47 protein-coding genes and 1 tRNA gene (1 of these 48 only partly in view) are annotated in these 57,033 nt (G+C 69.0%); 8 read left to right on the top strand and 40 right to left on the bottom strand.

All coding sequences use genetic code 11. The annotated features are described in order from the left end of the window. The first annotated feature begins 193 nt into the window (after positions 1–193). A complete protein-coding gene (locus tag BQ7106_RS04715) occupies positions 194–511 on the top strand; it encodes a hypothetical protein (RefSeq protein WP_072372126.1) in 318 nt (105 codons plus the stop codon). Between the two features lie 83 nt (positions 512–594). On the opposite strand, the gene BQ7106_RS04720 is transcribed toward BQ7106_RS04715, so the two are convergent. After that, on the bottom strand, positions 595–1,734 hold the full coding sequence (locus BQ7106_RS04720) for an aldo/keto reductase (RefSeq protein WP_072372129.1): 1,140 nt from the start codon (positions 1,732–1,734) through the stop codon (positions 595–597). Between the two features lie 63 nt (positions 1,735–1,797). Here BQ7106_RS04720 and BQ7106_RS04725 point away from each other — a divergent pair, with 63 nt between their 5' ends. After that, positions 1,798–2,034: a hypothetical protein gene (locus BQ7106_RS04725; protein ID WP_072372132.1), complete on the top strand. Its 237-nt coding sequence runs from the start codon at positions 1,798–1,800 to the stop codon at positions 2,032–2,034. A 155-nt stretch (positions 2,035–2,189) separates the two neighbouring features. On the opposite strand, the gene BQ7106_RS04730 is transcribed toward BQ7106_RS04725, so the two are convergent. The 4 genes from BQ7106_RS04730 to BQ7106_RS04745 all read right to left on the bottom strand — a co-directional run bounded on the left by BQ7106_RS04730 (position 2,190) and on the right by BQ7106_RS04745 (position 6,565). Continuing rightward, positions 2,190–2,813, bottom strand: coding sequence for a DUF47 domain-containing protein (locus BQ7106_RS04730; RefSeq protein ID WP_072372135.1), 624 nt, complete (start codon positions 2,811–2,813; stop codon positions 2,190–2,192). 93 nt (positions 2,814–2,906) lie between these two features. Then, entirely contained in the window at positions 2,907–3,956 is a 1,050-nt protein-coding gene (locus tag BQ7106_RS04735) for an inorganic phosphate transporter (protein ID WP_072372139.1), read from the bottom strand. Positions 3,957–4,159: 203 nt separating this feature from the next. Next, positions 4,160–5,005, bottom strand: coding sequence for a Cof-type HAD-IIB family hydrolase (locus BQ7106_RS04740; protein WP_072372142.1), 846 nt, complete (start codon positions 5,003–5,005; stop codon positions 4,160–4,162). A gap of 117 nt (positions 5,006–5,122) precedes the next feature. Continuing rightward, on the bottom strand, positions 5,123–6,565 hold the full coding sequence (locus BQ7106_RS04745) for a glycoside hydrolase family 1 protein (RefSeq protein WP_072372145.1): 1,443 nt from the start codon (positions 6,563–6,565) through the stop codon (positions 5,123–5,125). A gap of 227 nt (positions 6,566–6,792) precedes the next feature. Here BQ7106_RS04745 and BQ7106_RS04750 point away from each other — a divergent pair, with 227 nt between their 5' ends. Beyond that, positions 6,793–7,650 (top strand): MurR/RpiR family transcriptional regulator, encoded by an 858-nt coding sequence (locus BQ7106_RS04750; RefSeq protein WP_072372148.1) that lies wholly within the window; start codon positions 6,793–6,795, stop codon positions 7,648–7,650. 309 nt (positions 7,651–7,959) lie between these two features. Here BQ7106_RS04750 and BQ7106_RS04755 read toward each other — a convergent pair whose 3' ends face one another. The 5 genes from BQ7106_RS04755 to BQ7106_RS04775 all read right to left on the bottom strand — a co-directional run bounded on the left by BQ7106_RS04755 (position 7,960) and on the right by BQ7106_RS04775 (position 13,606). Then, positions 7,960–8,940: an ABC transporter ATP-binding protein gene (locus BQ7106_RS04755; protein ID WP_072372151.1), complete on the bottom strand. Its 981-nt coding sequence runs from the start codon at positions 8,938–8,940 to the stop codon at positions 7,960–7,962. A 3-nt stretch (positions 8,941–8,943) separates the two neighbouring features. Beyond that, entirely contained in the window at positions 8,944–9,933 is a 990-nt protein-coding gene (locus BQ7106_RS04760) for an ABC transporter ATP-binding protein (RefSeq protein ID WP_072372154.1), read from the bottom strand. 10 nt (positions 9,934–9,943) lie between these two features. Beyond that, positions 9,944–10,849, bottom strand: coding sequence for an ABC transporter permease (locus BQ7106_RS04765; RefSeq protein WP_072372157.1), 906 nt, complete (start codon positions 10,847–10,849; stop codon positions 9,944–9,946). A gap of 9 nt (positions 10,850–10,858) precedes the next feature. Then, positions 10,859–11,779, bottom strand: a complete 921-nt coding sequence (locus tag BQ7106_RS04770) for an ABC transporter permease (RefSeq protein ID WP_072372160.1) — start codon at positions 11,777–11,779, stop codon at positions 10,859–10,861. A 114-nt stretch (positions 11,780–11,893) separates the two neighbouring features. Then, positions 11,894–13,606, bottom strand: a complete 1,713-nt coding sequence (locus BQ7106_RS04775; RefSeq protein WP_129583801.1) for an ABC transporter substrate-binding protein — start codon at positions 13,604–13,606, stop codon at positions 11,894–11,896. 281 nt (positions 13,607–13,887) lie between these two features. Between BQ7106_RS04775 and BQ7106_RS04780 the strand changes: the two genes are divergently transcribed. From BQ7106_RS04780 to BQ7106_RS04790, 3 genes are all read left to right on the top strand, one after another. Next, a complete protein-coding gene (locus BQ7106_RS04780; RefSeq protein ID WP_240307441.1) occupies positions 13,888–15,228 on the top strand; it encodes an alpha-L-fucosidase in 1,341 nt (446 codons plus the stop codon). Beyond that, entirely contained in the window at positions 15,225–17,870 is a 2,646-nt protein-coding gene (locus tag BQ7106_RS04785; protein WP_072372163.1) for a transglutaminase-like domain-containing protein, read from the top strand. The genes BQ7106_RS04780 and BQ7106_RS04785 overlap by 4 nt, the downstream gene beginning before the upstream one ends. 474 nt (positions 17,871–18,344) lie before the next feature. Beyond that, entirely contained in the window at positions 18,345–18,695 is a 351-nt protein-coding gene (locus BQ7106_RS04790; RefSeq protein WP_072372166.1) for a DUF6508 domain-containing protein, read from the top strand. Between the two features lie 166 nt (positions 18,696–18,861). Here BQ7106_RS04790 and BQ7106_RS04795 read toward each other — a convergent pair whose 3' ends face one another. The 12 genes from BQ7106_RS04795 to BQ7106_RS04850 form a co-directional block, all read right to left on the bottom strand. Continuing rightward, positions 18,862–23,151 carry an S-layer homology domain-containing protein gene (locus tag BQ7106_RS04795; protein ID WP_129583802.1) on the bottom strand — a complete coding sequence of 1,430 codons (4,290 nt, stop codon included), beginning with the start codon at positions 23,149–23,151 and terminating at the stop codon, positions 18,862–18,864. A 102-nt stretch (positions 23,152–23,253) separates the two neighbouring features. Beyond that, positions 23,254–23,688 carry a MarR family transcriptional regulator gene (locus BQ7106_RS11435; RefSeq protein ID WP_072372173.1) on the bottom strand — a complete coding sequence of 145 codons (435 nt, stop codon included), beginning with the start codon at positions 23,686–23,688 and terminating at the stop codon, positions 23,254–23,256. A gap of 295 nt (positions 23,689–23,983) precedes the next feature. Then, a tRNA-Thr gene (locus tag BQ7106_RS04805) sits at positions 23,984–24,059 on the bottom strand. 106 nt (positions 24,060–24,165) lie between these two features. Then, a complete protein-coding gene (locus BQ7106_RS04810) occupies positions 24,166–25,356 on the bottom strand; it encodes a purine-nucleoside phosphorylase (RefSeq protein WP_072372176.1) in 1,191 nt (396 codons plus the stop codon). Then, positions 25,356–26,372 carry a SurA N-terminal domain-containing protein gene (locus BQ7106_RS10985; RefSeq protein WP_072372180.1) on the bottom strand — a complete coding sequence of 339 codons (1,017 nt, stop codon included), beginning with the start codon at positions 26,370–26,372 and terminating at the stop codon, positions 25,356–25,358. The genes BQ7106_RS04810 and BQ7106_RS10985 overlap by 1 nt, the downstream gene beginning before the upstream one ends. A 129-nt stretch (positions 26,373–26,501) precedes the next feature. After that, positions 26,502–27,065: a HEAT repeat domain-containing protein gene (locus BQ7106_RS04820; RefSeq protein WP_072372183.1), complete on the bottom strand. Its 564-nt coding sequence runs from the start codon at positions 27,063–27,065 to the stop codon at positions 26,502–26,504. A gap of 15 nt (positions 27,066–27,080) precedes the next feature. After that, positions 27,081–27,863, bottom strand: coding sequence for an NYN domain-containing protein (locus tag BQ7106_RS04825; RefSeq protein WP_072372186.1), 783 nt, complete (start codon positions 27,861–27,863; stop codon positions 27,081–27,083). A gap of 78 nt (positions 27,864–27,941) precedes the next feature. After that, the gene (locus BQ7106_RS04830; protein ID WP_072372191.1) at positions 27,942–29,024 is read right to left on the bottom strand and encodes an NAD(P)-dependent oxidoreductase; all 1,083 of its coding nucleotides are present in this window, start codon (positions 29,022–29,024) and stop codon (positions 27,942–27,944) included. 79 nt (positions 29,025–29,103) lie between these two features. Then, positions 29,104–30,168 (bottom strand): DegV family protein, encoded by a 1,065-nt coding sequence (locus BQ7106_RS04835; RefSeq protein WP_083526908.1) that lies wholly within the window; start codon positions 30,166–30,168, stop codon positions 29,104–29,106. After that, positions 30,158–30,751 (bottom strand): ribosome hibernation-promoting factor, HPF/YfiA family, encoded by a 594-nt coding sequence (gene hpf, locus BQ7106_RS04840; RefSeq protein ID WP_072372195.1) that lies wholly within the window; start codon positions 30,749–30,751, stop codon positions 30,158–30,160. The genes BQ7106_RS04835 and hpf overlap by 11 nt, the downstream gene beginning before the upstream one ends. A 141-nt stretch (positions 30,752–30,892) precedes the next feature. Beyond that, positions 30,893–31,933, bottom strand: a complete 1,041-nt coding sequence (locus tag BQ7106_RS04845; RefSeq protein WP_072372198.1) for a substrate-binding periplasmic protein — start codon at positions 31,931–31,933, stop codon at positions 30,893–30,895. A gap of 319 nt (positions 31,934–32,252) precedes the next feature. Next, positions 32,253–33,236: a ComF family protein gene (locus tag BQ7106_RS04850; protein ID WP_072372202.1), complete on the bottom strand. Its 984-nt coding sequence runs from the start codon at positions 33,234–33,236 to the stop codon at positions 32,253–32,255. 398 nt (positions 33,237–33,634) lie between these two features. On the opposite strand from BQ7106_RS04850, the gene BQ7106_RS04855 reads away from it, so the two are divergent. Continuing rightward, positions 33,635–34,813 carry a hypothetical protein gene (locus BQ7106_RS04855; RefSeq protein ID WP_072372204.1) on the top strand — a complete coding sequence of 393 codons (1,179 nt, stop codon included), beginning with the start codon at positions 33,635–33,637 and terminating at the stop codon, positions 34,811–34,813. Between the two features lie 4 nt (positions 34,814–34,817). Here BQ7106_RS04855 and BQ7106_RS04860 read toward each other — a convergent pair whose 3' ends face one another. The 8 genes from BQ7106_RS04860 to BQ7106_RS04895 form a co-directional block, all read right to left on the bottom strand. Then, a complete protein-coding gene (locus BQ7106_RS04860; protein ID WP_072372208.1) occupies positions 34,818–35,828 on the bottom strand; it encodes a TatD family hydrolase in 1,011 nt (336 codons plus the stop codon). An 8-nt stretch (positions 35,829–35,836) separates the two neighbouring features. Further along, positions 35,837–36,748, bottom strand: a complete 912-nt coding sequence (rsmA, locus tag BQ7106_RS04865) for a 16S rRNA (adenine(1518)-N(6)/adenine(1519)-N(6))-dimethyltransferase RsmA (protein ID WP_072372211.1) — start codon at positions 36,746–36,748, stop codon at positions 35,837–35,839. 4 nt (positions 36,749–36,752) lie between these two features. After that, positions 36,753–38,363, bottom strand: a complete 1,611-nt coding sequence (metG, locus tag BQ7106_RS04870) for a methionine--tRNA ligase (RefSeq protein ID WP_072372214.1) — start codon at positions 38,361–38,363, stop codon at positions 36,753–36,755. 510 nt (positions 38,364–38,873) lie between these two features. Further along, entirely contained in the window at positions 38,874–39,785 is a 912-nt protein-coding gene (locus tag BQ7106_RS04875) for an IS3 family transposase (RefSeq protein ID WP_129583766.1), read from the bottom strand. Continuing rightward, entirely contained in the window at positions 39,734–40,243 is a 510-nt protein-coding gene (locus BQ7106_RS04880) for a helix-turn-helix domain-containing protein (protein WP_072370045.1), read from the bottom strand. The genes BQ7106_RS04875 and BQ7106_RS04880 overlap by 52 nt, the downstream gene beginning before the upstream one ends. Positions 40,244–40,400: 157 nt before the next feature. Continuing rightward, a complete protein-coding gene (locus tag BQ7106_RS04885) occupies positions 40,401–40,820 on the bottom strand; it encodes a PIN domain-containing protein (protein WP_159431265.1) in 420 nt (139 codons plus the stop codon). Between the two features lie 4 nt (positions 40,821–40,824). After that, entirely contained in the window at positions 40,825–41,097 is a 273-nt protein-coding gene (locus BQ7106_RS10990; RefSeq protein WP_072372220.1) for an AbrB/MazE/SpoVT family DNA-binding domain-containing protein, read from the bottom strand. 388 nt (positions 41,098–41,485) lie between these two features. Next, the gene (locus BQ7106_RS04895) at positions 41,486–43,486 is read right to left on the bottom strand and encodes an oxidoreductase (RefSeq protein WP_072372223.1); all 2,001 of its coding nucleotides are present in this window, start codon (positions 43,484–43,486) and stop codon (positions 41,486–41,488) included. A 109-nt stretch (positions 43,487–43,595) separates the two neighbouring features. Here BQ7106_RS04895 and BQ7106_RS04900 point away from each other — a divergent pair, with 109 nt between their 5' ends. Beyond that, on the top strand, positions 43,596–44,390 hold the full coding sequence (locus BQ7106_RS04900) for a MerR family transcriptional regulator (RefSeq protein ID WP_129583803.1): 795 nt from the start codon (positions 43,596–43,598) through the stop codon (positions 44,388–44,390). A gap of 716 nt (positions 44,391–45,106) precedes the next feature. On the opposite strand, the gene rsmI is transcribed toward BQ7106_RS04900, so the two are convergent. The 10 genes from rsmI to tatC form a co-directional block, all read right to left on the bottom strand. Next, the gene (rsmI, locus tag BQ7106_RS04905; protein WP_072372230.1) at positions 45,107–45,961 is read right to left on the bottom strand and encodes a 16S rRNA (cytidine(1402)-2'-O)-methyltransferase; all 855 of its coding nucleotides are present in this window, start codon (positions 45,959–45,961) and stop codon (positions 45,107–45,109) included. After that, positions 45,961–47,004 carry a glycoside hydrolase family 5 protein gene (locus BQ7106_RS04910; RefSeq protein WP_072372233.1) on the bottom strand — a complete coding sequence of 348 codons (1,044 nt, stop codon included), beginning with the start codon at positions 47,002–47,004 and terminating at the stop codon, positions 45,961–45,963. The genes rsmI and BQ7106_RS04910 overlap by 1 nt, the downstream gene beginning before the upstream one ends. Before the next feature lie 203 nt (positions 47,005–47,207). Beyond that, on the bottom strand, positions 47,208–47,630 hold the full coding sequence (locus tag BQ7106_RS04915) for a 6-pyruvoyl trahydropterin synthase family protein (protein WP_072372236.1): 423 nt from the start codon (positions 47,628–47,630) through the stop codon (positions 47,208–47,210). 132 nt (positions 47,631–47,762) lie between these two features. Further along, positions 47,763–49,316, bottom strand: a complete 1,554-nt coding sequence (locus BQ7106_RS04920) for a PSP1 domain-containing protein (protein WP_072372238.1) — start codon at positions 49,314–49,316, stop codon at positions 47,763–47,765. After that, a complete protein-coding gene (locus BQ7106_RS04925; RefSeq protein ID WP_072372241.1) occupies positions 49,295–50,482 on the bottom strand; it encodes a DNA polymerase III subunit in 1,188 nt (395 codons plus the stop codon). Before BQ7106_RS04925 ends, BQ7106_RS04920 begins: the two co-directional genes overlap by 22 nt. A 4-nt stretch (positions 50,483–50,486) precedes the next feature. Beyond that, entirely contained in the window at positions 50,487–51,110 is a 624-nt protein-coding gene (tmk, locus tag BQ7106_RS04930; protein ID WP_072372244.1) for a dTMP kinase, read from the bottom strand. Between the two features lie 156 nt (positions 51,111–51,266). Then, positions 51,267–51,908, bottom strand: coding sequence for a flavodoxin family protein (locus tag BQ7106_RS04935; protein ID WP_072372247.1), 642 nt, complete (start codon positions 51,906–51,908; stop codon positions 51,267–51,269). 62 nt (positions 51,909–51,970) lie between these two features. After that, positions 51,971–53,821: a glycoside hydrolase family 2 protein gene (locus tag BQ7106_RS04940; protein ID WP_072372250.1), complete on the bottom strand. Its 1,851-nt coding sequence runs from the start codon at positions 53,819–53,821 to the stop codon at positions 51,971–51,973. A gap of 115 nt (positions 53,822–53,936) precedes the next feature. Next, positions 53,937–56,468, bottom strand: coding sequence for a DNA topoisomerase I (locus BQ7106_RS04945; RefSeq protein WP_072372253.1), 2,532 nt, complete (start codon positions 56,466–56,468; stop codon positions 53,937–53,939). A 12-nt stretch (positions 56,469–56,480) separates the two neighbouring features. After that, positions 56,481–57,033: the 3' portion of a twin-arginine translocase subunit TatC gene (gene tatC, locus BQ7106_RS04950; RefSeq protein WP_072372256.1), read on the bottom strand. 236 nt of this gene lie beyond the right edge of the window; 553 of the gene's 789 nt are visible here — the last part of the coding sequence; its start codon lies beyond the right edge, outside the window — the gene reads right to left on this strand; the stop codon is at positions 56,481–56,483.

Consider the following 57,033-nt stretch of genomic DNA (forward strand, 5'->3'; position numbering starts at 1 on the left):
ATCATTCCTTGTGTCCAGGGGCACGGTCATCTCCTCCATCCTTCCCGGGCGGCCTCGCCAAAGTGCCCGCCCGGGACAACCCTACGGCGAGGGCCGCGCCCCTGGTCCAGGGGGCGCGGCCCTCGTGATCAAACTGCTCAATTCCTGGTGCACGCGCTGCTCAGAAGCCGGCGCTCATTTGGACCACTTCCTATTGCACATCAACAGCCTCCTGAGGCGCCACCACATCATCTATTACGGCGAGCTCGGGCGCTACCTGGACAAGAACCTCGCCCTCGATGAGTCTCGCGCCTCCACGGCCGCCCGATGGGCCCTCCGGCACCTGCCCATCTGCAACGGGGCGCTCATACTGCTGGCACTTCTCGCCGCCCTTGCGATCAACGACATGCTCACGCTGCCGACGGCCCTTCTCATCACCGCTGGTGCCGCCGTGTTCGTCGCCCTGGGCATGGCGCTCGACAAGAGGCGACGGGAGCTTCCCGGCGGCGTGCCCCTGCCGCCGCAGCGCTAGCGAAGCGGGGCGGGGCCGTCCGGCACGCTCGCCGGCGCGGCCCCGCCCCGTCGCCCTTCTCGCCGCGCGAGGAGACCCCGGCCCTACCCCGCGAGCTTCTCCGCGAAGTCGGCGAGCGTGCCGGGGATGTCGATCTGCTGCGGGCACACCGCGGCGCAGCTCCCGCACCCGATGCACGCGCTCGGGCGCTTGTCCTCCGGCAGCGTCCCCACGAACATGCTCGGGATGAAGCCTCCCTTGCCGCCGGTCACCGTTGCCTCGTTGTACAGCTCGAGCAGCTTGGGGATGTCGAGGCCCATCGGGCAGTGGCTCGTGCAGTAGTGGCAGGCCGTGCAGGGGACGGTGTGGCGGCCGAGCATGTCACCGACCACGCGGCGCAGCGCGGCGCGGTCCCTCTCGTCGAACGGGCGCTCCGCGGAGAAGATCTCCACGTTCTGACGGAGCTGCGCGGCATCGGACATGCCGGAGAGCGTCACCACGACCTCCGGGATCTGCTGGACGAAGCGGAACGCCCAGTCCACCGGGTCGGCGTCCGGGCGCGCGCCGGCGAGGATCGCGGCGTTCTCGTCGGAGAGGCGCGCGAGCTTGCCGCCGCGCACCGGCTCCATGACCCACACGGGGATGCCGTAGCGCCCGAGCAGCTCGACCTTGCCGCGCGCGTTCTGGAACTCCCAGTCGAGGTAGTTGATCTGGAGCTGGCAGAACTCCATGTGCTCGCCGTACGCCTCGAGGAAGCGCTCCATGCAGGGGATGTCCCCGTGCGCCGAGAAGCCGAGGTGGCGGATGCGGCCCGCCGCCTTCTGCTCGAGCAGGTAGTCGAGGATGCCGTGGGCGGGGTTGAGGTACTCCTCCACGTTCATCTCGCACACGTTGTGGAAGAGGTAGAAGTCGAAGTGGCCCGCACCGGTCTTCCTGAGCTGCTCCTCGAAGATCTCGGCGACCTTGCCCATGTTGGCGAGGTCGTAGCCCGGGAACTTGTCCGCCAGGTAGTACGACTCGCGCGGGTGACGCGCCAGAGCGCGGCCGAGCACGATCTCGGACTGCCCGCCGTGGTAGCCCCACGCGGTGTCGAAGTAGTTCACGCCGTGCTCGAGCGCGTAGTCCACCATCTCGTCGACGGCAGCCTGGTCGGGCGTGGCGTCCTCGCCCTCGACGCACGGCAGGCGCATGGCGCCGAAGCCCAGGCGAGAAAGGCTGAGGCCCTTGAAGTCCTTGTACAGCATGTGGGTTCCCCTCTCCGCAAGCAACGAAGTGTCAACTATAAGTATACCGCTCGCGCTCGTCGGGTGGGAAGCGTCTACACGCCCGGAGAGCGCGAGGTCGACCTCGCGCTCGCGTCGGCGTGGGACGACTTCGACGCCGCCCTCGTCTACCAGACGGCCATGAGCATCGGGGCGCGGGCAATCGTCACCAGAAACGCCGGCGACTATGCTGCCTCCTCGATCCCCGTCCTCTCTCCCACCGAGTTCTTCTCCTGGCTCGAACGCCTCCACAACGTCTATTACGACGAGATAGACTTCTGACCCCACGTGCCGGTAAGAGAACCCGCACGTCGCGGCCCACCCAAGGCAGGCGCCCCGACCTTCTAAGCAGGATCTTTCGCGAAGCGCAGTCCTGCGTGAAGGTCGGGGCGCCTGCCTTGGGCGGGCCTCACCCGCGACGTGACGTTCTTCTCGCCCTACGCGTCCTTCATGATGATGTCGCGCACGATGCCCGAGACGCGGTCGCACGCGTCGAGGCAGAGCTCCATGCGGTCGAAGATGCGCAGCCACGTGACCGCGTACTTGCCGCTCGCCTCCTCGTCGGAGAAGAGGCGGCGCAGCGCCTGCTGGTAGACGGTGTCGCCCTCGTCCTCGACGGTGCCGATCTCGATGGCCTTCTCGAGCACCACGCGGTCCTTCTTGTAGTCGGGCAGGTGGTAGATCATCTCCTGCATCTCGTGGACGGCGTGCACCGTGAGCTCGGAGATTTGCTTGGCCTCGAGGCGCAGGTCGGAGAGGTTGAAGAGGTCCATGCGCACCGCGACGCCGTACATGGAGTCCACGACGTCGTCCATGGCGAGCGCCAGCGAGCTGATGTCCTCGCGATCGATCGGCGTGATGAAGGAGGTGTAGAGCTTGGCCATGATCGCCTTCACGCGCTCGTCGGCGGTGGACTCAAAGACCTTCATCTGGGGAATGGAGCTCATGGTCGAGGGGAAGTCGCAGATGATCTTGTTGTAGGCGTCAGCCGTCTCGGTGATGAGCGCGGCGAACTCCTTGAGCATGGTGTAGAACTCGTCTTCCTTCTTGATGCGGGGCATGTGGACTCCTTTGCATGTGGACGAGAAGGACGTGCGGGCAGAGGCGCGAGCCAACAGGGACGCGGGCGACGCGGCGGCCGTGCCGACGCGCGACTAGAACAGGACGAGGAACAGGCGGGCGAGGACGTAGCCGATGACGCCGCAGCCGGGGAACGTGAAGACCCACGTGAGGACCATCTCCTTGGCCACGCCCCAGTTCACGGACTTGGGGTCCTTGGCCGCGCCCGCGCCCATGATGGCGGCGGACTTGGTGTGCGTGGTCGAGACGGGCAGGCCCGTCAGCGTTGCCAGCAGAAGCGACGCGGTGGCCGAGACCGAGGCGGCGAAGCCCTGGTACTTGTCGAGCCGCACCATCTCCATGCCGACCTTCTTGATGATCTTCTTGCCGCCCACCGCGGTGCCGATGGCCATGACCGCGGCGCACAGCACCATGATCCAGAGCGGGAAGCCGCCCATCTCCCCCACCGTCAGGTTGAGCGAGAGCGCGATGGCGAGCATGGCGGTGGACATGAACTTCTGGCCGTCCTGCGCCCCGTGCATGAGCGCCACGCCCGCGGCGCCGAGCACCTGCATGCGCCCGAAGAAGTTGTTGGCCGTGCGGCGGTCGGCGTTTCTGCACGCGATGGGAATGACCTTCGAGATCACCCAGCCCGCGGCGAAGCCCAGGCCGGTGGAGAGCACGAGGCCGTAGACGACCTTGATCCACTCTCCCATGTTGACGCCGTCGAGGCCTCCCTGGACGGCGAGGGCGGCGCCCGTGAGGCCGGCGATGAGCGCGTGGCTCTCGGAGGTGGGGATGCCAAAGGCCCAGGCGCCCAGGCCCCAGGCCACGATGCCCACCGTCGCCGCGGCAAGCGCGATGAGCGCCGCGTGCGAGTCGCCGCCAAAGTCGACCATCCCCGAGATGGTGTCCGCGACGGCGGTGGAGATGAACGACATGGCCACGAGGCCCACGAAGTTGCAGATCACCGACATGAGGATCGCGTTGTCGACGTTGATCGAGCGCGTGCCCACGGGCTCGGCGATGGCGTTGGCGGCGTCGGTCGCACCGTTCACGAAGATGGTCCCCATGACGAGGAGCATGACGAGGATCAGGAAGGGATTGCTCGACAGGACGCCGAGGAACTGGTCAAAGCTAATCACTCGGGGCTCGCTTCCCTACGGTCGGATACGTAAATGTCACGATTCTGTAAACGACTGATAAGGATAGCGTAATGCCACGCGCGCTCAGGCGAGAAGAACGGTCCTCAGCCTGCCGTTTGGCAGTAGCTTACAAAGAGCTTACATTGGGACAGTGGGGACGGGGGGGTGTGTCACACCTCCGTCCCCACTGTCCCAGACCGGCCTCACTCCCCCACGAGGCCCAGGTGACAGAAGGCCTTCCAGAGGCCGTCCTCATCGACGCCCGCGGTGACGAAGTCGGCCATGGCGCGGATCTCCGGGCCGCCCGACCCCATCGCGACCCCCACGGCGCAGGCCTCGAGCATGGGGATGTCCACCTTCGCGTCGCCGAAGGCGATGGTGTCCGCCATGTCGGCCCCGATGGCCTCGACGGCCGCGCGCACGGCGACGGCCTTGTCGACGCCGGCGGGCCCCAGGTCGCCGAAGAGCGCGCGCTCGTCCACGCCGCCCCAGGTGCCCACCTTCATGTCCGGGAAGTCGCGACGGGCGTCGAGGTAGTCCTGATAGCTCGTGAGGGCAAAGCTCACCTTGTTGACGTCATCGCGATAGAGCTCGCAGCCGTAGCGCAGCAGCGGGAAGACGTCCTCGACGCCGGCGTCCGCGGGGACGGGCTCGCCCTCCCCGAGCTGGTAGGCGAGGACCGCCGCGCGACCGGCCTCGCGGAAGTTCTCGCTCGCGAAGAGGCCCGTGTTGCTCTCGAGGTAGAAGGCGAGGCCGCGTTCGTGGCACCAGTCGACGATGCGGCGGCACTGCTCCGACGTCACGAGCCGGTGCATGACGACGCGTCCCTCCACCTCGACGTAGGCGCCGTTGCCGCCGAGCATGCCGTCGAAGCCGAGCTCCTCGAGCTCGGGCTGGACCTCGCCCTTGCTGCGCCCGGTGCACATGAGGACCCTGTGACCGTTGGCGCGCGCCTCGCGGATGGCGCGGGCGGCTGACGCCGGCAGCACGTTGTCATACGTGACGATGGTGCCGTCCACGTCGAGAAACACGATCTTCTTGTCAGACATGCGTCCTCCTCGGCGGGCGGGGCGGGCAGCACATCTCCGGTGCCGCCCGCCCCGCCTCGTCTCGTCAGCAATCCGGGCCCGTCCTCATTTCTCTGGTAATCGGGACCCGGCCCCAATTTACAGGCCGTTCGAGCGGATGATCTTCTGGTAGGCGTAGAAGCTGTCCTTGCGGATGCGGGAGTAGTCGCCCGTGCCGTCGTCGTGCTTGTCCACGTAGATGAAGCCGTAGCGCTTGCGCATCTCGCCGGTGCCGGCGCTGACCAGGTCGATCGGGCCCCACCAGGTGTAGCCGATGAGGTCCACGCCATCGGCGACAGCCTCGCCCATGGCGGCGACGTGCTTCTCGAGGTAGTCGATGCGGTACTGGTCGTGCACGCGCTTCTCGCCGTCCTCCTCGACCACCTCGTCGAGGGCGCCCATGCCGTTCTCCACGACCATCATCGGGATCTGATAGCGCGCGTAGATCTGGTTGAGCGCCACCCGCAGGCCCGTGGGGTCGACCTGCCAGCCCCAGTCCGTGCTCTCGAGGTAGGGGTTCTTGCCGCCGGAGACCATGTTGCCCCCGGTCGTCTCGGCGCCCTCGTGCGTGGTCACCGTGTTGGACATGTAGTAGCTGAACGTGTAGAAGTCGACCTTTCCGTCGGCGATGTCATCGAGGTCGCCGTCGCGCACGTCGAGCTCGATGCCGTTCTCGCGCCAGTAGCGGCGCGCGTAGAACGGGTAGGCGCCGCGCACCTGCACGTCGGAGCAGTACCAGTTCATGCGGTTCATCTCGAGCTCGTTGGCCCACACGTCGGCGGGGTCGCACGTGGCCGCGTACGTGAGGATGAAGCAGTCCATGTTGCCCATCTTGAGCTCGGGGTAGTTCTCGTGGGCGTAGCGAACCACGCGCCCGCTCGCCACGAACTGGTGGTGGAGCGCCTGGTAGCACTGCTGCGGCGTGACGACCACCTCGGAGCCCGGGCCCTCGAAGCCGCGGATCATGGACGTCTCGAAGAGCGCGCCCGCCGCGGAGGTCCCCAGGTTGATCTCGTTGAACGTGAGCCAGTAGGTGACCTTCTCGTGGTAGCGGTCGAGCACGCAGCGGGCGTAGCGCTCGAACAGGACGATCAGCTCGCGGGACTCCCAGCCGTTGTACTTCTCGACGAGCGCATAGGGCATCTCGTAGTGGCTGAGCGTCACCAGGGGCTCGATGCCGTGCGCGCGGCAGCAGTCGAAGACGCGGTCGTAGAAGGCGAGGCCCGCCTCGTTGGGCTCGGTCTCCTCCCCCGTGGGGAAGATGCGACTCCAGGCGATGGACATGCGGAACATGTTGAAGCCCATCTCGGCGAAGAGCGCGATGTCCTCCTCGTAGCGGTGGTAGAAGTCGATGCCGTCGTGGTTGGGGTAGAAGCGGTCGGGGTCGATCGAGATCGTGATCTCGCGCGGGGTGTCAACGGAGCCGCCCAGGAAGTGGTCGTCGACGCTGGGGCCTCGCCCGTCGACGTCCCACGCGCCCTCGAGCTGGTTCGCGGCCGTCGCGCCGCCCCAGAAGAAGCCCTTGGGGAAGGTAACTGCCATGATGTACCGCCTTTCGTCGTGTCCTTCTCTGCGTTGTCGCTGGGGACAGTATGCTCCAATGAAAGGGCAAAAGCGGGCGTATCAGCAAAGTGGATAGTTCTTTTCGCAGGACACGATATGCGGACAGGATGAGCTGATATCTTCTGATATCTTTTTTGAGGGCATCTTCGAAGGGGCGTGCGCGCAGGGCCGGGCACGCGGGGCGGACGGCGACGGATGGGAGGACCATGGACGTCAGGCGGCGCATCAGGGAGGCGACGGACCTCACGCCGGCGGAGCAGCAGCTCGCCCAGAGCGTGCTCGCGTTGGGCGAGCGGGTCCAGCGGCTCACGATCAAGGAGCTCGCGCGGGCGGCGTCGGTCTCCGTCCCGACCGCGCACCGGTTCTGCAGGAAGCTCGGCCTCGCGGGCTACAAGGAGCTCAAGGTCGAGCTCGCCCGCGCCTCGGCGTTCGAGGCGGGGGCGACGCCGGTGGACATCAACTTCCCGTTCGTCGCCGGCGAGGGGTCCGGCAGCGTCGCGGCGCACCTCCAGGCGCTCTACGAGGCGACGCTGCGCGACACCCGCGAGCTGCTCGACACGGCAGAGCTCGAGCGCGCCGCCGACCTGCTCGCCCGCGCGCGCTGCGTCGACATCTACACGCAGTCCCACAACCTCTTCCCGGCGCAGATGCTCTGCGAGCGCCTGGTCTCGGTGGGGCGCGAGGTCACCTGCCACGAGCGCGACGAGCGGCAGACCCGCCGCGCGCTGGTCTCGGACGAGCGGGACGCCGCCGTGGTCATCTCCTACTCCGGCCTCAACCCGCACCTGCGCCGCCTCGTCCCGCTGCTCGCGGAGCGCCGCGTGCCGGTCATCTTCGTGGGCACGCCCGCGGCGCACCGGCGCAACCCGGGCCTCGACGTCTACCTCGCCGTGAGCGACCGCGAGGACCTCCAGGACCGCATCACGCAGTTCGCGAGCCACATCGGCGTGCAGTTCGTGCTCGACGCGCTCTTCGGGTGCCTCTTCGCCCGCACCTACGACGAGAGCCTCGCGTTCCTGGAGGCGTCGCTGCCCTTCACGCGCCTCCCGACGACGGAGGGCTGAGGGCACCCGGGACGAGCGTGCGGCCGGGCGCAGGGCGGGTCTTCGGGGGCCGGGCGGGCCGCCGGGCGCCTCGGCGAAACGGAGCATTTGACGAAAAATGGCCCCCTGAGGGGTCGATTTTCGCTAGATGCTCCGTTTCGGCGCAGGTCATCCGAAGCAGGTCATCCGAGGCAGGCCATCCGAAGCAGGTCATTCGGCGCTCGGGCGCGGCGCGAACCGGCACATGGGCGCGGGCCGCCCCCCGCGAGACGAGAACGGGCCGCCGGGCACAAGACCCGACGGCCCGCGAGGCGTGACGCGGAAGTGCCCCTACTTGCCGGGGAAGTGGCAGTTCACGAAGTGGCCGGGCTTGACCTCCATGGTCGGGGGCACCTCGCCCTTGCACTTGTCCGTGGCGCGCGGGCAGCGCGTGTGGAACGGGCAGCCCTTGGGGATGTTGGTGGGGCTGGGCAGGTCGCCCTCGATGAGCACGTGCTTCTTCTCGATCTCCGGGTCCGCCACGGGGACGGCGGAGAGCAGCGCCTGGGTGTAGGGGTGCTGCGGGTCGGCGTAGAGCTCCTCGTTGGGGGCGATCTCCATGATGTGGCCGAGGTACATGACGCCGATGCGGTCCGAGATCATCTCGACCACGGCGAGGTCGTGGGAGATGAAGAGGTACGTGAGGTTGTACTCCTCCTGGACGTCGCGCAGGAGGTTGAGGACCTGCGCCTGGATGGAGACGTCGAGGGCCGAGACCGGCTCGTCGGCCATGATGAGCTTGGGGTTCACCGAGAGGGCGCGCGCGATGCCGATGCGCTGGCGCTGGCCGCCGGAGAACTCGTGCGGGTAGCGCTCGCCGTGCGCCGGGGAGAGGCCCACGACGCCGAGCAGCTCGTGCACGCGCTTGAGGCGCTCGCCCGGGGACATCTTCGTGTGGATGAGCATGGGCTCGCCGATGATGTCCTGGACCTTCATGCGCGGGTTGAGCGAGCCGTACGGGTCCTGGAAGACCATCTGCATCTCGGAGCGCAGCGGCCTGACCTCCTTCTCGGGCAGGTGCGCGATGTCTTTGCCCTCGAAGACGATCTCGCCCTCGTCGGGCTCGATGAGGCGATTGATGAGGCGGCTCGTGGTGGACTTGCCGCAACCCGACTCGCCCACGAGCGAGAAGGTCTCGCCGGGGTAGATGTCAAAGCTCACGTTGTTGACCGCGTGGACCCACTTGTTGGGACGGCCAAAGAAGCTCTTGCCCACCGGGAACTGCTTGGAGACGTTGCGCACGGAGAGCAGGGGCTTGTTCTCAGCTGCCATGGCCTAGGCCCCCTTTCTGACGTTTTCGTGGAAGGGGCAGGCGCACTTGTGGTCCTCGCCCACCTTGACGAGCTCGGGCGGGCGCTGCGCGCACGAGGCCTGCGCGTACTTGCAGCGCGGTGCGAAGCGGCAGCCCTCGGGCATGACCGAGAGGTCGGGCACCGAGCCGGGGATGGACGGCAGGCGGTGCACGCGGCGGCCGAGCTTGGGCACGGACTCGATGAGGCCCTTGGTGTAGGGGTGCTGCGGGTTGCGGAAGAGCTCCTTGACGGGCGCCTCCTCGACGATGTTGCCCGCGTACATGACGATGACGCGGCTGCACGTCTCGGCCACGACGCCGAGGTCGTGGGTGATGAGCAGGATGCCCGTGTTGCGCTTGTTGCGGATGTCCTCCATGAGGGCGAGGATCTGCGCCTGGATGGTGACGTCGAGCGCCGTGGTGGGCTCGTCGGCAATGAGCAGCTTGGGCTCGCATGCCATGGCCATGGCGATCATCACGCGCTGGCACATGCCGCCGGAGAGCTCGTGCGGGTAGTTGCGCAGCGTCATCTCGGGCTCGGGGATGCCCACGAGCTTGAGCGCGCGAACGCAGCGCTCGTGGATGTCCTGCTTGGAGAGGCCCTTGTTGTGCAGCGAGATGGCCTCGGTGAGCTGGTTCTCGATCCGCATGATGGGGTCGAGCGCGCTCATGGGCTCCTGGAAGATCATCGAGATCTCGTTGCCGCGGATCGAGCGCATCTCGGCCTCGGACATGTCGAGGATGCTCTTGCCGTCGAACTTGATCTCGCCCGTGAGGCGGGTGTTGAGCTTGGAGTGCAGGCGCATGACGGAGAGCGAGGTCACGGACTTGCCGCAGCCCGACTCGCCCACCAGGCCCACGATCTCGCCCGCGCGGACCTGGAAGGAGACGCCGTTGACGGCCGTGATCCAGTCCTTCTTGCCGCGCTTGAACTCGGTCTTGAGGTTCTTGACCTCGAGCAGTGTTTCAGCCATGAGAACCTCCCTAGTTGAGCTTGGGGTCGAGCGTGTCGCGCAGACCGTCGCCGAAGAGGTTGAACGCGAGCACCGTGATGAAGATCACGAGGCCCGGGAACAGGACGAGGTGCGGCGCGATGGCGAGGTAGTTGCGCCCCTGCGAGAGGATGGCGCCCCACTCCGCCTGCGTGACCGACGCGCCGAAGCCGAGGAACGACAGCGAGGAGGCCGAGAGGATGGCGCCGCCGATGTTCATCGTGAAGTTGACGATAAGGGCCTGCATGGTGCCCGGGAACACGTGCACGAACATGGTGCGGGCGCTGCTGCAGCCGATCGACTTCGCGACCTCGACGTAGAGCTCGCCGCGCACCTCGAGCACGGCGCCGCGGATGATGCGGGCGAACGAGGGCACCGTGAACACGGCGAGGCCGATCATGATGTTGGTGATGCCCGGGCCGATGATGGCCACGATGGCGATGGCGAGCAGGATCGAGGGGAACGCGAACATGACGTCGCAGATGCGCATCACGATCGAGTCGAGGATCCCGCCGAAGAAGCCGGCCATGAGGCCGAGGACCACGCCGCCGGCGGTTCCGAGCAGCGTCGCCGTGAGGGCGGTGCCGATGGAGAGCTGCGTGCCGGCGATGATGCGCGAGAACACGTCGCGGCCGAACTCGTCGGTGCCCCAGATGTGCGCGGCGCTCGGGCCCGCGAGGATGGCGCTGTAGTCGTAGGCGTTGGGGTCGTACGGGGTGATCATGGGACCGATCACCGCGAGCACGAGGATCGCGATGATGACGATGAAGCCGAGGACCGCCGTCTTTCGGCGCAGGAACTTCTTGATGAACTCCTTTGCCCGGCCCTGTGCCTTGGGCAGCTCCTCGCCTGAGGCGAACTCGCCCTGAGCGGGCGTCTTTGTGGTGGTGTCTGCCATCGCTCGCTCCTATTCGTATCTCACGCGCGGGTTGATGATGCCGTAGAGCACGTCGGCGATCAGGTTGATGGCCATGTACTCAAACGAGAAGAACAGGATGAGCGCCTGGACGACCTCGTAGTCGCGGAAGCCGATCGAGTCGACGAGCAGGCGTCCGAGGCCGGGGATCGAGAAGACCGTCTCCACGACGACCGAGCCGGCGATGAGGGCGCCGATCTGCAGGGCGGTGACGGTGATGATGTCGATCGAGGAGTTCTTGAAGGCGTGCACCATGATGACGCGGGACTCCGGGAGGCCCTTGGCACGGGCGGTGCGGATGTAGTCCTTGCCGAGGTTCTCGATCATGGACGAGCGGGTCACGCGCGCGAGGATGCACATGATGCCGGCGCCCATGGCAACCGACGGCAGGATGTAGCCCGTCCAGTCCGTGAGGCCGCCCGTGGGAAGGAGCCGCAGGTTGACGGCGAAGATCTGCATGAGCTGCAGGCCGAGCCAGAAGTTGGGCAGCGAGATGCCGGCGATGGCGATGAGCATGCCGATGAGGTCGAGCGCGCGGCCGCGGTTGACGGCGGCGACGACGCCGATGATGACGCCCAGGATGACCGACCAGGTAATCGAGCAGATGGTCAGGTACATGGTGATCGGCAGGCGCGGGGCGAGGAGCTCGACCACGGACGTGTTGTTCGTGAACGAGTGCCCCAGGTCGCCCTGGAAGATCCCGCCGAGCCACTGGACGAACTGCGGAATGAGCGGCTGGTCGAGGCCGAGCTGGCTGCGGATGGCGGCGATCTCGCCCGCGGTGGCCGTGGGGCCGCCGATCATGCGGGCCGGGTCGCCCGGGATCAGGCGGATGAACAGGAAGACGATGATGGAGACGACGAACATCAGCGGAATCATGCTCAGCACACGCTTGACGACGTACTTACCCATATAGCCCCCCTCCTTGTCTCATGGGTGCCGGTAAGTGAAGAAGCCAGCCCCCGGGTCCGGGGGCTGGCGCTTTCGTCCCAGGTTAGGGGCGCGAGCCCGCGGGCTCTTCTCCCCTTAGACGTTCAGCGTGGCGTGGATGACGTCGATGCCCTGCGGCACGTACTTGATGCCGTTGAGGTAGGCCTTGTAGGAGAGCAGCGTGTTGTCACTCGCGAGGTACAGCCACGGGCACTCCTCCCAGGCGATGTCCTGGCACTTGCCGTAGTGCTCGTTCTGCTCCTCCACCGTCGGGGCGGCGTTGCCGGCCTCGAGCTCGGAGTCGAACTCGTCGTTCCTCCAGAAGGCGGTGTTGTAGCCGGTGGGCGGCACCATCGCGCTGGAGAGCAGGGAGCGCAGGAACCCGTCCGGGTCGGACTGGGACCAGTTGACGTACCACATCTGGAGCTCGGTGGTGTCCTCGGGCTCGGCGGCGATCTCGGCGTTGGTCGCGGCCTCGTTGGGCAGGACGTTCACCGTGACGCCGATCTGCTCGAGCTGCTGCATGACGAACGTGGCGCCCTTGGTCTCCTGCGTGGAGTTGTCGCAGATGACGCTGACCTCGAAGCCGTCGGCGTAGCCGGCCTCCTCGAGCAGGCTCTTGGCCTTCTCGAGGTCGTACTCGTAGGGGGTCTGCGCCTTGTAGCCCGGGACCATCTCGGGCAGGACGGACGTGGCGGGCGTGGCGGCGCCGGAGTACATGACGTTGACGTACTCGTCCTGGTTGAGGGCGTAGTTCAGGGCCTGGCGCACGCGGACGTCAGAGAGCGGCTCGTAGTTGGTGTTGAGCGTGACGTAGCGCATCGTCGTGGACTCGAGGGAGACCATGTTGATGTCGCCGGCGGAGCGCACGGTGGCAACCTGGTCGGTGGGCATGGGGTAGATGGCCGTGGCCTCGCCCGTCTGCAGGGCGGCGATGCGGGAGCCGGCCTCGGGGACCACGCGGAAGTCGACGCGGTCGATCGAGGGGGCCTCGCCCCAGTAGTCCTCGTTGCGGACGATGGAGACGTGGTCGCCCTGGGCGTACTCCTCCAGGACGTAGGGGCCGGAGCCCGCGGACTGCTTGGAGTAGTCCCAGCTGGAGTCGGCGAGGGCGGCGGGGCTGATGAGGTAGAACTGCGTCACCGAGTTCATGAACGGCGCGTAGGGCTCGGGCAGGTGGAACTCGACGGTGTAGTCGTCGACGGCGGTGCAGGAGTCGACGCGGGTCTCCTCGGTGTTCTCGTCGATGCTCTCGATGAACATGCGGCGACGGCGCCAGTTGTTGGCCGGGTCGATGGCGGCCTCGTAGTTGGCGACGACGGCGGCGGCGTCGAGCGGCGTGCCGTCGGTGAAGGTGATGCCCTCGTGCAGGTGGAACGTGTAGGTGCAGGCGTCGGCGGAGACCTCGTAGGAGTCAGCGGCGCGCGGGACGAGCTCGTAGTTCTCGTCCAGGTCGTAGAGCGAGTCGTAGATGTAGTACACGACGTTGCCGGAGTTGCCGTCCGACCAGTCCATCGGGTGCATCTCCTGGAACTCGCCCTCGAAGGCGAGGATGCACTCGTTGGCGGGCGCCTTGCCGTCGGTGTTGGTGGCGCGGACGACGAAGCCCTCCTCGTCGGCCTCGATGAGCTCGACCGCGGACTGGCCGCCGTCGGACGCGTCGCCGCCGTCGTCGGTCCCGCCGCCGCCGTTGCAGCCCGCGAGGCCCGTCGCCGCGACCGTGGCGCCCGTCGCCGCGACGGCACCGAGGAAGCCGCGACGCGTCATGCCGTGCCGGCTCATCTCGCCCGAGATCTGCTCCTTGCTCATGTGCGCTCCTCCCATCGAGCGCCCGCCTCCCTCGGGACGGGCGCGCTGCAAAATGACCGCGAAGGCGGCCTCAGGCCACCGAGGAAGAGGCCCTTCTCGCCTGTCGCGGGGCCCCTTTTTGCCTTTTTGTGACCTAATTGAATGGTACGCGCAAATCGGGTACAACCGTAAGACTCAGTAAGGTGGGCGTAACCTTTTACGTCGCGGAAGCACGCGCTCGCCGGCTACGAAACAGCAATTTAATATTGTGGGATCGCCAGACAGACCGGAGGGACGTCACCGTGGCATACCAGTTCGACCGAGCGCGCTACGACGAGCGCATGGGGTGGTTCCTTCACGACCGCTTTGGGATGTTCATCCACTTTGGGCTCTACGCCATCCCCGCCCGCGGCGAGTGGCTGCGCAGCGACGAGGAGATGCCCGAGGAGGACTACCTCCCCTACTTCCACGAGTTCAACCCCACCGCGCTCGACGCGCGCGACTGGGCGAGAAGGGCCCGCGAGGCGGGCATGCGCTACGCCGTGCTCACCGCCAAGCACCATGACGGCTTCTGCCTCTTCGACACCGCCACCACCGACTTCAAGTCGACCAACACCCCCTTCGGCCGCGACATCGTGGCCGAGTTCCTCGAGGCCTTCCGCGCAGAGGGGCTGCGCGTGGGCCTCTACTACTCCCTCATCGACTGGCACCACCCCGACTTCCCCCAGTACGGCGACCGCCAGGCGCCCTTCAGGAACGACCCCGTGCGCGGCTGCAACGACGACCGCGTCTTCGACCGCTACCTCGACTACATGCACGAGCAGGTGCGCGAGCTCTGCACCAACTACGGGCGGCTCGACCTGCTCTGGTTCGACTTCTCCTACGACGACCTGCGCGGCGACGCCTGGCGCGGGACGAAGCTCATGGAGATGGTCCGCTCGCTGCAGCCCGACGTCGTGACCAACAACCGCCTCGAGGTCTCCGGCGAGGGCTACGGGTCGCTCGCCGCGTGTCGCCCGACGCCCTACCACGGCGACTTCGTCACGCCCGAGAAGATCGTGCCGCCGACCGGCATCCGTGACGCCGAGGGCCGCCCGCTCGCCTGGGAGTCCTGCGTCACCATGAACGACAACTGGGGCTACCACGCCACCGACAAGAACTTCAAGCCCGCGTCGCTGCTGGTCCACAAGCTCGTCGAGTGCGTCTCGAAGGGCGGCAACATGATCTTGAACGTGGGCCCCGACGCCACCGGGCGCATCCCCGACGAGTCCTGCCGCATCCTCGACGAGATCGGTCGCTGGATGCGACGCAACTCCGCGAGCGTCTACGGCTGCGGCCCCGCCGCCGGCGGCCCCCTCGACGTCCGACCGCCCGAGGTCGGCCGCCTCACGCGCAACGGAAACACATATTACTTCCACCTCTACGAGAACGCCCTCGGCCCCGTGCCGCTGCTCGGCGTCCCCAAGGACCGCATCGAGAAGATCCGTCGGCTCTGCGACGGCACCGAGGTCCTTCTCTCCACCAGCTGGACGCACAGCGACTACCCCGACGTCGCCTTCGCCGACCTCGGCCCCTCGCCCGTCCTGCCCGATCCCGTCGACACCGTCCTCGCCGTCACGATCAAGGAGGCAAACGCCCGATGACCCTGCTGTCCGCCGACTTCCACGCCTACGCCGCCGAGCGCCTGAAGGATCGCTCGGCACTTCTCGCCCCGCTCTCCGAGAAGATCGAGGCCGCCCTCGCCGCCCTCGAGACCGAGGACGAGCGCGCCCTCATGAGGAGCTACCTCGGCACCCTACCCCTCACCGACGTCTTTGACACCCCGCTCGAGACCCTCGCCTCCTTTGCCCGCCAGTCCGCGCTCCTGCGCGCCGAGAGCCCCTGGTGCCGCGACGTCCCCGAGGACGTCTTCGTGCACTTCGTGGCCTATCCCCGCGTGAACAACGAGCCCCTCGCCGACGCCTGGCCCACCTTCCGCGCGCAGCTGGAGGGTCGCCTCGCCGGGCTCGACGCCGAGGCCGCCGTGCTCGAGACCAACTACTGGTGCTGCGAGACGGCGACCTACCAGGCCTCCGACGGCAGGACCCTGGGCCCGCTCGGCGTGCTCGCCTCCGGCGACGGCCGCTGCGGCGAGGAGTCGACCTACCTCGTGACGGCGCTGCGCAGCGTGGGCATCCCCGCCCGCCAGCTCTACACCCCCTGGTGGGCCCACTGCGACGACAACCACGCCTGGGTCGAGGCGTACACCGGCGACGGGTGGCACTACCTCGGCGCCTGCGAGCCCGAGGAGCAGCTCGACCGCGGCTGGTTCACCGCGGCCTCGGGCCGCGCCATGCTCGTCCACACCCGCCTGTTCGGGGACTTCGGGTGCGACTTCGAGCGCGACGCCCACCTGCTCGCCCGCGAGGGCAGCCAGGTGATCGTGAACCTCACGGAGCGCTACGCCCCCACGGTCCGTCTCGTCGTGCGCGTCGCGGACGCCTCGGGCGCCCCGGTCGAGGGGTCCGCAGTTCGCCTGCAGCTCGTCAACGAGGCCGGCTGGCGCGACATCGCCTCGCTCGTGACCGGCCCCGACGGGTCGGCGAGCATCGTCGTGGGCGAGGGCACCCTGCGCGTGGCGGCCTCCATCGGAGACACCCTTGCCGAGAAGATCGTGGACACGTCGCGCGACCACGACGTCACGATCGTCCCGGTGACGGCCGCCGAGCAGCCCGGGGGCTGGGAGGACATCGACGTCCACGCGCCCTCCGACCACCCCGCGCCCTCGCGCCCCCTCACCCCCGAGCAGGCCGCCGCGGGCCGCGCCCGCAAGCGCGAGGCCGACGCCATGCGCACGAGGCGCGTCGCCGGCCTCGTCGCGAAGGCCCGGGAGCTCGCGCACGCGTGCGGCCGCGACGACGAGACCTGCCTGCCCTTCTTCGAGCACGCCTTTGCCAACGCCGGCGAGGTCGCGCGCTTCCTCGGCACCGACGACGGCGCCGACCGCGCGGACCTTCTTTCCACGCTCACCACGAAGGACTTCCGCGACCTCACGGCCGACGTGCTCGAGGACCACCTGGCGGGGGCGCGCCTCGCGCACGCAGACGCCCTCTCCTACCTCGCGCGCGAGGGCGTCGACGACCCCGGGCGCGCCGAGGACCTCTATCGCCGCTACGTCCTGTGCCCGCGCGCCAACCTCGAGCACCTGAGCGCCTACCGCGCCTTCATCCGCGAGCGCTTCGACGCCGAGCAGGTCGCCGGCTTCGTGGCCGACCCCATGTCCGTGTGGAGCCACATCTGCGCCACGACCTCGCTCGATGTGCGCCACCACGTGAAGAAGCTCGTGGGCACGCCGATCGGCGCGCTCGTCTCAGGCCAGGCGGGCGAGTTCACCCGCCGCGCCCTCTTCGTGGCCATCTGCCGCACCTTTGGCATCCCCGCGCGCGTGAACACCGTCGACCTGGGAGCGGAGTTCTTCCGCGCGGGCGGCTTCGTCCCCGTGGAGCGCCCCGAGAGCGGCGCCGACGTCACGTTTGCGAGCGAGGAGCCCCTCGGATACTTCCACGACTGGACGATCGCGCGCCTCACGCGCGACAACGCGCCCTCCGGCGCGCCGCGCCTCGGCTTCGCCACCCTCGACCTCTGGGGCAAGGCCGAGTTCGAGGGTGGGGTCTGCCACGTCGAGCTCCCGGCGGGCACCTACCTCGTCACCACCTCGGCGCGCCTCCCCTCCGGCGACTCCCAGGTCGCAGAGCGCCTGGTCGAGGTGGGCGAGCACGGCATCGAGGGCGCGGACGGCCCCGTCGAGCTCGTGATGCGCCACCCCGACGTCTCCCAGATGCTCGAGGACATCGCGGTCGAGCCCTTCGTGCTGGCGGACGGCAGCGGCGACCCGCTCGACCCGTCCTCGGCCGCGACCGAGGGGCAGCCGATCGTCACCGCCTTCCTGGAGCCCGGCATGGAGCCCACCGAGCACCTCCTCAACGAGATGCGCGAGGAGAGCGCACGGCTCGCCGAGGCCGGCGCCGCGCTCCTGCTCGTGCTGCGCGACGAGGCCGAGCTCGCCGACCCCACGCTCTCCCGCACGCTCCCCGTGCTCGAGGGCGTCGCGGACGTCACCGTGGCCTTCGACGACTTCTCCGAGCTGCCCGAGCGCCTGGCGCGCCGCATGTTCGTCAACCCCGAGAAGCTGCCGCTGTGCATCCTCGCGACCCCCGAGGGCGGCGCGCTGCGCGGGCGCTACGCCGCCGCGGGCTACAACGTGGGCACCGTGGACCTCATGCTCAAGCTCATGGCACTCCTCTGACGTGACACCGGTTATGACATTGGTGACAGGGTAAAGTGTCAACCCCGCGGCGGTCCGGCAGACGAGGCCAGCCGCCGAGCGCAGCGAAGTCACCGAGGCGGAGCGTCTTGCGAAAACGGGGCCCTTGTGGCGGTCGTTTTTGCAAGGCGCTCCGTTTTGCCGCGGGACCTGGCGAGAAGGACCGTCTGCCCGAGGGCGGTCCCGCCTCGCCCGCGGGCGGTCGGGCGCTCGAGGCATTTATCTACCACTAGATTGACAACAACTGGGCCTCCCGAGCCGTGGGAACGGTTCCAGACCCCAGTTGTTGCCGATTTAGTGGTAGATAATTCAATGCTGACACTGGTGTTGACACTGGTGACAGGGCAAAGTGTCAACCCCGCGCGGGCGGAAGGAGCGCCAGGGTCGCATTCCAGCTCCCGCTACACGCACGGTCGCCACCCGTTCAAGCTCCGTGCGGAAAGGGTCAGTGAGCAGATGTACGAGAACATCACGCGCTACATTGACGCGTTCGACAGCTGGGGCGACGTCAGGGAACCCGGTCGTGTCATCGCGGGGTTCCTTCGCGACCTCAACGAGGTCGCCGACCACAGCTACGCAGACACGCTCGCGCGCCACGGCCTCGAGTGGTCCGCGGCGAGCATGAGCAGGGCCGACCTCACGGATGCCCCGGCGGAGCTCGCCGTCGCCCTGCTCACGGCAGCGTATCGCGCCGATCACTTCAGCAACGGCATCCTCGAGAACAAGTTCATCCCAAGCGGCCTCGCGTCCCGCTGCCTCAGGCGGCTGCGCGAGCTCGACTCACAGAGCCAAGGCCTCGACGACTAGGAGACGCAGGGGCGCGGGAGACCTCGACGTGGAACCGAGGTCCCCGATCCTCGACGGCCGGCATCGCGCATTAAGGCGGGGCGAGAAGGACCTTGGGTCGCCCACGTACGGGGGGAGGGGCCCCTCGCGGGGCCCCTCCCCCATCGGACCTCCCTCGGGGCGGAGACTACTCCCTCAGGCCGGTCCAGTCCTCGAAGCGGGTGCCCCCGACGCGCTCGTAGTCGTGCGCGTTGGTGGCCTCGACGACGTCGAAGAAGGCGTAGTGGTCCCGGCCGAGGTCGACGAACGTCCTGAGCTCGTCGAGGTGCTCGGTGGCCCACACCGTGTCGCAGGAGCGCCACAGCATGCGGTTGGTCACCATGGTGGCCTGGCCGCGGGTGATCGTGTCGTCCGGGCCGAAGCGGCCGGAGCCGTCCTGATAGCCGTAGATCCAGCCGAAGCTCGTGGCGCCCACGACGTAGTCGCGGTACCAGGCGTCCTCGGGGACGTCCACGAAGGCGTTCTCGCCCTCGAACTCGCCGTTCGAGAAGCGCATGGCGATGGCCACGAACTCCGCGCGGGTGATGGCGCGGTTTGGCTCGAAGGAGGTCGGGCCCGTGCCGTTGAGGATCCCGCGGGAGGCGAGCACCCTCACCGCCTCGGCGTAGTAGGCGCCCTCCGGGACGTCCTCGAAGGCCACGTCCCTGTCGCCCATCGACTTGTCGAGCAGCAGGTTGTAGAACATCTGCGCGACCTCGGCGCGGGTCATCGGGTTCTCGGGGCCGAACTTCCCGGAGCCGTCGCCGTAGCCGTGGAGGTAGGCCACGTGGTCCGAGGCGTTCAGCCAGTCGGAGACGCCGGTCTCGTCGGGGCTCGCCGGGTCGCTGCCCCTCATGAACGTGACGGAGATGGTGTGGTCGTCATCGAGGTCCTCGAAGGTGTAGGAGCCGAGCTGGCGGTAGCTCACGCCGTCGACGGTGACGTCGCCGACGGTGTAGCCCTCGTCGGGGGTGATCGTGAACGTCACGTCGGAGCCCGCGGCGTAGCTGCGCGTGCCGGACGGGCTGATGGAGCCGCCCTCGCCCGCCGTCGCGGTGATCTCGTAGTACTTGGTCGAGGGCGGCGTGACGGGGGTGTCGGGCTCGTCGGGCGCGTCCGTCTGCCAGACGATCGCGAAGGGCGAGAAGCCCGAGCGCGCCACAGTAAACTTGATTCCGTTCTCGGTGAACTCCGCCCTCATGTCCTCGAGCTCGCACGCGTCAATCGCCGCCTCGACGCCGGCCTGGCCCGAGATGCCATACTCTCTGTGCAGGTCCTTGTAGTGGATCACGGCGAGGCCGGGGGTGCTCCCGTCCACCCCGGAGGGGTACGGAAGGTAGACCGTGGCGCCCTCCGCCGATGAGACCCACGCGTTGCCGTTGTGGGCGTCGACGAGGTCGAGGTAGTGGAACTCGTAGCTGTACCTGCGGTTGGCGCCGAGCTCCGGGAGAAGGCCGCTCTGCTCGGCCTTGTCCTCGAGAAGGCCCTGCCGGTCGGTGCCGTCGTCATCGACGAGGAGGTCGTCGTCGAGGATCTGGACGCCGCCCCGAGGGACCTGCCGGTCCTCGTCGTCGTTCGTGTAGAACACGGACGACTCGGGGATGACGGCGGTCACCTCTGACACGGGCGTCGCGACGGGATCGGACTGCACGGGATGCGTATTCGTGCCTTCCTGGGCGTCCCCCACGTTCTCGATGTAGCGAACGATGACCCTGCCGCCGAGCTCGCTGCTGATGGACACGTCGTTGCCGTTGACTTTCACGTCGGGATCGCCGCCGTCCCTCCAGGCGAGCTTGGCGACGTACTCTCCCGGCTCCGAGTCGTTCTCGGCCGGCTCGCCACCCAGGTCGGTGTAGCTCACCTGAAGAAGTTCCCTGAGGGCGGCCAGCCTCTCGTCGGGCGTCCCCCTTACTTCCTCGCCGCCAACGGTGAGCTCGGATATCTCGTCGAGGCAGTTGGTGAGCGTGTAGTCGGGGAAGCCGCCGGTTGCGTCGTAGTTGTCCTCCTGGCCCTGTCCGCCTCCGATGTAGACGGTCACGTCATCGGGAACGAGGGAGTACTCGCTGCTGTTGAAGAACATGACGGCGTAGGCCGTACTAGCCTTCGCGTCCCTGAGGGTCACGTCGATGGAGTCTCCGCCCTTGAGCTCGTGGAGGTGCAGCTGGGCATTATCAGCCATGGTCCCATCGCTCTTGAGCTCGACGTAGGCAACGTAGATGCCGTGGCCATTGAACTCGTACTGGGGGTTGGAGGACGGGGTGAAGGTAAAGTGGGGAGAGCTGATGGTTGGACGGATCCATATCGCCGCTGCATCACCTCTTGTTGTGCCGAGGTCTATGCCCAGGGCCTCCCAGTCAGCCCTGCCCGTCTCACTTGTCACCATATCCTTGATTTGGTCCTTGACGGTAGAGCTGGCGTTCCCCAGCTTCATATCAGCATATCCCTCGTCAAGGCCAATTGCGCCAGAGTCAACCCCAACGACTCTCTCTTGGGTCAGGACCGCCGCGCCCACAAGTGCGTTCTCAAGATCATCTTTGGGCTCACCGCCCGAGATGTCTACGTTCATCTCCTTGTTGCCGCATATCTCGCCGCCGGAAATCCGAACATAGTTAGCATCTTCTGCAGTGTACGAGACGCCATTCTTCTCGTTGCCAGAAATCTTGCCACCATTCATGACGAAGAAGGAGCCGGAAGCATCAGGATTGCTCTCGACCTTTACCCCATTTGCATGGTTACCAGAAATCTCGCCACCGACCATGTTGAACTGGCCGTTCTTTCTTACGAACACCGCACCATTAGACGACTCGTTGCCCGAGATGCGTCCTCCATACATCGTAAATATCGTGTCCCACGATGCACCGGGCCCCATCGTTCCGCCGCTACAAACTGCTCCGCCACGGTCGGAGCCGCCCTGGACAACATTGTCCAAAATGTCTGCTCCATCAAACATGTCGACCGTAATATCGCGCCCGCCGCTATAGCTTCCATACATGTGGAAGCCGCCGCACTGCTTCGCGGTGTTGTTGCGAATCGTTCCGTAGAAATCGATGGAGGTTCCCGCCTGAACGTACACCGTAGAGACCTCAGAATTATTCCTCTCTATGACGCAGGACTCACCGATGCGAACGCTCGCGTTTTCGGCGGCAATGCAGTAGCCGTTACCGCCGTCACTCGCCCTCAGAACGTTGCCGCGAATGGTGCCGTCAATCTCCGTAAGGAGGCCGTCCCCCTTCGTCTGGGAAATCTTCAGGGCGTGCCTGAGCTCGGTGTCCTCGATGACGCCGTCCATGTCGAGCTTGGCGACGAGCACGTAGACGCCAGACCCGTTCTTGGCGGTGTCGGTCAATTCCGCCACGGTCCCCGTCGAGCCAATCGTCAGCGTGGACCCGTTCCTGGCGTGGACGCCGACGCCCTCCTCGCCCTGCCACATTTCGGTCGTTCCCTTGATGTGCCTGATTTCGCCGTTCATGTTCACGGTACCGCCGTCGAGGTAGATGCCCCGTCCGCTCATCGGGTTGTTCTCGGCGCCGCCGATATACGCTCCGTTATCGACGGTTATGCTCCCGCCCTGCACCCAGATGGCGCCTGCGGGACCAAAGTCGCTAACGGGCTGGTTGCCCGAACTGAGCACCGGATCTCCATCTGCGTCGAATATCGCCCCGCCTTTTTCCCGCTCGATGAGAGCGTCGTCGACGATCTTGCTGCCGGCCTTCATATGCAGAACCCCACCGGACACCCGGACCGCCGACATGCCGCCGAAGTTCTTCAGGGTCGCGCCCTCTTCGAGGGTAATCGTCGCTGTGTTGTTGTACGTGGCGATTATGGCGTCCTGGACGATGGAGGAATTGGGGATCTCCGTGCCCTTATGGGTGACGTTGCCCTCCTCGTCAACCTCCTCACCGACGGTCGTCGTGCCCTGGTCACCGTCTGTATCGACCTGGAGGAAGTAGGTTGCGCCGTCAACGCGCTTCCAGTCGTCGTCGAAGGTGATGTTCTTCAGGGTCAGAGACGACTCGAGCCTGAACTCGGAGCCGCCGACCTCGAGCATGGCGCCGTTGTACTCGCCCCGTGCCGGGTCAGTCGCGGTATCGAACTTTTCGCCACGCGAGACGGTAACGGGGGAATCGCCAAGGCTTGTGATGGTGAGGTGCTTGTTCCAGAACCGCGCGGGGGCCGTCATGGTGAGGTTGTCCATCACGTAGATGGTGCCGTTGTCCTTTGCCACAGAGACAGCCGTGGCAAGCGAGGCAACCGGGCTTTCCTGTGTACCTTCGCCAGCCTCGTCGTCTCCGCCAGAGGACACGTACACCTCATCAAGCGAGTTCTCCACCGGTTTCGCCCACGCCGTCACCGGAATGACGCTCAGCGCGAGCACGAAAGCGCCGAGCAGCGCCGCGAGCCACCTCACCCTCCTCGTTCTTCTCGTCTTCTCTCTCATAGACAGTCTCCTTTCCCCCGATAGCTGTCCTTCTGTGCATATGGGAGGGGCTCCGTCGAGCTGCCGAGGCGCTCGGGTTCGTCCCGTCGAAGCCCCGGGCCCTCACCTGGACGGGCGACGCGATGTCGTACGGTAGCGGCTCGGAAGCTGCCCGCCGCGGCCGTCGAAGCGCATCTCTACCTCGATGTAACCGCGATCGCGTAGGTCCGCGACCAGCCTGTTTATGGTTTGAACGTTTCTGCCCAGGCGCTCGGCGAGCTCACGCTTGGTGCACGTGAGGCCTCCCGACACGGCGGTCTCCGCCGCAATCAGGCGCAGAAGCTGCTCCTGGGTCTTGGTGAACTCGCGCTTTCTGGATGCCCGACGGCCTTCCTCCGAGCAGCGGTCACGGGCAGAGCCTCCGCTCGCCCCCGCATGTGCGCTACCTAGGCGCGAGGACTCTCGGGGAGAACCCCCCCCCGCTCGAGTCATTCTGGGCATCGGCACGGCGGACGCCGGGGCAACGGTGCTGTCGCGCTTGATGTCAAGGCGCTCCATACGCTCCTCCCCCACGTCGCTCGGGCCGCCGACGCAGCGCTAGCGTCAAGCGCCCTGAATGCTTTCAGGCAACTTTATCGCTTCCGACGAAACACGAAAACTGGGGGGTATATTTTCGTTTCTGCTCACTCTGAGGAAACTCGCAGGTAGAAGGCATGAAACGAATCTTCGTTCCCCCCTGCGCTTACTCGCGAGCGGCAAGGTCCGATCGCTCTCTTTGCGCAAAGCCGCGCTCAGCACAGCCACACGAAAACAGGTCAGAGACCAAAAACGGCCTCTGACCTGCTGCAATCACTGGAGCCAGCAATCGGACTCGAACCGATGACCCCCGCTTTACGAGAGCGGTGCTCTACCAACTGAGCTATGCTGGCGCGGTCACTAATCATACGAGAACCGGCGTCTGCGCGCAAGCATGTTTTTCTCGCCCCCGCGCCTCCTGTCGCGCGCACGTGCGCCGCCCGACGCCCGCACTCGACGCTAGAGCAGGCGCAGCACGCCGCGCACGAGGCGCTCGAAGTCCTCGGCGTGCCGACCGGCCGCCTCGAGGACGCTCTCGTGAGAGACGCCGGTGGCGCCGGACTCGTTGGCGGCCAGCGTGAGCCCGAGCACGTTCATGTCGAGGGCACGCGCCATGATCACCTCGCACACCGTGCTCATGCCCACGTAGGAGACGCCGAGCGTGCGCAGCGCCGCCACCTCGGCCGGCGTCTCGAAGCACGGGCCGAGCACCCCCGCGTAGACGCCCTCCTCCACGGCGATGCCGAGGTCGTCCGCAACGCCGCGCGCGAGCGTCCGCAGGTAGGGCGAGTAGGCGTCGTTCATGTCCACGAAGGGGCTCTCGACGTCGCGCAGGCCGTCCCACTCCGCGAGCGGGTTGCGCCCCGTGAGGTTGATCTGGTCGGTGAGGATGCCAAGGCCCACGTGCGCCTGCCCCGGCACCGCCCCGGTCGCGCACGCAAAGACGATGTCGCGGCAGCCCAGATGGTGCGCGTGGCGCACGAGCGCCGTCACCTCCGCCGCGCTGTAGCCCTGGTAGAGGTGGATGCGGCCCGGGTACACGACCACGGGCACGTCGTCGATCGTTCCCACCGTGGCCTCGAAGCGATGCCCCTCGACGGGCTTCGCCGACATCGGGAAGCCCTCGATGTCGCGGTAGTCGATCCTGCGAACCGGGCGCACGAGGCTGCCCAGGTGCCCGAGGCCCGACCCCAGCACGATGGCGACGGGATGCTCGACGCTCGGCTTGCACGACTTCACGGTGTCCTCGGTGACCACGCAGACCCCCTCCTCCTCGAGCCGCGCGGCAAAGACGCCGCGGCCCGGAACAAGTCTTCCAGAATACGTCCCATCGTAGACGAGTCCGACCCCGCAGGAGGGGCTCTTTGCCTTGAGCACGGCCAAGGAGACCGGCGAGCGTCCCAGCGCGTCCAGGCACCGGCGCGCCCCGAGGTCGAACTCGCGCGTCACGTCGCGCCCGTCGGAGAGGTACACCCTTCCCTCTCGCTGCTCGGCCGGGGGCCTCGGGACGGGCAGCCCGCTCGCTGTCTCTGGGCACACGCGCACGACCTCGACCTTCTGCGCGAGCTCAATCACCTCCGAGATGGGCTTGGAGCCCCCGTCGTAGCGGACGGGGGCGCCAAGCAGGCACGAGCTTATCGCGACGCGCATCACGACGCCACCAGCGAGCCGATCTGGATGGTCGCGCCCGACAGCAGGTTGCGCGTGTAGGTCTGCCACTCGTCGCTCACCTGCGAGTACGCCTCGGAGTAGAGGCTCGAGGCGACGTTGTAGGCGGCCTCGGCGGCGGCGTAGGTGGCGGAGTCCGCGGTGATCTCGTAGGACGAGAGCGTGGCGTAGTAGCTGCCGTCCGTGCGCGCCCACGTCCCCGTCTCGCTGTCCCACTCGTCGCCGAGAAGGGCGATGATGTAGCTGGCGTACTCGGCGGTGGGGGTGTCCTCGGCGCCCTCCTCGGGCTCGGTCGGCGCGCTGGGCTGGTCGGGGAGCTCGGTCTCGCAGACGGCGTCGCGCAGCTTCTCCACGAGGACGCGCTGCTCGAGCATGGCGCGCACGGACTCCTCGTCCATGCCGTAGCTCTCGGCGATGCTCGCGATGTCGGAGCTGCCGAGGGTCTGCTCCGCGTACGAGGAGAGCTCGTCGTCGCTCGCCGTGATGCCGCGGCGCTCGGCGTCCTGGAGGATGATCTCGTTCTGCGCGTAGACGAGCACGTTGGCGGCGGCGGGCACGCTGTAGGAGCCGTCGTCGTTGAGGGCGGTGTCGAGCTCCGAGCCTCCGCTCGTGATGACCTCGCGCGCGGTCACGTTGGTCGTGACGCCATCGAACGTGTAGGTCGCGATGGTGCTGTCGAGTTCGCTTGACGAGAGCGAGGTCTTGCCCTCAAGTGCGATGGTGGACGCGCCCCCGAGCCCGAAGTGCCCGAGCGCCACGCCCGCGACGAGCGCGATCACGCACACGGCCACCCAGATGGGCGTCGAGAGCGTGCGGCGGGGCGCGGGGGCGCCGTCAGGGCCGTCAGAGCCCTCCGCGTCCGCGGCGAGGGCGTCGTCGGCCGCGCCGTCCTTCTCGTCCCTCACGTCCTTCTCGCCGTCTGCGGGCCCCTGCTCGACCGGGGACTGCTCGTCCCTCTCGTCGCCGCCCTGGGCGAGCTCGTCGCGCTTACCTGCCATTGGTACCCTCCCACTCATACCGGACGCGCCCCACGGACGCGCCCGTCACCTGCACGAATGCTACGATGCTATGCCCCGCCGGCCCGCGCGCGGAGCCCCGTTCGCACGCTCCGCGGGACCGGCACAATCCTACGAGAGAGCTTGAAGGATCTCGTTGGAGAAGGACTTGATGTAGCCGGCACCGTTCTTGGTGTCAAAGCCCACGCGCGCCGCGAGCGCGCGCTTGGTGTCCTCGGACGGGCTGCCCTCGGCGAGGCCGAGCAGCGCCGCGAGCATGTCGCGGTACTCGGCGTCGCCGTGATAGCACTGGATGGCCTCGTCGATGAGGGGCCAGACCTCGTCGGAGCGCTCCGGGGAGGTCGATCCGAGGCGGCACAGGAACTTGAACGCCGCGAGGCGCACCGTCGCCGACCCGTCGTCGAACAGGGAGGCCTCCGCGCCGTCAAAGGCGTCCGCCACGGCGTCGGGGTCGCTCTGGGCGATGTCGGTGAGCGCGTCGAGGATCTCCCAGCGCGTCTGGGCCTCGGGGCGGAACAGGGCGTCGATGAGGGCCTCGACGTGGGGCTTCACCACGGCGGGGTTGCTGTGCGCGGCGAGGGCGATCGTGTGGGCGACCTCCTGGCGGCGTCGCCTGCTCGAGCCGGAGAGCTCCTCGACGAGGCCCGAGATGTTCGGGGTTTCGATGTCTGCCATGCTTGCGTGTCCTTCCTACTCGCAGAACCCGTCGACGACGGCCGTGCCGCTCTTGGGGTCCTGGTGAATCTCGATGAAGCCGAGCTTGGCTGCCTCGCGCAGCAGCGCCGTGAACGAGCGGTAGCCGTACGACGCCTCGGAGAACTGCGGGCGCTTGCGCTTCATCGTGTCCTTGAGGCGCGACGCCAGGATGAAGCTGTCGCTCTCGCGCTGGAGAGCGTCGATGGTCTCGAAGAGCAGCTGGTAGCAGCTCTGGCGCTCCTTCGGGACCTTGCCCTGGAAGTCGGGGATGCCGGCCTTGCGCGTGAGGTCCTCGTAGAAGATGAACTCGTCGCAGACCTCCGTGAGCAGCGAGCTCGTGGCGTCCTTCATGCCCACGCCGATCACGGTCTTGCCGAACTCCTTGAGCTTGGCGACGAGCGGCGAGAAGTCGGAGTCGCCGGAGAGGATGGCAAAGGTGTCGATGTGGTCCTTGGTGAGGCAGATCTCCATGGCGTCCACCGCGAGGCGGATGTCGGCGGAGTTCTTGCCCGTGAAGGCTCGGTCGGGAATCTCGATGAGCTCGATGCCGAGCTCGTGCAGCGGCGTGATGGCGTCCGAGAAGCGCTGCCAGTCGCAGTAGGCGCGCTTGGCCGTGATGCGACCCTTGTCGACGAGCCGCTCGAAGATGAGCTTGACGTCGGGCAGCGGGCCCGGCTCCTGGTGCCCGTTGCGCTTGCGGCGCCCGGTGCCCAGGGCGAGGTTCTCGAAGTCGATGAGCACCGCGATGGAGCTCTGGGGGATGTCCGTGTCGTTCATTGGGGTGGTGGCGCTCCTTACGTGTGCGTGCGGGACGTGCGGCGGCGCCGTGCGCGGGTCGCGCGGCGCCGCGCGGGGCTAGTGCTCGTGGTCGTGGCAGTGGCACTCGTGGTCGTCGCCGTGACCGTGGCCCCCGCAGCACTCGTGGTCGTCGCCGTGGTCGTGGCCGCAGTGGCACTCGTGGTCGTCGCCGTGGTCGTGGCCGCAGTGGCACTCGTGGTCGTCGCCCTCCTCGCCCTGGTCGAGCAGCGACCAGTCGAGGCCGGCGGCGGCACAGGTCGCCTCGTCGTCGTAGAGCAGGGTGATCGCCTGGGTGCCCATGCGCGACCCGCCGATCTGGCAGAGCATGTCAAAGAGGGTGAAGGCGGTCTCCGCGCCGGGGAGCGTGATCTCGAGGTCCTCGGACGCCGAGATGGCGAGGCCGATGTCCTTGCGCAGGTGCTCGACGAGGAAGCCCGGCTTGAAGTCGCCCGCGACCGACCGGGGCGCGAGGGTGCGCGAGGCGCCCGACCCGCCCGTGCCGTTGGCGAGGACCTCGAGCATGCGGTCCACGTCGATGCCGGCCTGCTCGGCGAGGGCGACGGCGTCGGCGTAGCCCACCATGCACGACGCGAGGCTCACCTGGTTGCAGAGCTTCGCCGTCTGGCCGCCGCCCGGCTGGTCGAAGTAGAAGCGCCGGGACGAGAACGTCTCGAGCAGGGGGAGCAGCGGCTCCACGTCCTTCTCGGCAGCACCGATGATGAGGGTGAGCGTGCCGTCGATGGCACCCTGCTCGCCGCCCGTGACGGGGCAGTCGAAGGCGTGCTTGTCCTCGACCTCGGCCGCGTCGTGGATGTCGCGGGCGAGCTGCGGGGAGCTCGTGGTGAGGTCGACGAGCCAGGCGCCGCGCTTGGAGCGGCGGATGAGGCCGTCCGTGGACAGGTAGACGTCCTCGACGTCGGAGGGGTAGCCCACCATGGTGAAGACGACGTCGGCGTCTGCGGCTGCCTCGGCGGGCGTGTCGGCCCAGTGGGCCCCGCGGGCGAGAAGGTCCTCGGCCTTCTCCCTCGTGCGGTTGCTCACCGTGACGTCGTAGCCGGCGTCGAGGATGTGGCCCGCGATGCGGGCACCCATGATGCCGGTGCCGATGAAGGCGACCTTGCGGATGTGCGTGTGACTCATGTGTTGCGGTTCCTTTCCACAGACAGGGTGACGAAGGGGACGGTCCCCTTCGTCACCCCCGCTGTCAGACAGTCAGATGCTACTTGTCCCCGCGCACGCGCCGCGCGATGCGGTCCGTGAACGAGAGGCTCTCGCGACGGTCCTTGCCCCAGAAGAGCAGGGCGACCATGCCGGGGCCCACGTGCGCGCCGATAACCGGGCCCACGGAGCTGTAGATGATCGGGACGTCGGCGCAGCCCGGCTCCTTGCGGACCTGGTCGGCGAGCCAGCGCGCGTCCTTCTCGGCGTCGGCGGACACGATGGCGATGGGCAGCGTGTCGTCGCCGCCCTCGGCGCCGAGGTAGTTCTCCCTGAAGTCCGAGAGTATCGCGCGCAGGGCCTTCTTGCGGCCGCGGCACATACCGCGCAGCGTGAGGGCGCCGTTGGTGTCGTAGGAGAGCTCGGGCTTGATGTCGAGCTTGCCGCCCACCTGCGCGGCCGCCGGCGGGATGCGCCCGCCGCGCGCGAGGGCGTCGAAGGAGTCGAGCGTGAAGTACCCGTGGACGTAGTAGCGCGCCTCCTCGACCCACGCCACGAGCTCCTTGACGGAGAGGCCCTTGGCGGCCTGGCCCACGGCCTCGAGCGCGAGCAACTCGGCCGCGGCGGAGGGGCAGAGGTTGTCGACGACGTAGATCTCGAAGCCGGGGTGGCTCTCGCGGACCATGTCGGCCGCCTGGCGGGCCGCCTCGACGCTCGAGGAGAGCCCGCGGGTGAAGGCGAGGTAGACCGTCGGGGTCCCCTCCTCGGCGGCGCGCTCGAAGACCTCGAGGTAGTGGCCGGGCGTGACGGCGGAGGTCGTCGCCTGCTCGCCGGCGCGCATGCGGTCGTAGAACTCCTTGGGGCTGATCGACTTCCAGAGGTCGTCGACGTGCTCCTCCCCGCCCATGACGTAGGTGAAGTTCACGACCTCGACGCCGAGCGCCTCGACGACGCCGGGGGCGAAGTCACCGCAGGAGTCGACGATGATCCTCACGTTGGACGCGCGGTGATACGCGCGGCCCAGGCGCGCAGCCTCCTGCGACGCCTGGGCGTTGGTGTCTGTTACGAGCTCCCTCTCGGGAGCGTCGGGTGCCTGGGTGGGCTCGGTGGTGGCGCTACTGCTCATTCTCCTCCTCGATCTTGGGCTTGATGATGCCGTACCCGCCGTTCTTGCGATGGTAGATCACGTTGATGAGTCCGGTGGTGGCGTTGGTGAAGACATAGAAGTCGTGGCCGATGAGGTCGGTCTGGACGAGGGCCTCCTCCTCCGTCATGGGGAGCAGGTCGATGTACTTCTCGCGGACGAGCTGGTCGTCCTCGGTCTCGTCCGGGCCCGGCTCGATGAGGGCGGCGAGGTCCTCCTGGGTGACGGTGCCGCTCTTGGCGGCTGCCACGCGCTGACGGCGGTCGATGACGCGGGTCTTGTACTTGCGCAGCTGGCGCGTGACCTTGTCCGCGGCGTCATCGATGGCGGCGAACATGTCGTCCGAGCTGGCGACCACGCGCACGACGTTGTCGCGCACGAAGACGGTGACCTCGCAGGTCTTGCGCTCCGGGTTGGAGGGGTTCTTATCGACTCGCAGAACGACGTCGCAGGTCATGGGCTTGATATCGAACACCTTGAGCGCGTTTCCGACCTTCTCCTCGACATGTGCGCGAAGCGAGTCGGAGACTCCCACCTTGCGGCCCGAGATCTTGATGTCAACCATGCGAACCTCCTTACGATTGCCGTGGGCGTGCCCGGTGCGTGCCCGCCCTAGGACGTTTTTACCCAATCCTGTACGGGGCATTCCCCCCTGAGGGACCGACCAAACGCCCGAGCGGACGGCTCTTCTCGGCGTGCGTCGCGACTACAGCCCGTCCGTGCCGCCATCGGTCGACTCGGCGCCATCGGCGGCGTCGCCCTGGTCTCCCTCGTCGGTGGCGTCGCCCTGGTCGCCCTCGGCGCTCGCGTCGCCCGAGGACGACGTCAGCTCGAGCCCGGTGACGCGCGTCGCCTCCGTGAGCGCGGGGAAGCCGCCGACCCAGCGGGACTTGGCGATCTCGGCGACGCCGTTGGTCTGGATCTGGTCGAGCGCCGCCTGCACGCTCGACGCGAGCGAAGTGGCGTCGGACGAGACGGCGACCCCCACGGTCCCCGGCGTGTCGAGGGTGCCCGCAAAGGAGATGCCGCCGTGAACGCACGCGAGGTAGGCGCCCGCGTAGGCATCGCACACGACGTAGTCGACCGAGCCGGAGGCGAGCGCCTCGAAGGCGTCGTTGAGGTTGGAGAAGGTCTCCTCGACCACAACGAGGCCCAGGTCGTCGAGGGCCGCCTGCGAGACGGAGTTCGCCTGCACGCCGACGGTGGCGCCGGTGAGGTCGCTCGCCGAGATGGGCGGAACCGCGTCCGAGCCCGAGAAGACCCCAAGGGCGCTCTGGGCGTAGGAGCCGATGACCGTGGCGCCGCGCTCGTCCGAGCCGACGCCCATCACGACGTCGCACTCGGAGAGGCCGGACGAGACGCTCTGGACGGTGACGAACTCCACGTGGGCGAGGCCGAGCGCGTCGGCGAGGGCGTAGGCGGTGTCGACGTCGATCCCCTCGTAGGAGGAGTCTCCCGAGCCCGTCACGACGAAGGGCGCGGTGCCCGAGACGCGGATGCCCACGGTCAGGGTGCCGGGGGTGACGAGGTCGGCGTCGTCGACCGTCTGCGTGAGCTCGGAGCGGCGCTGCGCACGCGCCTCGGCGACGGATGTGGGGTGCATCAGGTCGTTGACGATGGTCTGGACGGCCGAGGTCGCATCGGAGATCGGCGCGGGGAGGGACGAGCATCCCGGGAGGACGCTGAGCGAAAGAGCGGCCGCAACGGCGACGGCCGCGATGTGGGCGCAAGGGCGACGGTGCTTCATGGCATGTCCTGTCTTTCCGAACCTTCGTGCGTCCCGCCCAGCTGACCTGGTCTTTGCCCCCACACCCGCGCACCGGGGACGTCGCTTGCGGCGCCGCGGCGCCTCCACTGTTGCCCCTCTCGCCCGCGAGGCCGGATGCCTCATGCGTATGACGGGCGGTGCGACTTACCTCTAGGACGAGCCATGATCGCGCGGGCGCGCACGCCCGAGCTTACGTGGATCCCTTTGCCCTCGTCTGGCTTGGACTAGGACGACGGCGCGGGCGCGGGCGCGCCGGGGCGTAGCCGTCCGCAACCACAGACCTGGTCGAGACGTCGCTCTAGTATACCCCGTCCCACCTGCGCGCTCGCCCAGAACGCGCGGACGTAGGGACCTTGTGGCGAGAAGAACCTCGGGCCGGATGGCGTGGGAGTCGCAAGGGGCGGCGGGGCACGGGGCGCCATTCGGGTTTCTGACCTGCACGGAGTGCGACGGCGACTGGCCGGTCCGCGCCACGGTCGCGGCGCCGGGCTTCTCGGGCACGCCCGCCCGCCTGGCGGGCTGGGTCGAGGGCACCCACGCGCGTCCACGATGCGAAACTCCGGGCGAACGCGCACACGGTGACCGACGCCGCGCCACGCTCGGCGAGGGCGCGGGCCGCCTCGGCGACGGAGGCGCCCGTGGTCACCACGTCGTCAACGAGCAGGAGGCGCGCGCCCGAGACGTCTGCGACGGAGCGCATCGTCCCCTCGAGGTTGCGCGATCGAGCCTCTCTGCCAAGATCGCGCTGGTCCCGGGCGCGCGACCGCACGAGCACGTCCGCGAGCGGCAGGCCCGCCCCGCGCGCGAGCTCGCGCGCCACGAGCTCCATGTGGTCGAATCCGCGCCGCGCGTACGCCCGCGACGTCGCGGGGACGAAGCACACGCCGTCGATCGCGGAGGGCGCGAAGCGCGGCGCGCCGTCCTGGGCCGGCCAGGCGGACGACTCCTCGAGCGCGGTGAGCATGGCCGCCGCCATCACCGGGGCGAGGCGAAGCTCGTGGGCGTCCTTGAGCCCGACCGCCATGCGAGCCGGCGTGCCCGAGAAGCCCAGCGCCGCGACCGTGGCGCGGACCGGCCAGTCGCCGTCGCACTCCGTGCAGGTCAGAAACCCGAATGGCGCCCCGCAGACGGGACATGCCAGGCGCTGCTCGATCCAGGGGAGCTCGGCGCGACACCGGTCGCAGAGCAGCGTGCCCGGCTGGTCGCACCCCACGCAGCGCGTGGGCCAGAGCGCCTCCGCGAGGCCCTCCCCCATCGCGCGCCCGAAGTCCCCGATGCGCATGCGTCCCCCTCCGTCTGCGGATGGGGGTCGCCTCGGTGGGAAGAGTGTATCACCCGCCTTGCGCCGACGCGCGCTTGGCGCAACTGCACGAAACCTCGTCGAGTGCGCGCTCCTCACAAGGGGCGGGCGCGCACTCGACGGGATTCCTGTCCGAACGGACAAGAAAGGGCTCGAGTGCGCGATGGCCAGCGCGCACTCGACGCGATTCCGGTCCGCGCCAGCGCGCACTCGACGCGATTCCTGTCCGCGCCAGCGCGCCAGCCCCCAGCGCGCCAGCCCCCAGCGCGCCAGCCCCGGCGGTCGCGACCCCGCGACGCCACCAGCGCGCGGCTCGTGACATTCCTCACTTCCGGGGGACGCGCCCGAGGGGTAGGCTTTCCACAGGAGAGGGGTGACGCATGAGAACCATCGTCTGCGACCTGACGCGCGCCGCGCTCGAGGAGCTCGGCATCGACTTCGATAAGGCCGTCTGCCTCGAGGAGCTCCGTGCCGCGCACGGCTGCCAGGGCTGCTTCGGCTGCTGGGTGCGCACGCCCGGCGCCTGCGTCATTCGCGACGCCCTGGGCGACCTGCCCGCCCTTCTCGCCCGAAGCGACGAGCTCTGGATCTTCTCGGAGAACTCGTTCGGCTGGGTCTCGGCAGACGTCAAGCGCGCCCTCGACCGCTGCATCCCGTTCGTTCGCCCGGAGTTTCGCATCGTGGACGGCAGGATGCACCATCGCCTGCGGCACGACCGCACGCCCGAGCTCTCCGTCTGGCTCTGGGGCCCCTCCACCGAGGCGGAGCGCGCCTGCGCCCGGCACCTGGCCGACGCGAACGCCCTCAACCTCGGCATGCGCTCCGCAGGCGTGCGCTTCGTGGCCGACCCGCTGGGCTGCGGCGCCGAGGGGGACTCCCCCGCCGCGGACGCCCCCGCGCCGCGCGCCGCGCGCGTCCCCGCGCTCCCCCGTCGCATCGCGCTCGTGAACGGGAGCCCCAAGGGCCCGCGCTCGGCGACGGCTCACCTGCTCGTCGACCTCTCGGAGGCGCTGGGCGTCTACGCGCGTCTGGCCGGCGTGGCGGAGCCCGAGCTCGTCGAGGTGGCGTGCCGGCAAGCCGGTGCGGATGCCTCGGGGCTCGTCGGATGCGACACCGTCGTCCTCGGCTACCCGCTCTACGTGGACGCGCTGCCGAGCGGCCTCGTCGACCTCCTCGGGGACGCCGCGCGCCTCCTCGCCCCCGGCGCGCGCGTCTACGCCCTCGCCAACCTTGGGTTCTACGAGGCGGAGCAGATTCTGCCGTCCTTCTCGCTCGTCGAGGGGTTCTGCGCCGCGGCCGGGGCGCACTGGGCGGGGGGCGTCGCCGTGGGCGCGGGCGGCATGGTGCTGCCCGTGGCGACGACCCCGCGCATGGGCATGCTGCGCCGAAGCGCCTCCGAGGCGATCGACCGGATGATCGCGGCGATCCTGTCCGGCGCCGACGCCGGGACGATTCTGGCGCGACCGGCCGTCCCCCGCTGGGCCTACCGGCTCGCGGCCGAGGAACAGTGGCGGCGGCTCGCCCGCGAGAGCGGGGCGGACCTGGGCGCCACGCCCTAGGGGCCTAGCGGGAGAAGAGCGCGCAGGCGTTGCGCCAGCAGGCGTCGTAGGTCGCCTGCCGCGTGCCCCGACCGCCCTTCTCGCGCACGTCGGCGACGGTCGCGGCGGTGAAGGCCACCATCGCGGGCTCGCACTCCTCGCCGCGCAGCGGCACCGGGGCCATGTAGGGGCTGTCGGTCTCGGTGAGCAGGTAGCGCTCGGCGCAGAACGTCGCGGCCTCGCGGATGTCGTCTGAGCGCTGGAAGGTCACCGCCCCGCCGAAGGCGATGTGGCAGTCAATGCGCGTGAAGCTCTCGAGCACCTTGATGCCCGAGGTGAAGCAGTGCAGGTCGCAGCCGGCCTCGGGCACGCCCTCCTCCGCCAGGATGCGCGCGGCGTCGCGGTGCGCGCCGCAGCGAACGTCGCCCACGGCGTCGCGGATGTGCAGCTGCACGGGCAGGCCCAGCTCGTTGGCGAGGCGCAGGTGGCGACGGAAGGCCTCCTCCTGGATCTGGTAGGGAACCTTGTTGTAGGGACCGTAGTCCAGCCCGAACTCGCCCACGCCCACGCAGCGCGGGCTCGCGAGGAGCTCGCGCAGGCGCGCCATGGCGTCGTCGTCAAACGACTCGGCCCCGTAGGGGTGGGCTCCCGCGACGATGCGGACGTTGTCGAGCAGGTCCGGCGCGCCATATCCCTCGAAGGCGGGCGGCTCGAAGCCGCGCTCCGCGCACTCCTCGAGGCACGCCCCCGCGAGCTCCACCTGCTCGTCGATCCATCCGAGCAGCTCGCCCGCGCTGCCCCACCTCCTGGGAACGTCGTCGATGGGGTCGACGGGCACCACGAGCAGGCGCACGCCGGCGAGCGCCGCGCGCACAATCGCCATGGCGGGGTCGTGCTCGCGCAGGCTCGTGAGGTGGCCGTGGGTGTCCGCGAGCGGGGCGAGCGGCGTCGGGATGGGGCACGGCGCGCCCTTGCGGTCGTGGAAGAGCTCGCCGTCAGCGAGCGTGAGGTCGTCGAGCGCGATGGGGTCTGACATGGTCCCTCCTAGCTTGTGGGAGCGAGCGCCCGGGCGAGGCGCACGAAGTCCTCGGGGGCGAGGGTCTCAGCGCGGCAGGTCGGCGCGATGCCGCAGACGGCGAACGCCGCATCGAGCGCGTCCTTGGGGTACCCCGAGGCTGACATCGAGTTCCTGATGGTCTTGCGGCGCTGCGCGAAGGCGGCGTCGATCACCTCCGAGACGGCTGGGACGAGCTCCTCGTCGACGATGGGGTCGCGCTCGATCCGCACGACCGCGGAGTCGACGTGCGGGGGCGGCATGAAGTTGCCGGGACCCACCTCGAAGCGGCCGGTCACGCGGGCGAGAAGGGCGAGCTTGGCCGTGTAGGCACCGTAGGTGCGGCTTCCGGGGGCGGCGCACATGCGGTCCGCCACCTCCGCCTGCACCATGACGACCTCGCGCCTGAGCGAGGGCATACCCTGGAGGTACGCCAGCACGATCGTAGCCGCCACGTTGTAGGGCAGGTTCGCCACGAGCGCCGTGGGAGCGCCGCCCGCCGCCTCGATGATCTGCTCCGCAGAGACGCGGAGCGCGTCGCCCATGAGGTAGGAGAAGCTCGGGTGCGCGGCGGCGTGGGCCGAGAGCACGGGCTCGAGCTCGCGGTCCATCTCGATGGAGACGACCCGACCCGCCTCGGCGAGAAGGGCCAGGGTCAGCGTGCCGATGCCCGGCCCCACCTCGACCACGCGCTCGTCCGGGGAGAGCTCGGCGAGCCCCATGATCTTCTGGACCACGGCGTTGCTCACGAGGAAGTTCTGCCCGAGCCGGTGCTTGGTCGCGAGGCCGTACGCCTCGAGCAGCGCGCGCGTGGCCCCCGGGCTCGCGAGCGCCGATCCGGCGTGGGGTGCGGGCGCGGCGCAGAGCTCGTCTGCGGTCGCTCTGTCAGCAGGTCGCGCCATGCGCCTACTTCTTCTTCGCGTCGAGGCGCGGGAAGAGCGCGTCGCCCTTGGTCACGGGCACGCCTCCGGCGAGGCCGCCCCACGCGCACGCAGCGGCGAGGTCGTCGGTGCCGGCCTCGGCCTCGAGGCTCATGCGGCGCAGGACCTCGGCCGAGGTCTCGGGCATGAACGGGGCGAGGAGGTGCGCGCAGATGCGGATGGACTCGAGCAGGTCGCGGATGATGCCCGCGAGCTCGTCGGCGCGCTCCGGGTCCTTGGCGACGGCCCAGGGCGCGGAGTCCTCGATGTAGTGGTTGGCGGCGTGGACGAGTTCCATCACCTGGTCCTTGGCGCCCACGTAGTCGAAGCGTCCCATGCGCTCCGCGTAGCGCTCAAAGATCCCGTCGGCGACCTTGGCGAGCACGCCGTCCTTCTCGGCCCACCCCTCGGGGCACTCGGGCGTCCTGCCGTCGAAGTACTTGGCGCTCATGTTGAGGGCGCGGCTCACGAGGTTGCCCCAGCTGTTGGCCAGGTCGGCGTTGTAGACCTGCTCCATGCGCTCGAAGGAGATGGCCGAGTCCTCCCCGTGGGTGACGTCGGTCATGAAGTAGTAGCGGTAGCCCTCCACGCCCAGGAGGTCGATCACGTCCTGCGGCGCGATGGCGTTGCCGCGGGACTTGGACATCTTCTCGGCCTTGCCGGTCTCGGCGTTGCGCACGGTGAGGAAGCCGTGGACGAAGATGTGCTCGGGCAGCGCCTCGCCAATGGCCATGAGCATCGCGGGCCACAGGATGCAGTGGAAGCGGATGATGTCCTTGCCGATGAGGTGGCACTGGGCGGGCCAGCGGCGGGCGAACTCCGCGACCGAGGTCGGGTCGTCGAGGCTGTAGCCCACGGCGGTCATGTAGTTGAGGAGGGCGTCGAACCACACGTAGGTCACGTGGCCATCGTCGAAGGGGACCTTGATGCCCCAGTCGAAGGTGGTACGGGAGACCGAGGTGTCCGTGAGACCGCCCTCCACGAAGGAGCGGACCTCGTTCATGCGGAAGTCGGGCTGGACGAAGTCGGGGTGCTTGTCGTAGAGCTTGAGCAGGCGGTCCTGGAACGCGGAGAGCTTGAAGAAGTAGGACTCCTCCTGGACGCGCTCGAGGGGACGGCCGCAGTCCGGGCAGAGGTGCTCGCCCTTGGTGCCGCGCTCCTCGTCGGCCTTCTCGACCTGGGTCTCGGTGAAGTAGGTCTCCTCCGGCACGCAGTACCAGCCGTCGTAGGAGCCCTTGTAGAGGTAGCCGGACTCGAGCATGCGCTCCCACAGGTACTGGACCGCGTGGTGCTGGCGCGGCTCGGTCGTGCGGATGAAGTCGTCGTTGGAGACCTCGATCTTCTCCCAGAGGTCCTGGAAGAGCGGGGCCTGGGAGTCGCACCACTCCTGCGGGGTGAGGCCGTGCGCGGCGGCTGCCTCGGCGACCTTCTCGCCGTGCTCGTCCATGCCGGTCAGGAACTTGACGTCGTAGCCCGCCGCGCGACGGAAGCGCGCCTGGACGTCGGCGAGCATGGTGCAGTACGCGGTGCCCAGGTGCGGGGCGGCGTTGACGTAGTAGATGGGGGTGGTGACGTAGTAGGACGGCTTCTCTGCCATGTGCGACTCCTCATGACGGATCTTGGCATGCGGAGACGATTGTAGCGCGGGTTGACACTTGACATTGGTGTCAGGGTAAAGTGTCAGGTCCGCGCTGGGAGGGTGGACAGGGCCGACAGCTGGGGACGACGCCGGCCCCAGGGGACGGCGCCCGCACCGAGGGACGACGCCGGCACCAGGGGACGGCGCCGGCACCGAAACGGAGCCGATTGCGAAAACGGGGCCGAATCGGCGGCTTTTTTCGCAGGATGCTCCGTCTCGGCGCGGGGACTCTGCGGGAGGGGCCGGCGCGCCGCAGGCGGGCATGCGGAGGCCGCGGTCAGTCGGCGAGTGGGTTTATCTACCACTAGACTGGTATACAACCGGGCCCCCGGAGCCGTGGGAACGGTTCCAGGGGTCGGTTGTATACCAGTCTAGTGGTAGATAACTCGGGGCAGAGAGCGGCGAGGGCCCGAGCCCCGGCACGTTTGTGAACTGCGCCCCAAAACTTGGACGCATAAATAATAGCCGCTATGCGGCGTCGCGAAGGGCCTGCTCCCGGAACTCCACCGGGGTCAGGCCCTTCAGCCTGACCTGGCGCCTCACGTGGTTCCAGTGATGGATGTAGGCCTCGAGGTCCGCCTTGAACCCCTCGAACGTGTCCCAGTCGCGCCCGCGGAGGAACTCGTCCTTGATGTGTCCGAACACCTGCTCGGTGGCGCCGTTGTCGATGCAGTTGCCCTTGCGCGACATGCTCTGGACGATCCCCATCCCCTCGAGCGCGGCGACGAACTCGGCGTGCTGGTACTGCCAGCCCATGTCCGTCTGCATGACCGGGCTGGCCCACGCGGGCTTGGCCTCCGCGAGCATGGAGAGCATCTCGCGCTGCTGCTCGAGGTCGGGGTGCTCCGAGATCGAGTGCGCCACGATCTCCTTGCTCCCGAAGTCGTACACCGGCGCGAGGTAGGCCTTGCCGAAGGAGAGCCTGAACTCGGTGACGTCCGTCCCCATCTTCTGCCACGGGCCGTCCGCCTCGAAGTCGCGCCCGAGCACGTTCTCGAACACCTCGCCGACGACGCCCCTGTAGGAGTTGTACCTGTGGTAGTCGGTCTCGCGGCGGATGCCGCAGCGCAGGCCCATCTCGCGCATCATCTTGAGGACGGTCTTGTCGGCTATGCGGGCGCCGTCCACGGCGCGCAGCTCCATGGCGACCTGGCGGTGCCCGACGCCGTTCGGGAGCCTCCCGAAGATCTCGGCGACGCGCGGCCGGAGCTCGGGCCTGGTCGGGCCCTTGGGGTGCGCGAGCGCGTAATAGTATGTGGACCTGGCGAGGCCGGCGGCCCCCAGCAGGTCGGCCAGGTCGTGCCCCAGCCCTGAAAGCTCGGCGACCGCTAGGGCCTTCTCCCGCCTCGGGAGCGCAGCTCCGCCTTCAGGGCTATCGATTTTTTTAGGTACGCCACCTGCGCCTCGAGCCTGCGGACCTCGCGCTCGAGCTCCTCCTCGCGCGTCGCCGGGGCGCCGGGAGCCTTGCGCGGCCTGCCCCTGGGCCTGGGCCGCAGGGCCTCCGCGCCGCCCGCGCGGTAGAGCCGGCACCACTCCTTCAGCGGCGACAGGCTCGCCACCCCGAAGCGCTCCATCGCCTCGGGCTTGGACATCCCGCCGTCGACCACGGCGCTCGCCGCGGCGACCTTCGTCTCGTAGTCGTACCTCGCCTTGCCCGCGCCCATCCTCAGCAGCCCGTCCCTTCCCGCGGCCCGGTAGGTGTACTGCCATTTTCTCACGGCCTCCTCGGGGACGCCGAGGAGGCCGGCAACGGCCGCCCTCCCCAGCCCCCTCGCGAAGAGGTCCGCGGCGCGCCCCCTGAGCGACGTGTCGTGCCTCAAGCGCTGGTCGGTCGACATGAGAAAGCCTCCCATCCCTCGGACTTTACTTTTCAGTCCAAGAAATGGGAGGCAGTTCATTGGCTGGGACGGGGCCCCGGGCGCGACCCGCCGGCGCCGGCGGACGCGGACCCGGGCGCGGCTAACCTGGACTTGACACTATGACCTGACGCCAGTGTCAACCTCGCGCACGAGACAAGATTCCGAGGAGGCCGAGGGCGTCGACCTTCTTGAACTTGGCGGAATGAAATCCCGGAGCATCCCTGGTGAGCAGGTAGTCGCACCCGGAAAGCTCGGCCGCGGCCCGCAGAAGGCCGTCCTCGAAGCCCCGCTCATCGGACCCGAGCGCATCATCGACAATCTCCGCCGTGAGGTTGACGAGCGCAAACATGCGCCGCAGCTCGCGAATCGCCCCGCGCGCCGCCGGCTCGTCCCCGTAATGGCGACAGTAGACGTAATACACGTCCTTGAGCGAAGAGGAGAGGACGCAGCCATCAAAGCCGTCCGCGGCGAGCAGCGCTCGAACGGCACTAACGGCATCTTCGTGCGCCGGACGGCCCGAGGAGACCAGATCGATAAGGACGTTGGTATCGATCATCACTCTATGCATACTTGCTCCCGACCAGCGCACGGTCCGCAGCGCGGGAGTCATCTTCCCAGGGAGCGTCGGGCTGGCTCCCCACAAGGCCAAGGAGCCTGTCGAGGGCCTCCTGTCGTCGCTCCCTATCATCGCCCACCGAGCGTATGACCAGCGTCCCCTCCCCAACATACTCGATCTCAACCTTGTTGCCGATGGCAAAGGCCTCGTCGGTGATGCTTGCGGGAATGAACACCGCCCGACTGTTGCCCACCTTGGACACGGTCGCAGTTGACATGGCTGCCCCCTTCGTACGCCCTTTGGTCATTATAACCGTTATAACGCTTTTATTCGCGAGCATAGGAGCGACGGGGCGGGCAGCCGGGCGTATTGACACCCGCGTCGGTTGACACTGGCGTCTCGGTTGACACTGGCGTCAGGTCATAGTGTCAAGTCCGCTTGGGGAGGGTGGACGGGGCCGGCAGCTGGGGACGGCGCCAAGATCGAAACGGAGCCGATTGCGAAAACGGGGCCGAATCGGCGGCTGTTTTCGCAGGATGCTCCGTCTCGGCACGGGGGCCGAGAAGAACGTCAGAGCGCGACGCCGGAGCGAACGAGAAGGGCCCGCGCCCCGGCCCGGTCGGCTGGGGCGCGGGCCGGGACGCGGCTCGCCAGCGTCAAGTCGACTAGACCGCCAGGCCCGCCTCGTACCCCTCGCGGGAGGCGACCAGGGCGTTGCCCGCCCTCACCGCGCTGCCGATCACGCGGACGTCGTCGCAGTGACGGCGAGCGACCTCCTCGAGCGGATTGTGTGCCTTGTAGCCGAAGGCCGAGATGACCGTGGCCGCCGGAAGGGTGTGCTCGACTCCCTCGGCGTCCTCGTAGACCACGCCGTAGCCGGTTGCCGCCGTGGCGCCGCCGGCCTCGCCGCTCCAGCTCGAGACCGACCCGTCGACCTCGACCCCGGTCTCGATGCGCTTGACCGTGGCGCCCACGTGCGCCTTCACGCCGGAGGCGCCCAGCATGCCCATGAGGACCTGCTTGGTGATGGGCATCATGTCAAGGCAGAGGTCGTCGCGCATCTCGAGCACCGAGACGTCGTCGCGATAGCGCGCCACGAAGTCGGCAGTCTCCGCGCCAACCTCGCCGCCGCCGCAGACCACCACCGGGCCCGGGCGCACCTCGGCCCTCCCGAGGAGCACGTCCTCGGCGGTAACCGCGTTCTCGATTCCCGGGATGGGAGGCGTGAGCGGCCGAGCGCCCGTGGCGATCACGACAGCATCGGGCTTCTCGTCAGCGATGAGCTTCTCGGTGACCTCGCAGCCCAGGTGAACCGGAACGCCCAGCTCCTCGAGGCTCGCGCGCAGGCTGCTCACGTACGTGGCGAGCTCTCCCTTGCCCACCGGGTACGCCGCCGACCTGAACTGGCCTCCGAGCTGGCCCTGTGCCTCGAAGACCTCGACCGCGTGCCCGCGCCTGGCGGCCGCCTCGGCGGCCTGCAGCCCGGCAGGGCCGCCACCGATCACCATGACGCGACGAGGCTCGTCGACGGGAGCGAGGTCGGCCTCGTACTCGCGTCCGACGCGCGGGTTCACCACGCAGGTCACCGCCTCGTCCGCGTAGAGCGGCGCCTCGCAGCCCTGCAGGCAGCCGATGCACTGGCGGATGGTTCCCACCTTGCCGCACGCCGCCTTCCGGGGCAGGTTCGGGTCCGCAAGCGAGCCGCGGCCCATCGCCACGAAGTCGGCCACGCCCATCTTGAGGAGCGTGTCGGCCATCTCGGGGTCGTTCACGCGGTTGGAGAGAATCACCGGGATGCTCACGACCTGCTTGATGAGGGCGCTTCGCTCCATGTTGAGCGCGTGAGGCGTGAACATCGGCGCGATGACCTGGTCGGTGGGAGCGCTCGCGTACATGCCGTTGGAGCAGTTGATCGCATCGAAGCCCACCTCCTCGAGGTGTCGGCACAGCTGGAGCGTCTCGGCGATGGTGCGCCCGCCGGGAACGAGGTCGTCGCTCGAGATGCGGACGGTGATGGCGAAGTCGGGACCCGTCTGCGCGCGCATGGCGCCGATGATCTCGTCCACGATGCGCACGCGGTTCTCGAAGCACCCGCCGTACTCGTCCACGCGACGGTTCACGGCAGGTGACAGGAACTCGGCGAGCAGATAGCCGTGCGCGCAGTGGAGCTCGACTCCGTCGAAGCCCGCGCGCTCCGCTCGACCCGCCGCGGCGCCGAAGTCGGACACCAGCTGGTGAATCTCCTCGACCCTCATCTCGCGCGCGAGCGCCTGGCATGCCGGGCAGGTGGTGGCGCTCGGGGCGACCACCTCGAGCCCGCAGGTGGCCTGCGGCATCACCTGGCGACCGGGGTGGTACAACTGGCAGAAGATCTTGCTCCCTTGCGCGTGGACCGCGTCGGTCAGCTCGCGGTTGCCCGCCACCTGGCCGTCGTTCCAGAGGCCCGGGATGCGCGTGTAGCCCTTTCGGCCCTCCTGGACGCAGTAGTCCTCGGTGATGAGCAGGCCCCAGCCTCCCTTGGCCTTCTCCTCCATGTAGCGCAGGTAGCGCTCCGTGATGGTTCCCTCGAGGTTGCAGTAGTTGGTCACCATGGCCGGCACCACCAGCCGGTTGGGAATCTCGCAGCTCCCGATCATGAGCGGCGAGAACAACGTGTCGAGCTTCATGCCTCTCCTTCCCGAGCGTCCCTGCGGGGACCGCCCCCGCTGCACTATGCTTGATGCTCGAGGTGGGGCCTACCCCCCGGTCAAGACCGTTCGCTGAATTGAGGGCTCCGTGCGCTACACACAGAAGGACATGCGCGAGCGACTCGGGATCTCGCGCGACACGCTGCGCCTCTACGAGCGACGCGGCATCATCCAGCCCGAGGTCGACCCCTCGAACGGCTATCGCTACTACGACAGCTGGCAGGTCAACCTCATCTGGGACTGCAAGCTCTACCAGGGAATGGGCTTCTCGCTCGCCGAGATCGGGGAGATCCTGCACGAGGATGACCTCGACTCGCTGCGAGGGCGCGTGCGGGACCGTCGCGACGCGCTCGCGCGAGAGCTCCGTCGCCTCGAGCTCGAGCTCGAGGAGTGCGAGCTCTATCTCGACGAGCTCGGAACGGTGCCCGGAGGGCTGGGCGACTTCGAGCTTCTGCAGGTCGAGGAGCGGCTCTTCGCCCCCGCTCGCGAGGTCCACGACTTCCCCGAGGGAACCACGCGCGCGGCGATTCGGTTCATGAACCAAGAGACCTCGCTCACGCGCCCGCTGTTCTGGTTTCCCGACATCAGCGAGGGACGCTACTTCTGGGGCTTCTCGATGCGAGCCTCGGTGAGCGCGGCGCTCGGCGAGGACGTCGACGAGCATGGGGTCGTGCGACTGCCCGCGTGTCGCGCGCTCTCGACCAGATGTGACGCCCACGAGCGCGGGGGCTTTGACCGTGAGCTTTTCGACGACCTCGTCGAGGAGGCCGGGCGAAGGGGGCTCCGTCCGCGCGGGGACCTCTACGGCACGCTCGTCGGACGGGCGCACGGCAGCGACGGCTACCATCGCTACATCCACGCGTTCCTCCCGGTGGAGTGCTGACACTGGCATTGACACTGGTGACAGGGCAAAGTGTCAAGTCCGCACGCGCGAGCAGGAGTGCCATGCACGCAGAGATGCTGGATTTGCTAGTTCACCGCAGCGGTTGGGTATACATTTTGATGTTATTGCAGAGCTGTTGACTGGCCAGGGGGAAGCGCCTAATCCCTGACCTGCATTTTCCCGCCCACGAGCGCCAAGGAACGACCACGATTGGGTGTTCAGGAACCGTCAGGCAACCTCGCTGCTTGCTTGGACCACCCAATCGTCAGGGTATCCTAACAAAAACCGCCTCTTGCATAGACACTAATGCACGGGATTACCCAACGAAGCCTCGAAGGTGGCATCGATGAAATGTCTATGCAAGGCAATGCACGGCGAGAAGAACCTCAAGTGCGCAGATTGAGGCAGAGCAAGGTCAGAACTCACGTCTAGGCACCCACCGGCAGCAGCCCGATCAATCCTAAGGACGTCGCACAGTTTCGGATTTGTGCGACGAACGGAAGTTGCTTGGGAACAAAAGACCTGCTAGGGGTTCTTCTCTCTGCTGATAGCCCTACTTTGACGGGGCAGAATACCCACAATCTCGAAATTGTGCGGCGCGCAAGGCATGCGCAGGATGAGGGGCACAGGGACGCGGGAACGACACCGGACAGGTCGAGCGGAGATCCCGCTCGCCTTCGGGACGAAAGCAGCCTTAAGGTCGTGACCCCGCGCCCCTATCGTGCGGCGGCGACCACCGCGTCGTAGACCTCGGCGCGGGGGAGGCCGAAGGCCTTCGCGAGGCGCTTGGCCAGCGCGCTCTTGGGCTCGCCCGCGGCGAGCCCGGCGGCGATCTCCTCGTCGAGGGTCCGCTCGGGGCCGGAGGCCGCGCGACGACGCTCCACGAGCTCCTCGGCGCTCGGCTCGGCGATCACGATCACGCACTCGCCCTTGACCTCGTCGCGCGCCGCGATCAGCTCCGCGAGCTCCGCGGCCTCGCCGCGCACGACCTCCTCGTGCAGCTTGGTGAGCTCGCGCACGAGCGCCACGCGCCGTCCGCCCATGACCTCGGCGACGTTTGCCAGCGTCTCGGCAACGCGCCGAGGGCTCTCGTAGACGACGAGCGTGCCCGGCACCGCAGCAAGCTCCTCGAGCCGCGCGCGCTGGGCGCCGCCGCGGCGCGGGAGGAACCCCTCGAAGAAGAAGTGCTCGCTCGCGAGGCCAGACGCGACAAGCGCGCAGGTGACCGCGCTCGGACCGGGCACGACCTCCACGCGCTCGCCAGCGTCGAGGGCGGCGTCGACGAGACGCTGGCCGGGATCCGACACGCCGGGCATGCCGGCGTCGGACACGAAGGCAACGCGCTCGCCCGCGGCGAGACGCGCCAGCACCCGCTCGATCTTCTCGCCCATGACGTTCTCGTCGCAGCGCTCGAGGCGGGTGCGCACGCCAAGCGCGCTCAGGAGGCGACCCGTCACGCGCGTGTCCTCGCAGAGCACGAGGTCCGCCTCGCCGAGCGTGCGAATCACGCGGGGCGAGGCGTCCTCGAGGTTGCCTATGGGGGTGCCAACGACGCTGAGCAGACCGGCCATCAGACGATCATCCCGCGCTCGAAGGTCACGAGCGCGACGCGGGCGTCCCAGCCGGCGAGCATGCCGCTCGTCTTCCAGGTGTTGAAGAACCACGCCGGGCACTTCTCGTACGTGCCCAGCTGCTCGGAGGTATACACGCGCTCGAGCGCGATGCGGCCCTCGGGCGTCATCTGCGAGTCCGCGATGGGCAGCGACGAGGACCACTTGCCCGCCATGACGGGCATGCCGGAGCGACGCGCCTCCCGCAGGTGTCGCGCGTGAGCGGCGACGAGCCGGCGCACCCCGGAGGGCCCGGACACGTCCACGCGCTCGACGGGGCGGTCGAGGTGGCAGTCGAGCCAGACGTTGACGTAGTGGCGCTGCGCCATGAAGCGGCCCCAGCCGCCGGGCACCCCGCCGTCGGGCATGATGACGACCGGATCGTCTCCGGCGGCGTTGCGGACGAGCTCGTAGGCCTCGCGGTAGTAGTTGCGCAGCCGATGGATGGGGACGCCGTCGGTGAGGGTGAGGCCGCGTCGGACCTGCGGGACCGTGTCGTCGGCGAGCTCGAGGCCAAAGAACCCCGCGCGCAGGGCGTAGCGCTTGGCGAGCGCGTAGACCACGTCGAGGATGCGCTCGCGCGGGACGTGGCAGTCTGCGTTGTCCGGCGCCATCCCGTCGCCCGCGTGCGGCGCCCCGGGGTTCATGGCAAGGACGAAGACGACCTTCAGGCCGAGCTCCTCCGCCCAATCGAGCGCCTGATCGACGTGCTCGATGCAGCCGACGTAGGGGCCGGGCTCGGGGCCCTGCTCGCCGTAGACGTACCACGGCACCGGAAGGCGCACGGCGTTGAACCCGCGCGCGGCGATCTTGACGAAGTCCTCGCGCGTGACGAAGCTCTCGCGATGGGCGCGGACGAAGTCGCCGTAGCGGCGCTCGCCGAGGGCGGTGACGAGCGCGTGCTCGTCGAGCGCGCCCGCCTCGGCAAAGAGCTCGGGCGTCACCCACGACTCAAGCGTCAGCCAGCCCGTCAGGTTGACCCCGTGCAGGGAATGGCTTCCCATGGCGCACCTCCGCTCTCCCGAACTACCCCTGATGAGAGTATAGCCGCCCCGCCGGACACATCTTGTGCGCAAGAAAAACTCGGCGCCGACGGCGGAAACGGGACCGGAGGCGGGGCCGGCGGCGGGAGACGGCGCGGCGGGCCGAGGCTGGAGACGCGACGTTCTTCTCGCCGTGGCTCCGCGCGCCGACCGGGCGCCGCAGATCAGTCCGCGAGGTACGTCGCGCAGTTGAGCGGCGTCTCGTAGACGTCCACCTGGCTGCACGGGAGGCCCCCCGCACGAAGGCGCTCGCAGAAGTGTCGCGCAAGGTTCTCGGCCGTCGTGCGGAAGGGAAGGACCGTGAGGCTGAACCCCTCCCCCTCGAGGGCGGCCACGGTCTCGGGCCTGAGCGTCCCGTCCTCCACGAGGAACGTGTGGTCGAACTCCTCCGCCAGCTCGCGGACGGCGCGCTTGAAGACGCCGAAGTCGCAGACCATGTCACGCTCGGTGCCCTCCGCCCCCAGCTCGGGCGCGCGGAGGTAGGCCACCACGCGCCAGCGGTGCCCGTGGAGGTTCTCGCACTTGCCGTGATAGTCGGCCAGGAAGTGGGCCGAGTCGAAGCTCGCCTCGGTCTTGAGTCCGTACATGGGCGTCCTTTCCTTCGGGGCACAAACAGAGCGCGAGCGGCAGCGGAGACGGCGCGTCAGGCGAGGGGCGAGAAGGACCTCGCCCCCACGCGCCACCGCGCCGTCCGGCGACGGCGCGGCGCGTCAGGCACGCTACTCGCCCGAGCCCGAGGGGGCGCCCCCGTCGGGCGCGCCGCCCCGGCCACGCCCGCCGCGGCGACGGCGACGGCGAGGCTTGGCGGCACCGTCGGGGCCGGTCGCGGCGCCTCCCTGCTGGCCGCCCATGTGCTGCGGGGCGCGGCGCTGCTGCCCCTGCGCCTGCTGCGGCGCGGGCGGGCGCTGCTCGCCGGACTGGGCCTGCTGCGCGGCGCGCTTCTTGCGACTGGGCTGCATCCCGCCCCCCTTGTCGCCCGGGCGTCGCGTGCGCTTGGCGGGCTGCTGCGCCGGGGCGTCCGCGGACGCCTCGGCGGTGTGGTGGTGGCGACGACGGCGCGTTCCGGGCTGCGCCGAGGCGTCCGCCTGGGGCGCCGCGTGCAACTGCGAGGCCGCCTGGGGCTGGGCCGCCGCCCCGCCGCCGTCACCGGGGCGGCGCTTGCGGCGGCGCCTCGTCGGCGCCTCGTCGGCGGCCTCGGGCCGATCGGCGCGGGGGCCGCGACCGGGCTCGCCGGAGCCGACCGCCGCCGAGCCCTGCCCCGACCCGCGACGACGCTTGCGGCGCGTCTCGACGAAGAGGTCGGACGCGTCGACCTCGGGCTCGGCGATCACGCCGTTCTTGCGGTCGAGCTCGGCGAGCGCCATCTGGACGTCCGGGGAGTCCAGTCGGTCGAGCACCTCGCGCGCGACGGTGTCCGGGCGGCACGGGCAGCCGAGCTCCTCGGACTTCTTGTGCGCTGCCTCGGAGGCGGTCATGTCGGCGAGCGCCACGCGGATCTGCTTGCCGCTCTCGAGGCGCAGGCAGATCTGCTCCTTGGGCGTGTCGTACTCGATGATCTTGCCCTTGCCGAGCGGGGTGTCGATCACGGCGTTGCGCTTGGGCGCCCGGCTCTTGAAGTCGCGGTACGCCTCGAACTCGTAGCGCAGGCAGCACATGAGCCTGCCGCACGCACCGGAGATCTTGGTCGAGTTGAGGGGGAGGTCCTGCTCCTTGGCCATGCGGATCGAGACGGGGTCGAAGCCCATGGCGAAGCGCCTGCAGCACAGCTCCTGGCCGCAGTGGCCGTAGCCGCCCACGATGGCCGCCTCCTCGCGCACGCCGATCTGACGCATGTCGATGCGCACGTGGAACTCGCGCGCGAGGTCGCGCACGAGCTGGCGGAAGTCGACGCGCTCCTCGGCGGCGAAGTAGCACACCGCCTTGTCGCCGTCGAAGAGGTACTCCACGCCGACGGGCTTCATGTCGAGCCCCGACTCCGTCACGTGGCGGCGGAACGCCGGCATGGACTCCTCGCCGCGGCGCTCGAGCTCCTCCGCGCGCTCGAGGTCGGCGTCAGTCGCGATGCGGAGCACGGGGCGCAGCTGGGCGTGGCCGATCGTCTCGGCGAGCTCCTCCTCCGTGACCTCGCGCGCGTCGGCCGTGGCGAGGCCGAACTCCTTGCCGCGCTCGGTGGAGCAGATGACGTGGTCGCCCTCCTGGGCGCCGGTGCCCGCGGGGTCGAACCACAGGTCGCGGGCGGCATAGGTGAACCTCACCGGGATGATGGCGGGCATTCGAGTGCCTCCTTGATGGAAAGCAGCATGACCTCGAGGGTCAGCTGGGGCGAAACGTTGTGCGCGAGGTCCCCCGACGCGCGCCCCACGGCCTCGAGGGCGCGCAGGATGCCCGGGGTGTCGCTCGCGGCGGCGATGCGGTCGACGGTGGCCGCGGCATCGTCGTTGACGATGGGCTCGTCCACGCGCTCGCTCACCAGGAGCGCGTCGCGCAGGACGGACTCGGCCGCTGCCAGGGCCTCCATCATACCCGAACGCTCCCGAGCGGTGAGCTCGCGCTTGTTCGCGTCCGCCACCTGCTTGAGCGCGGCGGAGGTGAGGAAGTCCTGCGTCTCCTTGAGCGCGTCCTCCTGCGCCTGCCTGACGTCGGCGAGCGGAACGGCGACGGCGGCCACGATCTCGCGGGCGGCGAGAAGGACGTCCCACGAGTCGTCGCGCGCCAGGGAGTCGAGCGCGGAGACCACGAGCCTGCGCACCTGCCGGCGCCCCGTCGAGCGCAGGAACTCCGCCGCGCGCCCGGGCGAGCCGGCGACTGCGAGCGCCACGCGCGCCTCGGTCTGCGTGGCGGCGCAGGACCGCATGACGGCATCAAGGCCCGCGCGCGGGGAGAGCGCCCGGAACGGGACCTGCTGGCAGCGCGAGACGATGGTGGGCAGCATCGCGGCCGTGGTGCGGGCGCACAGGACGAAGATGACGTCCCCGGGGGGTTCCTCGAGAGTCTTGAGCAGGGCGTTTGCCGCGGCGCCGCGCAGCAGCTCCGCGCGCTCCAGCACGTAGACCTTGACCGGGGCACGCGTGGGCGCGAGGCTCACGTCGGCGATGAGCTCGCGGACCTGGTCGACGAGGTAGCCCGTGGCGCTGCCCGGCACGAGCCAGCGCACGTCCGGATGGGTGCGATGCGCCACGCGACGGCACTCGTCACAGGCGGCGTCTCCCCCGCGCGGGCAGACGAGGCACTTGGCGAGCGCCTCCGCGGCCTCGTGCTTGCCAGACCCCGGGGCGCCCACGAAGAGGTACGCATGGCTGACCCGGCCCTCGGCGAGCGCCGTGGCCAGGAAGTCGCGAACGCGCGGCTGGTCCGAGAGCGCGTCGAGCGCCGCGGGTCGGGGCGCCGGGGCGCGGCCGGCGTCGGCGGTCGAGCGCGACGGGGAGGTTGGCTCGGTCACGCGCTCACCCCCACAGGTCCCGGAGCGCGTCGAGCAGACGCGCGGTAACCTCGTCCTTCTCGCCCGAGGCATCCGTCAGGCGGACGCGCGCGGGCTCCTCCCGCGCGAGCCGCAGGTACGCCGCGCGCACGCGCTCCTGAAAGGCGAGGCCCTCGGCCTCCATGCGGTCCGTCCCGCCCGACGTCGCGCGGGCGTAGGCCGTGCGCGGGTCGAGATCGAGCACGAGCGTGCGATCGGGCGCAAGGCCGCAGCCGCCGAGCGCGTTTGCCATGCGGACGAGCGCCTCGTCGAGGCCCCGACCGCCCGCCTGATAGGCGTAGGTCGAGTCGTAGTAGCGGTCGCACAGCACCACGGCGCCGCGCTCGAGGGCGGGCTCGATCACCTTGCGGACGAGCTGCGCGCGACTGGCCTCGTAGAGCAGCAGCTCGCACTCGGGGACCATCTCGGCGTTGGCGGGGTCGAGCAGGAGGGCGCGCACCTTCTCGGAGATCGGCGTGCCGCCGGGCTCGCGCAGCCTGACGACCTCGCGGCCCCGTGCGACGAGCGCGTCGACGAGCAGCGCGGCCTGCGTCGACTTGCCGCAGCCGTCCGCCCCCTCGAGCGTGATGAAGACCCCTCGTTCGCGCATGCCCCTCCCTCGTCGGTGAACCTCTCTATGGTAGCGCGGGGCGAGCTCTGGCGCGAGAAAACCACGACGCGAGCAGCGGGGCTGGCGGCGGGCACGGTGCTGCGCCTGGTGCCGCGCCCGCGCTGAGCGCCGCGCCTCGCGCCGGGCGCCCCGGGGCTACCTGATGAAGTTCGTGCGCACGGCGGGCTCGCTCTGCGGCAGCCCGACGCCCGCCGCACGGCCGGCCTCGATGCACCTCAGCAGCCACGCCATGTTGCGCCCGAGCTGGCGCATGGTGGCGAGGCCCTCGAGGTCCCTCTCGACCTCCTCCGGTGAGTTCCCGTGAACCATGTTCCAGTAGCGGCTGCTCACGACGGGCATCTGCGAGATGCCGAAGAACTTCTCGATGTCAGCGAGCGCCGAGGTGGTCCCGGCGCGGCGCGCGCTCGCCACCGCGGCGGCGGGCTTGTGCGCGAAGACGTCGGGCCTCCCCGCGCGCCCGTTGGCGTAGAAGAGCCGGTCCATGAAGCCCAGCGCAGACGAGCCGGCGTGCGCGTAGTGGACCGGCGCGCCAAAGACGAAGCCGTCGGCCTCCGCCGCCCTGGCGAGGCACTCGTTGACGCCGTCCTTCTCGCCGAACGCGCACTTCCCCAGCTGGGCGCAGGCGCCGCACCCGACGCAGCCGCCCACGGGCTGGCGGCCGACCCAGACGGTCTGCGTCTCGATGCCGGCGCGGCCCAGCTCGCCGGCGACCTCCTCGAGCGCGCGGTTGGTGCAGCCGTGCTCGTGCGGACTTCCGTTGACCAGCAGAACCCTCATGGCGTCCCCTCTCCGCCGCGCCCCGCGCGGCCCGTGCCATAGATGACGTTGCGTTACCTATTCTACCCGTTCCTCGCCAGCTTGTTCACGCGACGGTCGTAGGTGACGAGGCCGTTGGCCTCCTCCTCCACGTCGCTGAGCTGGGTGTAGACGTAGCCCGCCAGGCCCCGGCCCTCGAGCTCGTCCGCCGCGGAGAGCTGCGCGCGAACCTCCCGCGCGAACTCCTCCGCCCCGCTCGCTGCCTCGTACCCGTACGACGTCTCCAGGCTCGCGTGACCGGGGACCGACCAGCTCACGCCGCCGAACTCCGAGAGCGTGAAGGCCCGCGGCGTTGCGCGGCGCCGATCCGGGTCGCGCCACACCGCGAGCGGCCTGAAGTAGTTGTGCACGCTGAAGAGGTCCCCGCAGCCCCGGTCGTACCAGCCGCTCGTCGCGTCGATGGGGCGCGTGGGGTCGAGCTCGCGCACCGCCTCGGTCGCCGAGCGGGCGTCGAACTGCCCCCACCCCTCGTTGAAGAGCGTCCACCCGATGACGCACGGGTGAGCGGAGAGCAGGCGGACCGTCCCCTCGCAGGTCCTTCTCCACTCCTCGCGGTAGGCGGGGTCTGCCGCCCCGAGCCGGCGCGCCGCGCGCGGCCCCGTGTCGGCGTGTCGAGACCAGCTCGCGCGCAGCAGCGTGGGAAGGTAGCTCGTGTGCAGGGCGTCGTAGGGGCCCGGGTCGCCGCCCGAGACCATGTCCTGCCATACGAGCATGCCCATGCGGTCGCAGAGCGCGTAGAAGCGCGGCGACTCCACCTTGATGTGCTTGCGAAGCAGGTTGAATCCCAGCTCGCGGGCGGTGCGGACGTCGTGGGCGAGCGCCTCCTCGCCGGGCGCGGTCATGAGGCCGTCCGGCCAGTAGCCCTGGTCGAGCACGCCGCGGAGGAAGAGGGGCTCGCCGTTGAGAAGGACGCGCGGGACGCCGTCCCCGCTCGGGGCGACGCGGACGTCGCGCAGCCCGCAGTAGCTGCGCACGCGGTCGGCGCCGTAGGAGAGCTCGAGGTCGTAGAGGTGCGGGTCGCCCGGGGTCCAGGGGTGGGGCCGGGGCACGGCGAGCTCGAGTCGCGCACGGCCGCCGCGCGCCGCGACCGCCCCGCGCGCGACCTCGGCGCCGCCGTCGAGCACGCGCGCCGCGAGCTCCCCCTCCCCCGTCACGCTGGCGAGAAGGACCACGCGGCCGTCGGGGCTCGCCTCCACGCCGATCCCCTCGACGCGCGCGGCGGGGACGACCTCGCACCAGGCGTCCCGCCAGATGCCGCTCTGCGCCGTGTACCAGATGCCCCCGCGGACGAGCCGCTGCTTGCCGCGCAGCTGGGCGCCCTCCTCGGAGGGGTCGAAGACGCAGAGCTCGAGGCGGTTCTCGCCGGGGCGCAGCGCGTCCGTGACGTCCGCCGAGAAGGGCAGGTAGCCGCCCACGTGCTCGGCCACGCGCGAGCCGTTGACGTAGAGCGCGCACGCCCAGTCCACGGCGTCGAGGTGGAGGACGAGGCGCTCGTCGGCCCCGACCGCAGGGGGCACGAAGGTCCGTCGGTACCAGAGCAGCTCGTCCGGGCGGAGCTGGCGGCCCACGCCGGAGAGCGGGGCCTCGGGCGAGAAGGGCACGAGGATCGGGAGCCACGTGGCGTCCGCGGGAGGCGCCGCGCGGCGCCAGGAGCGGGCGGCGTCGGGGTCGGTCACGAAGGCGCACTCCCAGGTGCCGTTGAGCGACGTCCACGCCTCGCGCTCGAGGAGCGGGCGCGGGTGCGACGCGAACGCGCGCGCGAGGTCGACGTCCCCCGCGGCGATTGCCTCGCCCCACGGCGTCCACAGCGCGGCGAGCCTTGCCTCTGTCGGCGGCTTCGGCTTGCTCGCGAGCACGCGCCCGATGTCCAGCATGGTGCCCCCCAATCAACGGTTTCCCCGATTGTCGCACGGGACGTACCGGAGCGGGCGCGGGGGGCGCGAGACGGGAGGCCGGGTTCCGCACGACGGCGCGGACCCGGCCGTGTCGCTACGACTTCGCCTTGGGGGCCGGCTTCTTGGTCGCCGACTTCTTCGCGGGCGCCTTGCGAGCGCCGCGCGAGCCGCGCGCGGCCCGTGCGGCCTCCTTCTTCTCGCGGCCGGGGCACTCCATGTTGGGGCAGAGCTTCCAGGGCCCGCGCGCCGTGGTCACGACGACCATCGGGGCCCCGCAGTCCGGGCAGGTCTCTCCCGTGGCCTCGAGCTTCCCACGGGCCGGCAGCGGGTAGCTCGTCCCGCAGTCGTCGTAGTTGGTGCAGCGGATGAAGCGCTTCCCGCTCTTCTCCGACTTGTGCGCCACGAGGCGCCCGGACCGTCCCGCCTCGCGGCACGCGGGGCACTCCCCCACGTCGACGTCGGGCTCCCGGTTGGTCGCGCACGCCGGGTTGATGCAGGTCTCGTACGCGCGGCTGCGGAACGGCTGCACCTTGACGCGCGGCGCCCCGCACTCCGGGCACACGGCGGCGTCGCCCTCGAGCGCGATGATCTTGCCCTGGGGGAGCGGGTACGTGACGTCGCACTCCGGCCAGCCCATGCAGCCCGCAAAGCTGCCGCGGGTCTTGGCGGAGGTCTTGACCACGAGGTCGCGCCCGCACGAGGGGCACACGCCGATCTTGGCGTCGGCCGTCACGGCGTCGGCGATCTGCTCGGAGAGGTCGTCGGTGTGCTCGACGAGCGCGTCCATGAGGCCGGCGAGCAGGGCGCGCGAGTGGTTGACCACCTGCGCCTGGGTCTCGGACCCCTCGGCGACGTGCGTCATGTCGTCCTCGAGCTCTGCCGTCATGTCGGCGGAGGTGATGCGCGGCGCGTACTGCGTAAGCGCGTCGATGATCGCCATGCCGAGCTGGCTCGGCTCCACCGGGTCTCCGCGGAAGTACTTGCGCTCGTAGAGCGTGTCGATGATGCTCGCGCGCGTGGACTTGGTGCCCAGGCCGCGCTTCTCCATCTCCTGGATGAGCTTGCCCTGGCTGTAGCGCGCGGGCGGCTCGGTCTGCTTCGCGAGCAGCTCCATGTCGCGCACGGACACGACGTCACCCTCCGCGAGGGGCGGGAGCTGGTCGTCCTTCTTGAGGCCGTAGGGATAGATCGCGCGGAAGCCCGGGCTCGCGAGCACGCTCCCGCTGACCGTGAACGGCTCGCCGGAGACGTCAATCGAGACCTTGGTCCCCTCGATCGTGGCCGGGCCCATGAGCGTCGCCAGGAAGCGCCGCGCGATGAGGTTGTAGAGCTTCCACTCCGCGGGCTGCAGGCTGTCCGGGCTCGCGGCAGCCGTGGGGTAGATGGGCGGGTGGTCGGTGGTCTCCTGCTTGCCGCGCGTGGCAGTGAGCTTGGGCTGGGCGAGCAGGGCCTGGCAGGTGCCGGCGTACTGCGGGACCTTCGCGAGCGTGCGCACGCAGTCGCGCAGGTCGAGCGAGCTGGGGTAGACGGTGTTGTCGACGCGCGGGTACGAGATGAGGCCGTCCATGTAGAGGCTCTCGGCCAGGCGCATGGTCCGCGCGGGCGAGATGCCCTCCGCGGCGGCCGCGGCCTGGAGGGAGGTCGTGTTGAACGGCGCGGGCGGACGCTGGGTGCGGCTCTTGCGCTCCACGGCGCTCACGCGACCCTGCGAGGCCCCGGACACGTGCGCGTACGCCGCCTCGGCCGCGGGCTGGTCCCAGAAGCGTGCCGTGGCGTGGGTGATGCGGAAGTCCTGCCCGTCCTTCTCGCCCTGGCCCTGGATGACCCAGTAGTCCTCGGGCTTGAAGGCGAGTCGCTCGCGCTCGCGCTCCACCACGAGGGCGAGGGTGGGCGTCTGGACGCGCCCCGCGGAGCGCACGTTGCCGAGGCCGCTCCAGCGCGCCGCGGTGAGGTAGCGCGTGAGGACGGCGCCCCAGATGAGGTCGATGTACTGGCGCGACTCGCCCGCGTCGGCGAGGTCCTGGTCGAGCTCGACGAGGTTCGCGAAGGCGTGGTCGATCTCGGACTTGGTGAAGGCGGAGTAGCGCGCGCGGGAGACGGGCACGTCGGGCGCGACCTCGCGGATCTGGCGCAGGGCGTCGGAGCCGATGAGCTCGCCCTCGCGGTCGAAGTCGGTGCCGATCACCACGGAGTCGGCCTTCTTCGCGAGGTTCTTGAGCGCGCGGATGATCTCCTTCTCGGCGGGGAGCTTCTCGATGGGGGCCCACACGAGGTAGGGCAGGCTCTGGATCTTCCAGCCCTTGAGGTCGACGCCGTTCGCGAGGAAGGGCTTGCGCTTGGACTTGTAGGGCGGACGCGCCAGGCCGTCGGGGACGTCCGCGGGCAGCAGCTCGCCGTCGGCGGTGAGCCCCTGCCAGCCCTCCTGGGGGTCGAAGGTCAGCTGGACCGGGAAGTCGACCTTCAGGATGTGGCCGCGCAGACCGATGGTCACGCAGTCCTCCCCGCCCGCGCGGAAGCGGTAGACCGGGGTGTTGTAGACCTTGTCTGCCTTGGGCTTGCCGGACTCGGAGAGCAGCCGCGCGATCTGCTGCGCCGCGTCGTTCTTCTCGGTGACGATGAGCCTCACGACGTCACCCGCCTAGAGCCGGTCCAGGTCGCGCTGCTCGTAGTCCTCGCGGGTCCACTTGAGTGCGGCCTTGCCGTCGCGGGCGATGATGATGTAGCGGGCGACGGCAAGGGCGACCTCGTACAGGGCGATAAGAACGGCGAACATGAGGATCATCGTGATGGGCGAGGCGTCGGGCGTCACCACGGCGGAGAGCGCCATCAGGGCCACGTAGACGAAGCGCCACTGCTGGCGGAACGTCTTGTACGGCACGATGTGCAGGATCGACAGGTAGAAGATCACGAGCGGAAGCTGGAAGGCGATGCCGAAGCCGATCTCGAGCAGCATGTAGATGTTGAGGTAGTCCTCGGCGTTTGCCATGCTCTGCGCGAACTCGAAGGTCTGGTCGAGCAGCCAGCCAAAGGCCGCGGGCTGCACCACGAAGAAGCAGAAGATCATGCCGAGGAAGAACAGGAACACCATGGCGGCGACGGTCGGCACGACCCACTTGCGCTCGCTCGGCTTGAGCGCCGGCAGGAAGAACGCCATGATCTCCCAGATGATGATCGGGCAGCAGATGATGACC

This window comes from Thermophilibacter mediterraneus (assembly GCF_900119385.1).
Taxonomy (GTDB): domain Bacteria; phylum Actinomycetota; class Coriobacteriia; order Coriobacteriales; family Atopobiaceae; genus Thermophilibacter; species Thermophilibacter mediterraneus.

Excerpts from the sequence above, each read along its gene's own strand:
- BQ7106_RS04720 (WP_072372129.1), bottom strand. The coding sequence starts at position 1,734 with ATGCTGTACAAGGACTTCAAGGGCCTCAGCCTTTCTCGCCTGGGCTTC.
- BQ7106_RS04730 (WP_072372135.1), bottom strand. The coding sequence starts at position 2,813 with ATGCCCCGCATCAAGAAGGAAGACGAGTTCTACACCATGCTCAAGGAG.
- BQ7106_RS04740 (WP_072372142.1), bottom strand. The coding sequence starts at position 5,005 with ATGTCTGACAAGAAGATCGTGTTTCTCGACGTGGACGGCACCATCGTC.
- BQ7106_RS04745 (WP_072372145.1), bottom strand. The coding sequence starts at position 6,565 with ATGGCAGTTACCTTCCCCAAGGGCTTCTTCTGGGGCGGCGCGACGGCC.
- BQ7106_RS04750 (WP_072372148.1), top strand. The coding sequence starts at position 6,793 with ATGGACGTCAGGCGGCGCATCAGGGAGGCGACGGACCTCACGCCGGCG.
- BQ7106_RS04755 (WP_072372151.1), bottom strand. The coding sequence starts at position 8,940 with ATGGCAGCTGAGAACAAGCCCCTGCTCTCCGTGCGCAACGTCTCCAAG.
- BQ7106_RS04760 (WP_072372154.1), bottom strand. The coding sequence starts at position 9,933 with ATGGCTGAAACACTGCTCGAGGTCAAGAACCTCAAGACCGAGTTCAAG.
- BQ7106_RS04765 (WP_072372157.1), bottom strand. The coding sequence starts at position 10,849 with ATGGCAGACACCACCACAAAGACGCCCGCTCAGGGCGAGTTCGCCTCA.
- BQ7106_RS04770 (WP_072372160.1), bottom strand. The coding sequence starts at position 11,779 with ATGGGTAAGTACGTCGTCAAGCGTGTGCTGAGCATGATTCCGCTGATG.
- BQ7106_RS04775 (WP_129583801.1), bottom strand. The coding sequence starts at position 13,606 with ATGAGCAAGGAGCAGATCTCGGGCGAGATGAGCCGGCACGGCATGACG.
- BQ7106_RS04785 (WP_072372163.1), top strand. The coding sequence starts at position 15,225 with ATGACCCTGCTGTCCGCCGACTTCCACGCCTACGCCGCCGAGCGCCTG.
- BQ7106_RS04790 (WP_072372166.1), top strand. The coding sequence starts at position 18,345 with ATGTACGAGAACATCACGCGCTACATTGACGCGTTCGACAGCTGGGGC.
- BQ7106_RS04795 (WP_129583802.1), bottom strand. The coding sequence starts at position 23,151 with ATGAGAGAGAAGACGAGAAGAACGAGGAGGGTGAGGTGGCTCGCGGCG.
- BQ7106_RS11435 (WP_072372173.1), bottom strand. The coding sequence starts at position 23,688 with ATGGAGCGCCTTGACATCAAGCGCGACAGCACCGTTGCCCCGGCGTCC.
- BQ7106_RS04810 (WP_072372176.1), bottom strand. The coding sequence starts at position 25,356 with ATGCGCGTCGCGATAAGCTCGTGCCTGCTTGGCGCCCCCGTCCGCTAC.
- BQ7106_RS10985 (WP_072372180.1), bottom strand. The coding sequence starts at position 26,372 with ATGGCAGGTAAGCGCGACGAGCTCGCCCAGGGCGGCGACGAGAGGGAC.
- BQ7106_RS04820 (WP_072372183.1), bottom strand. The coding sequence starts at position 27,065 with ATGGCAGACATCGAAACCCCGAACATCTCGGGCCTCGTCGAGGAGCTC.
- BQ7106_RS04825 (WP_072372186.1), bottom strand. The coding sequence starts at position 27,863 with ATGAACGACACGGACATCCCCCAGAGCTCCATCGCGGTGCTCATCGAC.
- BQ7106_RS04830 (WP_072372191.1), bottom strand. The coding sequence starts at position 29,024 with ATGAGTCACACGCACATCCGCAAGGTCGCCTTCATCGGCACCGGCATC.
- BQ7106_RS04835 (WP_083526908.1), bottom strand. The coding sequence starts at position 30,168 with ATGAGCAGTAGCGCCACCACCGAGCCCACCCAGGCACCCGACGCTCCC.
- hpf (WP_072372195.1), bottom strand. The coding sequence starts at position 30,751 with ATGGTTGACATCAAGATCTCGGGCCGCAAGGTGGGAGTCTCCGACTCG.
- BQ7106_RS04845 (WP_072372198.1), bottom strand. The coding sequence starts at position 31,933 with ATGAAGCACCGTCGCCCTTGCGCCCACATCGCGGCCGTCGCCGTTGCG.
- BQ7106_RS04850 (WP_072372202.1), bottom strand. The coding sequence starts at position 33,236 with ATGCGCATCGGGGACTTCGGGCGCGCGATGGGGGAGGGCCTCGCGGAG.
- BQ7106_RS04855 (WP_072372204.1), top strand. The coding sequence starts at position 33,635 with ATGAGAACCATCGTCTGCGACCTGACGCGCGCCGCGCTCGAGGAGCTC.
- BQ7106_RS04860 (WP_072372208.1), bottom strand. The coding sequence starts at position 35,828 with ATGTCAGACCCCATCGCGCTCGACGACCTCACGCTCGCTGACGGCGAG.
- rsmA (WP_072372211.1), bottom strand. The coding sequence starts at position 36,748 with ATGGCGCGACCTGCTGACAGAGCGACCGCAGACGAGCTCTGCGCCGCG.
- metG (WP_072372214.1), bottom strand. The coding sequence starts at position 38,363 with ATGGCAGAGAAGCCGTCCTACTACGTCACCACCCCCATCTACTACGTC.
- BQ7106_RS04880 (WP_072370045.1), bottom strand. The coding sequence starts at position 40,243 with ATGTCGACCGACCAGCGCTTGAGGCACGACACGTCGCTCAGGGGGCGC.
- BQ7106_RS04885 (WP_159431265.1), bottom strand. The coding sequence starts at position 40,820 with ATGATCGATACCAACGTCCTTATCGATCTGGTCTCCTCGGGCCGTCCG.
- BQ7106_RS10990 (WP_072372220.1), bottom strand. The coding sequence starts at position 41,097 with ATGTCAACTGCGACCGTGTCCAAGGTGGGCAACAGTCGGGCGGTGTTC.
- BQ7106_RS04895 (WP_072372223.1), bottom strand. The coding sequence starts at position 43,486 with ATGAAGCTCGACACGTTGTTCTCGCCGCTCATGATCGGGAGCTGCGAG.
- rsmI (WP_072372230.1), bottom strand. The coding sequence starts at position 45,961 with ATGGCCGGTCTGCTCAGCGTCGTTGGCACCCCCATAGGCAACCTCGAG.
- BQ7106_RS04910 (WP_072372233.1), bottom strand. The coding sequence starts at position 47,004 with ATGGGAAGCCATTCCCTGCACGGGGTCAACCTGACGGGCTGGCTGACG.
- BQ7106_RS04915 (WP_072372236.1), bottom strand. The coding sequence starts at position 47,630 with ATGTACGGACTCAAGACCGAGGCGAGCTTCGACTCGGCCCACTTCCTG.
- BQ7106_RS04920 (WP_072372238.1), bottom strand. The coding sequence starts at position 49,316 with ATGCCCGCCATCATCCCGGTGAGGTTCACCTATGCCGCCCGCGACCTG.
- tmk (WP_072372244.1), bottom strand. The coding sequence starts at position 51,110 with ATGCGCGAACGAGGGGTCTTCATCACGCTCGAGGGGGCGGACGGCTGC.
- BQ7106_RS04935 (WP_072372247.1), bottom strand. The coding sequence starts at position 51,908 with ATGAGGGTTCTGCTGGTCAACGGAAGTCCGCACGAGCACGGCTGCACC.
- BQ7106_RS04940 (WP_072372250.1), bottom strand. The coding sequence starts at position 53,821 with ATGCTGGACATCGGGCGCGTGCTCGCGAGCAAGCCGAAGCCGCCGACA.